A 57,671-nucleotide genomic window follows, 5' to 3' on the forward strand; every position below is an offset into this window, starting at 1 on the left:
AAGAATATTTTATCATAAATCCTAAACTCGTAGAGTTTGGGATTTATTTTTTTTACAAAAAAAGAGCTACGCACTAATTATTTAGTGCGACAGCCCCTTACTTTTTATCTCCAATTATTAACTGCTTCTAAGTAATACTCTATTAATTTAGGTCTTGAAAGCGTATTACTTAACAACTTGTCTTTATCAACTTTCTCATCTTCGCTAAAAGAAAAAAGTTTATTAAAAGTTTCATTGTTTAAAAATTTAGTTTCTACATCAACATTTATATTATCTATATCTATAGGCTTTTTGGATGCTAATTGAAATCCCCAATCACCAAATGATGGTACTTGAACATGATATGGTAAAACATAAAAATCCTCTTCCTCTAAGGTCTTATTAATACACCAAAAAGCTTTTTTAGCATAATATGGACTAGTTGACTGTACAGATATTATCCCACCATCATTTAGATGGCTTCCAACAAGTCTATAAAAAACATTAGTATAAAGCTTATTTAAATTTTCATCATTAGGGTCTGGCAGATCTATTAATATTACATCAAATAATTCATTACTGTCCTGAAGATATTTAAATGCATCATTGTATACAATATTTAATTTACTACTAGTTAATGCACCCTTGTTTATATCTACTATGTTCTTATTAGTTCTACATAATTCAACCATATCTTCATCTAAATCAACTAGTGTTATATTTTCAACATCTTCATATTTAAGTACTTCCCTAACAGCAAGCCCATCACCACCACCAAGAATCAATATATTATTCTTGTTATTTGATACAGACATAGGAACATGAACTAAACTTTCATGATACCTATATTCATCAGAACTTGAAAATTGAATATTTCCATTAATAAATAATCTTAAGTCATCCTTATGTTTAGTAACTACTATATTCTGATAAGGTGTTTGCTCTTTTAATATTATTCTATCCCTGTATAGCTTACTTTCTATATTATTCGCTATATTCTCAGAAAAGATTGTACCTAAAAGCATTAATAATAAAGCTAATGCAGCGCTTATCTTGAATAAATTAATATTCTTTATATAATTTTTGTACTTAAAAATTATAATAATTGAAATTACTATATTTAATGTTCCTGTTAAAAATGCTGTGGCAAAGTATCCAAACTTAGGTAAAAGAACTAATGGAAAAGCTATGGAACCTATTAATCCTCCAATATAATCAAAACTAAATATACTTGATAATGTTACTCTTAAATTCTTTGTATTATCCTCAATTATCCTAGTTAGTAAAGGTATTTCTAGGCCTACAAGAGTTCCTATTAATATAATTTGTATATACATAACAAGTTCATAAGATTCTATATATACATTAGATAAAAATAGTATCAATGAACTTATTCCTCCAAATATCCCAACGCCTAACTCCACAAGCACAAACCAATCAAACAAGTGCTTTCTAATAAACTTAGATAAGTATGAGCCCACTCCCATTGCACACATATATAATCCAATAGTTATTGAAAATTGCTTAATGCTATCTCCAACTAAATATGAACTTACTGAACTAATTAAAACTTCATATATTATAGAACAACCTGATATTATCAATGTTGTCATCATCAGTATCTTATAATTAAATTTCTTATCCTCTTCCATTTAAATCACCAACAAATAAAAAGTGTGATTTTATCACACTTAATATATTACTCCACTAATTAATAATGCTAATCCTATAAACATTCCCATAACCATTATTCCTGCAGCAGGATTCCCCTCACCTATCTCCTTATTTAAATCATACTTTTTATTGAATACCTTCATAAACAAATACCCAATAATACAAAATATAATTCCTATAAAGAAATATAACACTGTACTTCCTATCCCCTCTAGAAATGTTTGTGTCGTATTAGATATACTTGGAGACATTACAGCTGCCCTTAATATTATTCCAACTGCAATAGATGCCCCTGCCATAATATATCCTACTGCTAAGTTTCTTTTCTTTATCTCTACAGGAAAATCACATGGTATTACTAAATCTACCAAAAAAGTTCCTAATGTCATTAAGACTATACCTATACATGAATAAAAAATTGTTATTAAAATATCTTGCATTATATATCCCCCTTTTTACTTTCCTGAACTTGTTCCCCCACCTGACGTAGGTCTAGAACTTGTGCTACTTTGCCTTACACTCTCTGAATAATTTTTATATTTATCATTAGTATTTGGATTAATTGTTCCATCATCATAGTTTTCATAACTTGTTGTCTTTTTATTATACCTTGTCCTATCTGTATTGTATCCTCTGGAATAATAATATCTTCTATAATAAGCTGCAGAACTATGCCTTGCTCTATATGGAGCATTACTGGTTGTATAAGAATATAACCTTGAGCTTACTTGAACTAATGTTTCATTAGATTCACTAAAATAGACTAAGCAATATTCATCTTTAGTTAATATTGCCACAGTACCATCCTCTGTATTCTCCTGAACATCCTCTACATCCCCTTCTATTCCATCTATTATATCTTTTGATGCACTGTCTACAGTGAAGCTTGTTTTATAAACATCAGCCCTCTCATCACTTTCAACTTCTGATGTTATAGAAGTGCTATATTCATAGTTAACACTTGTCTTTAAATATTCTAATATTTTTTTCGAATCACTTCCTCTCATTAATGCAAAAAGACCTCCCAAAGATATAAGTATAAAAAAAACTACAGCTCCAACCAAAAAAATTGATGACTTATTATTTCTTAACTTATCTGAAAAATCTGTACCATTAGTATAGCCATCTCCATCATATGTTGTTGTGTATTCTCTAGCAATCTCATCTTTATCTAAATAATATCCTGTTGAATACTCCTTATCTCCATCCCAATCTTCAATAGAAATAATTTTTTCTTCTGTTATATCCTCAAACTCCCTATAACTTACCTTATCTCCAACCTGTGTGTCAGCTACTCCTTCCACATAAGTTACCTCAGCTGTGCCATAATCAGCCTCTTTATATCCCTTTTTCAGTATTTCATCATCACTAAATCCCCTAGAACTATTTTTTTCAGTATATAGTGCATATTCATCATAAGTTTCGTCAACACTTAGCCAATTTATGTCTTTTGTATTAACACATATTACTTTATACTCTGTCCATTTATAATTATCAGCATAATTTATAAATGATATTTTTCCTAATACTGAATATAAGATTCCCTCAATCTTTATTTTAGAATTAATATCAAAGTTCATTTTTTACCCCCAAAAACTAAAAACTTAATTTATTTGAATTATATAAACCAAAACTTTTTATATATATTTTTTTCACCTCTTCAGTAGCATCATAAACTCCAGTATTAGCATCATATTCACTACTGCTTATCTGTATTAATACTTCTCCTAATGTACTAGTGTAAATAATACAAATTTCTTTATCATTCATAAGTACTATAGTGCCAGTTTCTATGTCTTTGGTTTTATAGTTTACACTGGCATTATTTAATATTATATTTTTTGTTCTTTCTAATGTCTCTGATGACCTATATACATTAGCTAAGTTATTACCATCACTCAAAGATGTTTTATAGGTAAAATTTTCATCAAATCTAACCACGTTATCAAGGGTATCTCCCTTCGTTACTCCAATAAATTTGATTCCTAAGAATACTAAAATAAGTACTAGGCAAATAGTAAAGATAGAATATGAAGTTTTTCTAAATCTTTCTTCATCAGAGTTTTCTACAACATTTAATTCATATATATTATCATACATTCCATCTTCATCTTTTAACCCATCAAAATCTGCTTTTACACTATTAGTTGATGCACTTATTCTATTTTCATTTATAAATTCCCCTATTGAATATTCTTCTTCATCATTCCATTCTTTATATTCTATAACCTTTCCTATAAATTCATTTTGAAACCTTCTATACTTTATTTCATCTCCATTACTCCTATTAGAAAGTCCTGTATTAATCACTACTTCTGCAGTTCCTGAACTATATACAATAAAATTATTACTAAATAATTCATTAGGATCAATTTCCCTAAAAAACTCTCTATTTTGAAATAATATGTATTCTCTATAATCCTCATTTACTTCTAGCCAACATACTTTATTATTATTTAAATCTTCCAATATATATTCTGCCCACTTTTCTTTAGTATTCATATTAGAAAATGTCGTTACCCCAATAACTCTATAATTATCATCATCAATTTTTAACTTAGAATTAGTCCTAAAGAACACCTCACTCACCCTCCTATATTTTACCACAAAGAACAATAAGCATACAAAAAAGAGTAATGAATCCAATCTTTGTTCACTACTCTTTTTATACTCTAGTTATTACTTAAGTATGCCAACTACCTTTATACCTCTCATAGACTCTAAATTATTGGAATGACATGAATAGAATTGCTCTGTTAAATCCTTTCCGGCTTGCACTCCAAAATGATTACCACTCCTCCAAAAAGAACTTTCAGTAACATCATATATAGTTCCATCCACAGCTACATATGCACTATTACCATTCTTTCCATCAAACCCTTCTAGCTCTTCTAGGGTAAATTCTTTACCTGATCTATATCCAGTTACTTCTTCATTATTTTCAGATTCATTAGAATCCTTAATAATTAACTCAATGTCATCTATAATATCTTTTATTTCTTCTATTATAGCTTCTCTGTCCTCTTAACTTCTGGACACTAATACCCCCTTTAAGTAATTTAGTCTATTAAACTTCTTTAATAACAATTTTTCTTGGTTCATATATTCCTCCAAAATCATAATCTATAATAATGTATGATAGATAAGTTGCATTTGTTAGAAAAGTATTGTAAAATCTAGTTATTATATTTTATTAACTGTGACGAGAAGAGTAATCTTAGGAAGTAGTCTTAGCGAATAAGGGATGGTGTAAGCCTTATACGAAGCCTAATGATGAAGAACATCTCTGAGTTTCTAACCGAAAGTTTTATAACAAGTAGACTTAGACGTAGCCAACACGTTACCGTTGGAAGACATTATATAGTGTCTATTAAGGTGGCTATTTATAGCAAATTAGGTGGTACCGCGAATTTTACTTTCGTCCTGATAATAGGATGAAAGTTTTTTTATTTTTAGGATAAAATAACTATTAATATTAACAGGAGGTATGAAATGAATAAATCAACATTAGTAAAATCACTTTACAGAAACACAAGTGAATATTTATCAAAAGACATTACAATTTCAGGATGGATTAGAACTTTAAGAGCTTCAAATGCTTTTGGTTTTATAGAAGTTAACGATGGGTCATTCTTCAAAAACATTCAAGTAGTTTTTGATAACAAACTAGAAAACTTTAAAGAAGTTTCTAAGTTACCTATTAGTTCATCAATAACAGTTATAGGTACTCTAGTTGAAACTCCTGAAGCTAAACAACCATTTGAAATTCAAGCAAAGGAAGTTATTATTGAAGGTTTATCAGACTCTGATTACCCACTACAAAAGAAAAGACACACTTTTGAGTATTTAAGAACAATAGCTCACTTAAGACCAAGAAGTAACGCTTTTTCAGCAGTATTTAGAGTTCGTTCAGTTGCGGCTTATGCTATTCATAAGTTCTTCCAAGAACAAGGCTTTGTTTACACTAATACTCCAATATTAACAGGTAGTGACTGTGAAGGTGCTGGTGAAATGTTTAGAGTAACTACTCTTGACTTACACAACATCCCAAAAACTGAAGAAGGTGCTATAGACTTTAGGGAAGATTTCTTTGGTAAAGAAACTAACCTTACAGTTTCAGGACAATTAAATGCTGAAACTTTTGCACTTGCATTTAGAAATGTTTATACTTTTGGTCCTACATTTAGAGCTGAAAATTCAAACACAGCAAGACATGCTGCTGAATTCTGGATGGTAGAACCTGAAATAGCTTTTGCAGATTTACAAGATGATATGGAACTTGCAGAAGATATGTTAAAGTATGTAATCAAGTATGTTATGGATGAATGTCCAGAAGAAATGGCATTCTTCAATCAATTTGTTGATAAGGGATTATTAGAAAGACTTAACCATGTAGTTTCTTCAGATTTCGGTAAAGTTACTTATACAGAAGCTGTTGAAATATTAAAGAACTGCGGTAAAGCTTTTGAATATGACGTAGAATGGGGTATAGACCTTCAAACTGAACATGAAAGATATTTAACTGAAGAATACTTTAAGAAGCCAGTATTCGTTACTGATTACCCTAAGGACATTAAAGCATTCTATATGAGATTAAATGATGATGGAAAAACTGTTGCAGCAACTGACTGTTTAGTTCCTGGAATAGGTGAAATCATTGGAGGAAGTCAAAGAGAAGAAAGACTTGATGTATTAAAAAGCAGAATGGCTGAATTAGGTCTTAAAGAAGAAGATTACTGGTGGTATTTAGAACTTAGAAAATACGGAGAAACTAAACACGCTGGTTTTGGTCTTGGATTTGAAAGACTAATAATGTACATCACTGGTATGAGCAATATAAGAGACGTTATACCATTCCCTAGAACTACAGGACAATCTGATTTCTAATATATTAAAGGGTGCAATTTTGCACCTTTTTTATTTTTATCCACATGTAATATAAAAACACCTGTTAATAACCAATCAACAGGTGTTAATAAATTTATTACTTAACTTCTTTCCAAAGGCTCGCTGCACTCATTGGAGTCCAATCTTCCTGTGAAGTATGACCTTGCAAACACTTATACCTCTTATCGTTATACTTTACATTGTCACCTTCACTATATTCTACAGAATCTCCAGACCATTCAACTATACTACTATCTGACAAAGCAGCTGATGCAGCTAAACTATCATCTACCTTAACAGCTAATTCCTTTGTAACAGTATTTCCTTCATCGTCTTTAACTGTAAGTACATATTCATACTCACCCTTTACCTTGTTTGACATTATGTTTTCTTTTAACCCTTCATCAACATCCTCTTTAGAAGATACTAACTGACCATTTTCTGTTAGTGTATAGTCTACAGATTTTACTCCCTCACATAATTCTACTACAACTACATAATTTCCATCTTCACTTACTTCTTTATCCGCAGATATATTTACCTTATCTTCTGTAAGTGTACTTTTATCCCCACATCCTACTAATGCTAATGATAATCCCACTAGCATCATACTTATTACTTTCTTTTTCATCGACCACTCTCTCCTCTCTAGTACTATTCCTTTATCATTCCCAAATTACTACCTGATTTCTCTTTAAGCTCTCTTTAACATCTATAATTCTTTGATTTGAAGACCCCTTAAACAATAACCCTTCCTCTTTTTTATCTTGCTGAAATTCTCCATCAACTAGTACATCTAAAGTATTAATTAACCTTTTCCATTCAGGTTTTTCATTAAAATGACTTACTATGAACTCATAGGTATATCCTGTATAGCTCCATATATTTAGACCACTCTTCTTAAAAGCTTCACCCATATATGCAAATTCTTGTGCTCTTTCAAAAGGATCCCCACCACTAAATGTAACACCTTTTATCATTGGATTACTTAGAACATCCTTTATTAATTCATCCATGTCTTTTTCTTCTCCACCATCAAAACTATGGGTATCAGGATTGAAACATCCCTTACAATTATGCTTACATCCTTGGGAAAAGAATACTCTCCTCATTCCAGGTCCATTTACCAAACTTTCATATGCTATCCCAGCTAATCTTATGGTATTGCCCACTGAAACCCCTTCTCTCTATAGATATTTCTACATATATTATATCACCAATTATAATCATACAATATCTATTTATATAAATACCCTTCTAGCCAATCTATAAATTGTGTAGCAGATCTTGGTGACCTACCATTATGCCACTTTTCCCACTTTAGGGCTTCTCTATGAACATATTCCTTATCTACATCTAACCCTCTAAGTTCTACTAAACCATCTATAATCTTTAAAAACTCTTTTTGATCAGGAGTAAAGAAACTAATGGTAATACCAAACCTGTCTGATAGAGATAACTTTTCTTCCATCGTATCCTTTGAGTTTATCTCTTCCCTATCCGCGAACTTTTCAACAATTAAATGTCTTCTATTAGTTGTAGCATAAATTATTATATTATCAGGTTTATTTTCCACTCTTCCTTCTAATATTGTCTTTAAAGCAGAGTAACTATCTTCATTTTCATCAAAAACTAAATCATCAACAAAAATAATAAATTTTTGCTTCTTATCTTTTAACAATCTAATGATTCTAGTAAAATCTCTTAATTGATCTTTATCAACTTCTATTAACCTTAATCCATCCATATAAAATTCGTTAAGTACAGCTTTTACTGTGGATGATTTTCCTGTTCCTCTTGCTCCATATAATAATAAATTATTGGCAGGAAGACCCTTCAAAAAACTCTTTGTATTATCTATTATTTCCTTCTTTTGAGTTTCATAACCTATTAAATCAGATATATTTATTGGATCAGGCTCTAAAACTTCTCTTAAGTGCCCTTCATTATCATCATTAAATCTTTCCCAAACAAAGGCTTTATAAGCTGTGCTTCTTCCTGTTCCATTCTTTATATGAAAATTCTTTATCTTATCTATTTTATTGCCCCAATTATTTTCACACATCAGAATATACTTTAATCTTTCTATATCCATTTCTGTTTTTGCTATGTACTTATCTTCATTTAAATTCCATCCTATAAGGGAATTTATAGTATTTACTGAATTAAATTTATTTAACAATATACTCTTAATATCATGGCTAGTAACATTTGCTATTTCACATAACAAGTTTAATTCATTAAATATGCCCTCTTCAGTAAAACTAGGTATCTCTCCAAAATCACTTAAAGATTGATTAAATGGGTTTGAGCTTAATAGCATTTCATCTATTATAACTTCCTTAAATGATAATATTCTATTAACCTTAAATAACTCAAATGTAAATTCATTATATGCCTTTACACACTCCTCAATCTTAGAGTTATGGCACAACTTATCAACAAGCTTTCTAAATTTATCCCCAACTTTCTCTTCAAATAACCCCTTATACACACAAAGAGAATTTAAATTTAATTTAATAATTTCTTCCTTATTCATTTTTAGCCCCATCCTTCTATATTTTGTATATAATTCTATTTTATCACAACAAAAAAAGAAGGAAATCTTACATACGTAGAATTCCTTCTAATCTTTTATAAAACTAGTTTTTTGTACAATACTCTTCTATAGCGTTAGCAACAATTTTTGCATTTGCTACAGCTTCAACAACAGTTTTAGCTCCAGTTACTACATCTCCTGATCCAAATACACCATCCCTAGTTGTATGTCCTTGTTCATCAGTTACTAATAGTCCCCATTTATTTGTTTCTAAGCGTTCTGTATGAGAAACTATATTATTCTTAGGAGCTTGACTTACAGCTATTATTGTAGAGTCACACTCAAAAAATTCCTCTTCATCTTCCAATATCTTAGTTTGCACTCTTCCATCTTCACCTTTAATATTTTCAGTTCTAACTAATTTAACTCCTTCTTCAGTTATTTCTAAAGGAGCTACAAAATGTTTAAACTTAATATCATCTTCTTTAGCTTCTCTTATTTCATCACCTGTTGCTGGCATATCCTCTTCACCTTTTCTATAAAGGATATATACTTCATCAGCACCATTTCTTTTGGCAACTCTAGCAGCATCCATAGCTACATTTCCTGCCCCTATTACAGCTACTCTTTTTCCTAACCTATATACATTAGGAGACTTTAAATAATCTATTGCATAATGAACATTTCCTAATGTTTCACCTTTTATATTTAAAGTTTTTGGGTTCCATACTCCTGTCCCAATAAATATAGCTTTATATCCATCACTAAATAGTTTATCAATAGTTATAACAGGACCAATTAAAGTATTGGGTCTTATTACAACACCTGAATCTAAAAGTCTCTCTTCAATTTTATCTATCATTTTATTGGGCAATCTATATTCAGGAATTCCATACCTTAAAACTCCACCAATCTTTTCATGAGCATCAAATAAAGTTACTTTATATCCTTTTTGCGAAAGTATAAATGCTATTGTTATTCCAGCAGGACCTCCACCAACTATAGCAACTCTATCTTTTGTCTTAGGAGTATTTTTTATCTCCATTTCTTCTAAATATTTAGTAGAAATCTCTGTTTCTATATCATGAAATCTTACCGGTTCATCTTTAATACCTTTTATACAATATCCTCTACACTGATCTTCATGAGGACATACTATTGAACATACTAAAGATAATGGATTATTTTTAAATAGAACTTCTCCTGCTTCCTTTAACTTCCCTTCCTTATAAAGCCCTATTACTTCTGGAATTGGTGTGCTTATAGGACAATGTTGCTTACATCTTGGATTCTTGCAAGACAAGCATCTATTTGCCTCATCTAAATATAACATTTCTCTTGTACCTCTCTTCACTCTTATCTAATAGTTTGTTATTTCATCATATATAATATTACAAGTAAAAACAAGAAGTATTATTTTTTTAATTTATCTTTTTCTTCCTCTTTCTGCTTCCAGTTGAGCTTGTTTCTCCGTTAATTATATAAAAAATCCCACCTCCATAGATAGATGAATTTAATTATTTCATCTGTCTACTTAAGTGGGATTATATCAATGGTCCTTAAAAATTATACTAAATATTATTTTTTACGTAATTAAGCCTTCCGCCTACATTAATTACATCAATTTCTTTTTCTGTTAAATTAACTGTAACTTCGAATTCTGTTCCCTTAGTAACGTTTTTAACCTTAATAGTTCCAACCTCTAAAGAGTGCTTTATATTATCAATAACTAAATCATCAACTAAATCTATGTTATAATAATCTCTTTCTTCTTTAAATTCCATAGGAATTATACCATTATTAATCAAGTTAGCTTTATGAATTCTAGCAAATGATTTAGCAATTACAGCCTTTACCCCAAGGTATAGTGGTGCTAATGCAGCATGTTCTCTAGAAGAACCTTGTCCATAGTTATCACCTGCAATTATGAAACCACCATTATATTCCTTAGCTCTCTTAGGGAACTCTGTATCTACTGTATTAAAACAGAATTCTGAAAGATATGGAATATTAGATCTAAATGGAAGAAGTTTTGCATTTGAAGGCATTATATGATCTGTTGTTATATTATCCTCAACCTTTATTAACACCTTACCTTCAACACTATCCCCTAATTGCTTATTTACTGGAAATGGTTTTATATTCGGTCCTCTTACAACATCAACCTCTGCATTTGTTGGTGCAGGCGCTAATATCATTGAATCATCTATTAAAAATCTTTCAGGCATATCTATTGTCAAATCTACATCTAATTCAGTTGGATCTGTTAAAACTCCTGTTATTGCAGATACTGCCGCTGTTTCAGGACTTACTAGAAATATCTTAGCAGATAGGGTTCCACTTCTACCATAGAAGTTTCTATTAAAAGTTCTTAAAGAAACTGCATTTGTTGATGGTGCTTGTCCCATACCTATGCAAGGTCCACAAGAGTTTTCTAATATTCTTGCACCTGCACTAATAATATCAGCTAATGCTCCATTTCTAGCTATCATCTCCATAACTTGTCTTGATCCAGGCGCTATTACCAAACTTACATTAGGATTAACCTTTCTTCCCTTTAGTATTTTAGCAACCTTCATTAGATCTTCATATGAGGAATTTGTGCAGCTACCAATTGCTACTTGGTCCACTTTTATCTTTCCAAACTCTTTTACTTCCTTAACATTATCTGGACTATGAGGACCTGCAGCTAGTGGCACTAATTCATCTAAATTTATAGTTATTTCATCGTCATATAATGCATCCGCATCAGGTTTGAATTCTATCCAATCTTCTTCTCTTCCCTGAGCCTTAAAAAACTCTAAAGTTCTTTCATCACTTGGGAAAATAGAAGTTGTTGCTCCTAATTCAGCTCCCATATTTGTTATAGTAGCTCTTTGTGGAACTGATAGTGACTTAACACCTTCACCAGCATATTCAAATACCTTTCCAACACCACCTTTTACAGTTAACTTTCTTAATACTTCTAATATTATATCCTTAGATGCTACCATCTTATTTAATTTACCTTCCAGGTTAACCTTAACTACTTTAGGAGTATTTATATTATAAGCTCCTCCCCCCATAGCTAAAGCAACATCTAATCCACCAGCCCCCATAGCTAGCATACCAACTCCACCTGCTGTTGGAGTATGGCTGTCAGATCCAATTAACGTCTCTGATGGTGTTGAAAATCTTTCTAAAAATACTTGATGACATATTCCATTACCTGGCTTAGAAAAATACACACCATATTTTGAAGCTACTGTTTGTATAAACTTGTGATCATCAGCATTTTCAAATCCTTGTTGTAACATATTATGATCTACAAATGCTACTGACCTTTTAGTTTTTACTCTATCAATCCCCATTGCTTCTAGTTGTAAATATGCCATTGTTCCTGTTGAATCTTGAGTTAAAGTTTGATCTATTTTAATTGCTATTGGTTCTCCTGCCTTTAATTCACCTTCAACAATATGGCTTTTTAATATTTTATATACTAAATTATCGCCCATCTTCATTCCCCCTTAGTGCTTATTGCGATTTAGTTAGCTTTTTCTGCTAATTGCCTTTTATATTCTTTATATAACCCAACAATCTCTTTATCAAATAAACTTCTCTTTAATCTAACAGAAGTTGATCTAACCATTTCTAATATAACTGAAGCTTCTTCATTAGAAAGTTCTATATTATATTCTTTAAACTTATTTACAATAGCTGCCTTACCTGAATGCTTTCCTATTACTATTTGCCTTTCAAGACCAACTACACTCGGATCAAAAGCTTCATAATTTTTAGGATTCTTTATTGCTCCATCTGCATGAATACCTGATTCATGAGCAAACATATTTGTTCCTACTATAGCCTTCCAAATAGGTAACTCTCTACCTGATGCCTTAGAAACATATTCGGAAATTTCCCTAAACATTGTAGTATCCATGTCCACATCGCAGTCATAAACAAACTTTAATGCCATAACTACCTCTTCAAGGGCAGCATTTCCTGCTCTCTCCCCTAATCCATTAACTGTTACTCCTACATAGTTAGCGCCACCTCTTAATCCCGCTATGGCATTTGCAGTTGCCATACCAAAATCATTATGAGTATGCATCTCAATATCTAGTTTAGTATTGTCATGCAGACATTTAATTTCCTCTTCTATTTGGAATGGTCCCATTACACCAACTGTGTCACAATACCTAAATCTATCTGCACCAACTTCCTTTGCAGCCTTCATGAACTTAATTAAAAACTCTCTATCAGCTCTTGATGCATCTTCACCATTAACAGATACATATAAACCATTCTTCTTAGCATATTCTACAGACTTAACCATATTTTCTAGTACCCATTCTCTTGATGTCTTTAACTTATTCTTAATATGAATATCTGAAACTGATATTGATATAGCTACAGCATCTACTCCGCAATCTATAGACTCTTGTATATCAGATATGACAGCTCTATTCCAAGCCATTATACTGCTTTTTAGATTTCTCTTTACTATGGATTTAATTGCGTTTTTTTCATCTCCACCCATAGTTGGTATTCCTACTTCTAATTGGTCTACTCCTAAATCACTTAACATTGTTGCTATTGCTAACTTTTCTTCATTAGCAAATACAACACCGGCAGTTTGCTCTCCATCTCTAAGAGTTGTATCTACCACATAAATTTGTCTTCCATTTTTTAAATCTTTTACTGGCATAATATCCCCCTTTTCTTATTTCTTTGTTATATCCATTCGATTATCTATATAAAGCCCCAAAAAATTATCAGATATAACAATTTACTATTTTACCATTTTATTCTATCATACCAATTTATTATTAACAATAGAAAGCCAAAGATTTTTGCAAGTTTTATACAATTCCAATTCAATATTCTATATATATTTTTATATTATCACTAAAATACTACTAATTATTGCAAGATTAATTATAAAAATTGCATCATATACAAAAAGGATGCAACTTAATTGCATCCTTTTTCTACTTATATGTTGACCCGTGTGATTCTGTATGGGTTATTCTGTCATCTCTTTCATGTGATTTTCCAGATCCGAATCTTTCATCTAAGCTTAGATATCCTGTTACTCTTGAAATTCCTTGTATGTCATTACCTCCACATTTAGGGCATAAACACTCGTGGTTATGCAAAGTTTCTCCACAATCTTTGCAATATCTTATATGAAAATTAATACCAAGATAACTTATGTTAGTATTTTTATATGCATAATCAATTATATCTTTTATTGTATCTCCTGTAGGATTATCATCTACCTCTATATAGCTGATATGGCCTCCATTACAAAGCTTGTGGTAAGGTGCTTCAATATCAACTTTATCTTTAATTGATATTGGAAAACCAACAGGTATATGATAACTATTTGTATAATATTCTTTATCTGTAATTCCCTTCAAAATACCAAACATCTTTTGGTCTTGTTTTATAAACTTTCCCGAAAGACCTTCTGCTGGTGTAGCATAACAACTCCAGTTAAGATGAGTTTTTTCAGTTAACCTATCTATATTACTTCTAAGGAATGTAATTATTTTTTCACCAAGTTCCCTTGAAGCTGGATCTTCCCCATGATGCTTTCCTGTTAAAGCTACTAAAGTCTCTGCTAAACCTATAAATCCAATTCCCCAAGTTCCTTGTTTTAATATTGGTTCTATAGAATCTTCTTCATTAAGCCCTTCTGAACCTTTCATTAGATGCTGTCCTGCAACAAAAGGTAAATCTTTAACTCTTAGCCTCCTTAATATTCCATACCTATGCATTAATGCTTCTTCAGCTAAATCAATTCTCTCTTGAAATAATTTAAAGAATTTATCAATATCACCTTTTGCTTGAAGCCCTATTCTAGGTAAGTTTATTGTTGTTGGAGCTATATTTCCTCTTCCTTTACATCCTGGTTCCCCATTAATATTTTTCATTAGATATGTTCTACATCCCATAGTAGCTGGCATATATCCCTTATCATAATATTCCTTATTAAAATCAGCATCAATATTCATAAAAGTAGGATTCATCCTTTTAGCTGCTACTCTGCAAGCTAATTTATATAAATAGTAATATGGATCTCCCTCTTCTCTATTAACCCCCTCTTTTACTCTAAATATAATATTAGGGAATATAGGCTGCTCACCCTTTCCTAATCCCTTTTCATATTCTTCTAAAAATATTTTACAAACTAAAGCTGCATCATCACTGTTAGGAATACCTATATTAACAGAACTAAATGGAACTTGAGAACCAGCTCTAGAGTGCATAGTATTTAAGTTAAAAACTACACCTTGCATTGCTTGATGTATTCTTTCTGCTACCTTTTTTTCTAGTATACCTTCTATTCTTTCGCTTGAAACTCCTAATTCTTTTAATTCCTCTTTTATTTCTTTTCTTGTTGGTTCAACAAATATACCTAAATCATTATCAAAATCCGGATGAGATTGACCTCCAAACATGTCATTTTGTGTTGATTGTAGAAGTATACATGATAATTCTGCTGCTGTCTCTATTCTTTTAGGTGAATTTATTGTTCCATATCCTGTGTTAAAACCTTTTTCTAACACCTCTCGAGTAGGAATATGAAGACAATTTGTAGTTAAATTATAACTATCTAAATCATGATAATATAAATCTCCTGTTTCATGAGCCTTTGCTAATTTCTTAGGCATACTAGCTAATGTATGCCATTTATTTGATTCAGATGCTATTCTTAAAAGTTTAGAACTAAAATTATTTCCCACATTAGCATTATCTCTATCTGTTTCGTACCCTATCTGTTGAATTGCTTTCATTAAATCAGACTTAATTTCTCTAATCTTTGTTCTCTCTTTTCTATAAGTTGAATACGATATAGCAATGTTTTCATGTCCGCTATCTCTTAATGCCTTTTCAACTAAATTTTGAATTTCTTCTACAGATATATTTTCTTTCTCTGTCATTTCTATGTAATTTATAACCTTTTGCACACAGTCAAAGACCTGACTAGTCTTTAGGCTTACCCCCTCTTCAGTAGCTGCCTTCTTTATAGCGTTAGATATCTTATCGATATTAAACTCAACTGTTCTACCATCTCTTTTAACTACATATAGCATTAATAGCTCCCCTTCCATACAATATATTGTGCCCACCACCTTTATAATTATACTTTATTAAATCTCTCACTTCAATATTCCACAATTTTCAATTTTGTCAAAATACCTTCATTTACTATACTATTTGTCCAATTATCTTCACTTTTTATTTTTTTGTATTATTTTTCTAATAAATGAATAAACTAGTGCTATACCTATTTTTATTTTTGTTAAGGAGATAATTATGAAAAAAAGATTAGCTATAATAATAATAACAACTTTACTAGGAAGCTGCCTTTATGGTTGCAATAAAAAAGAAGCAGTTAATACTACTAATGTAGTAGAAAACAAATATTATTTTCCTTATACAGGAGAAGAATGTGATCAAACTTCTATGAATAATACTCCTTTTATGGTTATGGTAGAAAACTCACCAGCTGCTCGTCCACAAAGCGGTTTATCACAAGCAGATATTATTTATGAAACATCTGCTGAAGGTGGGATACCAAGATTTATGGCTTTATTCCATAGTCAGTCACCTTCTACAATTGGACCCGTTAGAAGTGTTAGACCTTACTATATAACACTTTCTAGAGAAAACTCGCTACCTTTTGCCCATTGCGGTGGTTCATTAGATGCATTAAACGAAATTAAACAGGATAATTCTATAATGAGTATAAACGAGATATCTAAAGAACATTACTTTTGGAGAGATTCTACAAGGAAAGCTCCTCACAACCTATATACATCATCTGAAAAAATACGCAGTTTTATATCTACTACTGATTGGAATGTAAAGCCTAAAAACTTCTCTGATTTTAATAATGAATATTACAAGAAGAATAATTATAAAGCATGTGATGATATTTCAATAACTATTAATAATCATTACAACACTTCCTACACTTATAACAATAATGTCTATACTAAATACATGGATGGTGAAAAAGCATGGGATATGGCATATGAATCTCCTCTTGAATTTTCCAACGTAATAATACAAAAAACTGATATAAAGTTGGGGGAAGATGGATTGCACCTTGATATAAACCTAATTGGTGAAGGTGATGGTCTTCTATTAAGTAACGGAAAAATTTTAGATATCAAATGGAGAAAATATAGTGAACTATCTGAAACCAAATTATATGATATGAACGGAAATGAACTTCCTCTTTCCACTGGTAAGACTATTTGGCATATTGTAGATAACAAAACTAGCATTAAATATTAAATATAAAAGAATCTCGCAAAAGCGAGATTCTTCTTATTATGGTCTTATAATGTTAGTACAATTCTTTAAATCCTTATTTTATTATTGAATAACCTTATCACTTTTGATATAGTTAACTATATCAATAGTGATAAGGTTTTAGAAAATTACATATATTATTTATATAAATATTAGGAGGTTTTTATATGCAAAAGATAGGCATAATTACAGATAGCGCTTCAGACATAACAAATGACATTATAGAAAAATATAATATAAAAGTTGCACCTTTTAGAATAATATATTCAGATAAAGAATATGAGGATAAAGTTGATATAACTCCTGAAGAGGTATATTCTTCCTTACACAAGGAGATTCCTACAACTTCTTTACCAAATGTAGAAAGAATAAATGAGATACTAGATGAATTTGAAAAGGAAGGATACACTCATATTATATCTATAAACATTTCTAGTGCTCTTTCTGGCACTAGTAATTCTATTAGATTAGTACTTGAAGACCATCCTAAATTAACTTCATTTGTATTTGATACAAAAACTTTAACAATGGCAGAAGGTTGCTTAGTTATAGAAGCTGCAAAATTAGTTGAAGAAGGAAAAACCTTTGAAGAAATCATATCTATATTACCAACATTAAGACCTAAGGTTCAATGTTACTTTACACTTAATACATTAGAATACTTAAAAAAGGGCGGAAGAATTGGTAAGGTATCAGGAACAATAGGTGAAATATTAAGTCTTAAACCAATTATAGAAGTTGGTGATGATGGTATTTATAATACTTATGCAAAAGTAAGAGGAAGAAAGCAATCTCTTACAAAGTTACGTAAGATATTAGATAGTTACTTAGAAAAAGGTAAATGTAATGTTTGGGTTCTTCATGGTCATTCTGAGGAAGACTGTAAATATCTTTACAATTCCTTTAAAGATTTAGATAATATAAATAACATAGAAACTGGTTCAATTGGTCCTGCTCTTGGAGTTCATACTGGTCCTGGTCTAGTAGGTTTCATAGTTCAAGAGGTAGAATAAATTAATGAATGATTTATCCTCTATGAGTCCTCAAGAGCTAAAAGCTGCAGAAAAGCAACTATATGAAGAATATAAGCAAAAGGTTGCTCAACTAAAGAAGGTTCAGAAGGAAAAGGAAGCTGTAGGGCAGGTCTTTACAAAAGGACTTCTCCCTATATATGTCCTTTACATCTTAAGTCTTGGCCCTTCAAACGGAAATGATATATCACACAAAATAGGTGAAAGAACTGGTGGTTTATGGATTCCTAGTACAGGAGGTATCTACCCTCTTCTAAAAAAATTAGAAAAGCAGGATTTAATTATTGGAGAATGGGATGATCTGAACAAAAAATTTCAAAAGATATATACTTTAACTCCACAAGGAATGTTAGAGTTTGAAAATAAAAAGCAACTTTTAAAACCTAAAATCGAAGAAGCATTAAAAGTCTTTAAAATAATTTATCGAGATATTTATTAGATATACTTTTTATAAGTATATCTTTTCTTTTTATTGCCATGCTAAATATAAGGAGGTAGTAAAATGAGAGGAATAATAATTGATAAGAATTTTTCAGAAGCTTTTGTATGCCTTGAAGATGGTGAAACTATTTCAATTCCATCATCTGAAGTTACAGATTCTAATGTAGGAGATATGATTACACTATCTAATATATCAATTCCCACAAATTATAACTCTAACACTAATTTGATAAATGAAAAGTTGCTAGACTTTTTTTAGGTAAAATAAAAAGGTGGAGTGGATACTTATTTTGCTTGTTCCGTCGCTACGCTCCAAGTCAAATCAAAACAAATATCCCTCCTCTCATACTGAAGGTAAGGAAATTATAAACTCATTATCCTTGATCTTATATTTTCCTAAACATTAAAAAAGATGCCTTTTGGCATCTTTTTATTAATTAATCACCACAAGTAATTGCACTTACAGGACAACTTGCTTGGGCATCTGCGGCTGCATCTTCACAATTTGAAGGAACCTCATCAACAATTACATGAGCCTTTCCATCATCTTGTAATTCAAACACCTCTTCACAAATAGATGGACATAATCCACATCCTATACAAGTATCTTGATCTACTACTGCTTTCATTATTCATTCTCCTTCCTATAGGAATTTACATACATAGCTTACCCAAGGAAGAAAAAATTATTACTTTAACTAATATAATCCTTCAAATATTAAAGAATATAGTGGACTATCTATTACATACTCTTCTGCTTTACCTTCTTCTAAAGCTTCTGTAAATTCTAAGTCTATTGGTAACTCACCTAATAATGGTAGCCCTAAATATTCAGCATGCTCTTCTGCTGACTTCTTACTAAATACTCTTATTTTTTTATCACAATCTGTACATGTGATGTAAGACATGTTTTCAACTACACCTTTTATTTTTATACCTATCTTTTCAGCCATTATTACAACTTTTTTAACTATCATTGACACCATATCTTGAGGTGTAGATACAATTACTAATTCTTTTATAGGGAAATCCTGCATTACTGTTAAAGCTATATCCCCTGTTCCTGGTGGCATATCTATTAATAAATAATCTAAATCTCCCCACTCAGTATCTACATACATTTGGTTTAAAACTCCAGTTATTACTGGCCCCCTCCAAATAACAGGTTGATCTTCAACTTGTGTAACTAAATTCATAGACATAACTTTTATACCTGAATTAGTTTCTACAGGTATAAACTTCACTGTGTTCTCATCAATAGGAATTATTTGACCTCTCTTTTGGTTTATCCCGAAAAATCTTGGCATAGAAGGTCCTGTTATATCTGCATCTAATACACCAACAGAATAACCTTTCTTTCTAAGCATTGAAGCCATTATTCCTGTAACAGTAGATTTACCAACTCCACCTTTACCACTAATTACTCCTATAACATTCTTTATATTACCATATTTAGGTAAAACTTTAATTGAACATGTTGATGTACCTTGTGAAGAACATGTTCCTTTACTTGGACAATTATCACAACTACTCATTTCCTCTTCCTCCATTGTATATTAATTACCACTCATCTGGTTTTTCTCCTGGGTTTCCTATGTATATATCCCAGCTTTTATATTCATAATTTCCTACTACATAATAGGTTTCATAAACTTTATCCTTTTTATTATCTACAGTTATTACAGTTCTAAATTTCTTTGAACTATAACCCTTATTCTTTACAGTTATCACAGTATCAAATTCTTCTGAATTATTATTAATCAACTTTGTACCCGCAACAACTTTATCTAAGTTTTTTTCAAACTTTTTTAAATCAACAGAAAACATATATTTTAAACAATCTACGTCTCCAGTTATATCTATACCTACCTTATTATCCCCTTTTGATAATTCATCCTTTTTTAATTCTAATACCTGCAATATAGAATTATAGTAAATATCCTCAAAGTCTCTTGGTTTTCTTATAAAGGATAAATTTTGAGTTATACTATCATCTAGGCTTTTTGAAACAAGATAAGAGTTATTGTCGTCATAAAAGTTCCCTACTCCTCTTTCATCTACACTAACTACATAGTTGTAGGACTTAACTTCATCTCCCATATATATTTCAAATACATAGTCTGGATCAAGGGAAGTTTTTTCATCCTTAATATTTCCCTTTGAAAGTATCTTATATATATTTTGTATTGCACTCTGATCATTTACAATAAATCTAAAACCAGCATCTCTTGAGCTTTGAATAATTATTTTATCTACTTTATTTTGAAGTAAATAATCAAAATCAGTATTTCTTAAGCCAACCTTTACTAAAGCAGTATCTATTACACCACACCCCGTTAAAGACATACATATAAATATAAATACAGACACTAAGGTAAATTTATACTTCTTCACTTTCCTTTTTTCTCTCCTTTTGTTTTTGAATAAAATATATAGCTAATCCAAATATAAATGTAAAGATAGCTATAAATTGTGATGTGGATAAAACTCCAACACTTCCTCTTGGATCATTTCTTAAAAATTCTACTAGGAATCTTCCTACACTATATATAATAACATATAAGGAGAAAATATGTCCGTCTACCCTATTCCTTTTAGAGTACCATATAAGAAAAGCTGCTAAGGCAAAATCAAAAATAGCAGAATATATTTGTGTTGGATATAAGGGTACCCCTGCTGGTGCTAAAGCTCCTTCTGGAAATATTATACCAAACTTTCCTGTGGTTTCAGCTCCATAGCAACATCCTGCTAGAAAACATCCTATTCTTCCAAAACCTTGTGCTAATGCTACTCCAGGAACAACACAATCAAATATTTTCATAGTATTCCACTTATTATTTCTACAATAAATGTATATAGATAACGCCCCTAGTATAATGGCTCCATATATAACAAACCCCTCACCAAAATTTAATAAAATAGATGGATCTTTAATTATATTTTTAAGCTCAGTTATTATAAATAACAACTTACCACCTAGGACACCACATATAACAGCTATTACAATTAAGTTAAATACTTTATCTTCATCATACCCTAACTTTTCGGCTCTCTTTGTAAACATATATCCAGCCACAATTACACCTATGGCAATCATAAGACCATAACTGTAGACATTATGTCCAAAAATTTCAAATAAAACTAACCTCATGACTCCTCCTTACTTTATAATCTAATAAATTAGGAGAAGCTTAATAGCTTCTCCTAATATTTAAATTATAATACTTTAAGTTATTAATGGCAAATTCTTATTTCTTTTGTGCACTAATGCTTGACACTATTACATCATATATAGCATTCATATTATCTTTATATGATCCCTTCTTTGCTGTAAAAGCAAATTTACCAACCCTTGTATCATCTAACCTTAAGTAATAATTTGTATTTATAAAAGAATACCCATTCTCCACCTTAGTTGTATATTCTAATTTAATTCCCTTATAACCATTACAACTATAATTTTCAATATTCTCATTACTATGCTTAAGGGCAAGATTGTCTATATCTTTTTGTGCTAATACCTTAACATCTTCTTCAGTACTCAATAATTCTACATATCCCATTATATTTTTTTCTTCGCTATTAAACTCTGCTTGATAAAGTTTATATGAGTTTTCTGCTTTTTCTTTGACTACCCAAGTTTCTGGTATAGAATATGAATATCCCTGATTCTTCATTGAAAATTCATCTAGAGAACTTATATCATTATCTAATAAAGCTACCTGTTTGAAATTATTATTAAAGAATCTTTGAGAAAAAATTAATATTATTACTAGAATTACTAATATAGCAGTCATTAATAATTGCTTTTTTTTCATTTAATAAGGTTATCCTACTTCATTGGAACTACAACTGTTGAATTCTTATAATCGTAGAACATTAACCAACAACCTTCTTTATCTTTGTCACCACTCATCCAAGTAACAAAACCTGTCTTTCCAGCGTAAGGTTGTTCATCTTTATCCTTCTTTCCTGGAACCCCGTAAACTATATACTTTAGGTTTCCTTTTTTATCACATTTATAGCCAAGCATGAAATAGCCATACTTCTTAATATATGGATAGTAGTTTAACATTGGATAATATGCTATTGTATACTTATTATAATTAGATATATTGCACATGTCATCTAAACTCTTAATATTAACTTTATACCATTTACAATACTTAATTTCCTTAAACTTATTTTTAACCTCTTCAAAGTCCTTAACAATATTCTCAAAGAATTCACCTAGTGAACCTCTCATTTCAAAATCATAAGGATCTAATTCCTTTTCTTCTACTATTTGTGCTTCATATTCATCAAACCTATATTCTTCTGACTCTATTGCATCTCTCTTTTTACAAGCTCCCATGCAGCCCATATTTTCTGTATATTTTTGATCGCAATAGTTTATCTTTTCACACTTATCTTCTTTTTCTTCTTTTTCTTCTTTTTCTTCTTTATGATGATCCTCTTTGCATTCATCATGTTTTTCTTTCTTTTTAACTTCTTCATGATAGTCTTTATCATCTTTCTTACACTTATCTTTCATTTCATCCTTGCATTTATCTTCATGATTGTCTTTATGTTCTTTTTCTTCATGATGCTCTTTATGTTCAGGCTCTACACACTTAACTTCTTCAACCTTTTTTACTTCTTTTTTTACTTCCTTAACTTCTTTTACTTCTATATTCTCTTTATTCTTGTCAATATGCTTTAACACTTTGCACTTCTTCCAACTATCGCCTACATTCTCGCCATTCATAAATCCATACATTAAATATGTAAGTTCTCCGCCTACATACTTACATATTGCGGCACCAGAAATCTTATCATAAGAAAAATCTAAACCTGCAATATTATTTACATAATACTCTTTAGATGCTTCTCCTTTTCCTATATCACTAATCTCTAATACCCCTAAATCTACTATTTGCTTCATGTCTTTCTTATAACATATAAGTAAAATAGAATACTTTTCTTCTTTCTTTAAGTTTTGTGCATAAAAAGAAATCTTGCATTTATCTCCTTTAGCTTCTATTTTTGCATAACCTGACAAGGCTTTTTCACCTGAAGCAGCATGAGTTTTCTCATCCTCCTGTAAAATTATAAAGTTTCTATACAATTTATTATGTGCCAAACGCCTATTCCCTCCACATATATTACTTCAATACATTATATGCTTAGCGGTCCTTATTATTCCTTTGTAAGTATTCCTTAAAAAAATAAAGGTAGATGTATTTATCTACCTTTAAAGCATTAACTATTTCTTATATTAATTATATTATCAGATAACAAAGCAAATTCATGTAATGATAAAGTTTCCCCTCTTCTCTTTTGATCTATACCCGATAATTCAAAAGCCTTCTCTATCTCTTCTTTTTTCATACCTAAAAATTTAACAGCATTCCACATAGTCTTTCTTCTCATATTGAATGCATTTCTAATTATTTCAAACATAAGTTTTTCGTCTTTAACTTCTACTCTTTTTTCAGATAACCTATCTAATCTTATTACTATTGAATCTACCTTTGGTCTTGGTATGAAGCTTCCTGGAGATACCTTTCTTACTATTTTAGTATCACAATAATATTGAACAAGTAATGATAGAGCCCCATATTCTTTACAATTAGGTTCTGCATTTATTCTCTCTGCAACTTCCTTTTGAATCATTATAGTTAAAGACTTAAAATTATAATTATCCTTAAGTAATTTAACTATTATTGGAGTAGTAACATAATAAGGTAAGTTTGCAACTAGCTTAACACTCTTCTCATCACCAATAATCTCATTAAAATCAACTTTTAATGCATCCTTATGTATAAGTGTGAAATTTTCATACTGTCCAAGTTCTTCTTGAAGTATTGGAATTAAATCATTATCTAACTCAATTGACACAACCTTCTTTGCCTTACCTATTAACTGTGCAGTTAATGAACCTACCCCTGGACCTATTTCTATTATTAAATCATCTTTATTTACTTCTGCACCATCTACTATATCAGTTAATACTGAATCATCTATTAAAAAGTTTTGACCTAGGCTTTTTGAAAACTTAAAATTATATTTTTTTACTAAATCTTGAGTTTTATAATCTTTTATATCCATTTACTATTCTCCTAATTGTTCTTCTATTTTTTTAATAGCGTCCATAAATTCTTCTAGAGTTATGCCATAATTATTTAATCTAGAAATCATTTGATTTGCATTTCCATATCCTATGCCCAACTCTTTACCAAGTATTATTCTCCTCGCTTTAGAATCTCCAACTCCTGTTAATTTAAACCTAAACATATCTTTCATGTCGAAAAATTCTCTTTTTTCCTCTAGTGTAACTTTTGCATTTTCAAGTGCTTTGATTATAGTTTCTGGACTAGCATTTTCCACACCAATATCCCCATCTTTAAGTCCATCTTCTTGGGCAATATATGCATGCTTTACCCCTTTTACTCTTTTTGATATTATACTTCTAATCTTTTCTCCAGCAAAGTCAGGGTCTGTAAGTACTATTACCCCCTTCCTCTTTTGAGCTTCTTTTATTCTTTCTATAATCTTTGCATTTATACCAAACCCACTAGTTGCAATAATTTCTGCATCTACAGCCTTTTTAACTGCTGTTATATCATCTCTTCCTTCTACAACTATAACTTCTTTAATCAAATTGTTTCTTCCTTTCACTTAAACCTATATTTAATTTACATATATATATGTATTATGTCAAATTTCTAAAAAAATAAGAGATAACTTTTCGTTATCTCTTAAAATTAATTACCATTCACCCGGATAAGCAATTACTAGTACTTCAACGTTATACTTTCTTCCCCAAGTTTTACATTGGCTTGAAGAATTAAAGTAAACATCAATAATATTTCCTTTAATTGCACCACCAGTATCTGCAGCTATAGCATAGCCATAACCTTTTACCCAAACCTTACTTCCAAGTGGAATAACTCTTGGGTCTACTGCAACTGTACTTAATCCTCCTGGATTATACACTGGTGTTCTTCCTGTAGCTGTTTTTCCATGTCCAGAGTATGCTGTTGATTCCATAAATAGTCTTTTCTTTCCTACTATATTACCGCCTCTATTAGCTGTAATGTACGCTCCACCTTTAACTACTAATTGATCTTCGGCAGCTTTGATTGGCTTTTGGCTAATTGCTTCTTTAGAAACAACTTCACCATCATGCTTTACAATCTTATATGTTACTTCCTTTTCACCATTAACGCCCTTACGAGTAACTTCCTTATATGATACGTCTTTAGTTTGATCAACTTCTGTCTTAGTGCTATATGGAATTATTTCTGTCTCAACAACTTCCTCTACTGATACCTGTACCACTTGAACATCTAAATTAGATTCAATTGGAGTATCTACAGAAGGTGTTACTATATCATCACCCTCTTGATATTCTATGCCTTTTTCTTTAAGCATATCTGTTTCTGCTATTAGCATCTCTCCTATTGTATCCTCAGCTGTTTCTAGCTCTAACTCTTGGCCGGCTATAACAACCTTTACTGGTACAGCTTTCTTAATATTAATTTCTTGGTTTTCTGATACCTTGGATTCTAAGGATGGTTGTACTTTATCCTTAGCACCTAATTCGATGCCTTGATCTTCCAACACATCTTTAACAGTCCCTTTATATGTGACAAATGTTTCATTACTTCCGTCTATACTTATATTTACTGTCTTTCTCATGCTGACAACTGTCATAGTTAAAATTACTGCTAAAGCAGTTAATCCTAACAAAATCTTTGCCTTCGGACCGTTAGAAAAACTTCTCTTTAAGTGTTCTTTAAATTTTTCTACCATTTATTTCCCTCCCTTGGCAAGAGCGTCTTCTGAATTATATATCAAACTTGCACCAATTGTCAAATTTCATACTCTTGCTACTAATGAACATACATAAAATGCACCCTGTGCATAAAAGAATAATAAAATAATTATAATAGCTTTTTTGTTCTTATTGGGCTCCTAAAAATAAATGATATTACTAAATTATACATATCCTCTTTTTGAATTATTACCTTATATTGTATTTTTATACAATCATAGATTTATTTTATATTATACACCTAATTTTATCAAATTAAAAAAGTTTTTATTAACAGTCTCATTCACTGTAATAGGGTCTACTTCTTTTATTAATGCAATCTTTTCTATTATATATTTTATATAATCTGATCTATTTCTTTTTCCCCTATTAGGCTCAGGCGACATATAAGGACAATCTGTCTCTACAAATAACCTATCTAATGGTATTTCTTTAACCACTTCTACCAACTTTTTAGCATTCTTAAATGTTATCACCCCTGTAACTCCAATATAATATCCTCTTTTTATACATTCCTTAGCAAACTCTACACTTCCTGAAAAACAGTGTACTACCCCCACCACATTAGGAAACTCCTTAATAACTTCTAACGTATCTGCGTGAGCATCCCTATCATGTATTATCACAGGAAGATTCATATCTTCTGCTAACTTCATTTGAGCCCTAAATGCATCTTTTTGAACATCTCTTGGTGGATTTTCATCCCAATAGTAATCTAATCCAATTTCACCCACTGCAACTATCTTATCATTCTCATTAATAATTCTTCTAAACTCTTCTAATCTATCTTCTGTAAGCTCATTAGCATTCTCTGGATGTATACCTATAGCCCCATAAATAAAATTCTTTTCTTTTATAAGCCTACAGGTTTTACCAACACTATCATATGTTGAGGAACAATTTAGTATTCCAATAACCCCATTTTCTACTAACTCTGCAAAGACCTCTTCTCTATCATTATCAAATGAATCATCATCATAATGAGCATGGCTATCAAAAATTCTATACTTATTTTCCATATAAACACATCCTATCTAGTAATTTATTTATATATTATACACCATTGACAAAAAAATAGCCTATATAGCTGATTCTCTTTCATGAATCTCTACTATATAGACCACTTTCAATTAATTTCAACTTATTAAAGAGGTATGGATTCTAGCTTTCTTAAACTGTTATCATAATCCTTAACTACACCTTCTACATCACTTTTTAAGCTGCTTTCTAGATCACTATGTTCTTCAATAAATTTATTAGCATTATCAATTCCAACTTTCATTGCTTCTATTGCATTATCTAATATTTCTTTATCACTATTGACAGAAAGTAGTTTGATTTTTTGAAAAAATTCACTCATCATACCTATTACTCCTAAGGAATCATTGGCATCTCCACCAAGTTGCTCAATTCTATGTGTTATTGATTCTTCATGTCTCTTAAATGTTTCTGTAACTTGGACTAAAGAATCTTTTAACTCTTTAGACTCTGCCCTTTCAATATAATCTTTAAAAGTACTTCCTCCCATGTGGATTCCTTTTAAGAACTTATTCATTTCTTTTATTACTTCAGCATTATTACTATCCATAACTATCACCTCAAATATAGTTTTATATAAATATAAACTTTTATACTACTTTTTATTTATGTCACACAACTGTCATATCCTGAGTTTATATTTAAATACATAGTAGCTAAGACATATAAATTTTATGTTCTCTTATTTTTAATGTATGAAAAAGACCTAGAGTATTTATCCCCCTTTATATAAATGCTCTAGGTCTTTTCAATTGTTAATATTTATTAACATCTTGTTTTCAAAACATATTTCTTTTTGACACTATTTTGTCATATTAATAATGTAACATATAACTTGTAAAGTAGTTAAAGCATTATTATTTACCCCTTATAACCATCTTAAATAGATTGGTTTGTAGGACATCCCAAACCCCTATTGTGGATGTCCTAATTTTTTGTTTAATTTTTATCTTCTTTCATCAAGTTTAATTCTTCAATTACATTCTTTTTATCTATTTTTTCAAATAATATACTAATATCATCTATTTCACCTGACTTTATTTCTACATAACTCCAAGTTGCTTCATTTAAACTTATAAAGTTCCTTATTTTAGAAGAGGACTCAGGCATAAAAGGTTCTAATAAATTAGATAAATTTGCAATTAACTGCACACATACATATAAATCTTTACCACATTCTATCTTATCTTTCTTAACTTTTACCCATGGCTCAAATTCATCAAACATTTTATTTGCTTTTCTTATCATTTTAACTATTTGCTGTAAACCATCTTTAAATTCTCCGTCTTCTATTTTATCTCCAACGCTAAAATATAGCTGGAGTATCTCATTTTTCAATGACTTAGATACTTCTCCACTTGGAATTTTACCTCCAAAGTTCCTTTTAATAAAGGTTAACGTTCTATTTACAAGATTTCCATATAACCCAACTAAATCATTGTTGATGGTATTTATAAAATCTCTCCATGTAAAATCAGAATCCTTATTTTCTGGGCTATTTAATATTAGATAATATCTTACTGCATCTGAATTATATCTATCAATTATGTGATCTACCCATATTGCCCAATTTTTTGCTGCTGAAAATCTCTTTCCTTCAAGCTTTAAATACTCTCCAGACACCTCTCTAATTGATGGATTTTTTATTCCTAATCCAGATAATATTGCCGGGAAAATAACTGTATGGAATGGAATATTATCTTTACCATGAACAAAGTAAACCCTACTATCTTCACCGTCCCAATATTCCTTATAATCTTCCCCACGTTCTTCAAGAACTTGCATACTTGCTGTTAAATATCCCATTACAGCTTCAATCCAAACATATATTTTCTTATCTTCATAACCACTTAATGGTACATCTATTCCCCAATTAAAATCTCTTGTTACAGCCCTATCTCTTAGGCCTTCATCAAGATATCTTTTAGTAATTACTTCAGCATTTTTTCTCCAACCTTGTTGCTTTATATATAATCTTCTCACATCATTTTCAAACTTAGACAAAGCAAAAAATAAATGACTCGTATTTTTAATTACTGGCTCAGAGCCACATATTTTACACTTTTTATTTAAAATTTCTGATGCTTCAAATATCTCAGAGCATTCTAGACATTGATCACCTAATGCCTCTCCTCCGCAAATTGGACATTTTCCCTCTATATATCTATCAGATAAAAACTCACCACACTTTTCGCAATATACCTGTTCAATATCTTTTTCATATATATATCCCTTATTATATAGTTCTAATATAAAGCTTTTAACACTATTACTATGATATTCCGTATGAGTTTGAGTGAATAAATCAAAAGAAAAATTCAGCTTTTTAAAACAATTTAAAAACTCATTATAATATTTTTTAGAGGCTTCTAATGGTGTTATTCCTTCTTCTTTTGCTTTCATTGTTACAGGAGTTCCATGGGAGTCACATCCTGATACAAACACCACTTCATCTCCCATTAACCTATGATATCTAGCCAAAATATCCCCTGGTAATAATACTGCTATTCTTCCTAAGTGCAATGGACCATTAGCATAAGGCCATGCATTCCCTATAATTACATTCAATAATATAACCCCCTTCAAAAATAATAAAACTTAAGCATAAACTTTCAATTATAGGAACTTCTTTTAACAAAAACCCAGCAATAGCTGGGTTCTATGTTTACCTTTATTAACTTTTATTCTTATTATCTAACTACACTACCTGTTGGTAATTCTCCTGGATTAACAAGTGTTAATAAACTATCATCATCAGTAGACGCCGCAAGAATCATTCCTTGTGATAGTTCTCCTCTTAATTTAACTGGTTTTAAATTAGCTACAAGCACTACATACTTTCCAACTAATTCTTCTGGCTTATAGTACTTTGCTATACCAGAAACCACTTGTCTTTCCTCTCCACCTAAATCAACTTTTAATTTAAGTAACTTCTTAGCTCCCTTAATTGGTTCACAAGCAAGAACTTTTACCACTCTTAAATCTAACTTTTCAAAATCCTCTATAGTTATCTCTTCTTTAATAGGTTGTATTTCTCTTTTAACTTCTTTCTTTTGAGCAGCTTGAATAGCCTCTAATTCAGCAAGTTTTGCATCTACGTCTATTCTAGGGAATAAGTTTTCACCTTTATGAACCTTAGTTCCTGCAATAGTTCCATCAAAGCTTGATAATGTTGCCCACTCAACTACTGTAGTATTTAATTGTTCATTGATCTTCTTAGCAGTATCAGGTAAAAATGCTGATAATAATACAGATGAGAATCTTAAACTTTCAGCTAAGTTATATAATACAGTTCCTAATCTTTCTTTCTTGTCTTCATCCTTTGCTAATATCCAAGGAGTTGTTTCATCTATATATTTATTAGCTCTTCCTATTAAGTTAAATATAGCTTCTAAAGCTTCTGGAATTCTTAATTCATCAATAGCTTTTTCTACTAGCTTAGGAGTTTCTACTGCCAAGTTTATTAATTCATTATCAATATCTTCCTTAGCTGTTGGAGCAGGTATTACGCCATCAAAGTACTTTTCTACCATTGCAACTGTTCTAGATAAAAGGTTTCCTAAATCATTACATAAGTCTGAATTTATCTTCTTTATGAAAATTTCATTATTAAATAATCCATCTGATCCAAATGGAATTTCTCTTAAAAGGTAGTATCTTACTGGATCCACTCCAAAGTTTTCAACTAAAACTACTGGATCTACAACATTTCCTTTAGATTTAGACATCTTTCCTCCATCAACAAGTAACCATCCGTGTCCAAATACTTGTTTTGGTAATGGTAAATCTAATGCCATCAACATAATTGGCCAATAAATAGTATGGAATCTTAATATATCCTTACCTATTAAATGTACATCTGCAGGCCAATATTTCTTGTATAATTCGTCGTTATCACTTCCATATCCTAATGCAGTAATATAGTTAGATAGTGCATCTATCCAAACATAAACAACGTGATCTTCATCAAATGTTACTGGAACACCCCAGTCAAAGCTTGTTCTTGATACACAAAGATCTTGTAGCCCTGGCTTTAAGAAGTTATTTAACATTTCATTCTTTCTTGATTCTGGTTGAATAAAATCTGGATGTTCTTCTATATACTTTATTAATCTTTCTGCATACTTACTCATTTGGAAGAAGTAAGCTTCTTCTTTTGATTTTTCTACTGGTCTTCCACAATCAGGACAATTTCCATTTACTAATTGAGTTTCAGTCCAGAAAGATTCACATGGTGTACAATATAATCCCTCATAAGAACTCTTATAAATATCACCTTTGTCATATAGCTTTTTAAAGATATCTTGAACAGCTTTAACATGATAGTCATCAGTTGTTCTAATAAACTTATCATAGCTAATATTCATCATTTTCCAAAGGTCCTTAATACCTGCAACTATTTCATTAACATGCTCAATAGGTGTTATTCCTTTTTCTTCAGCTATTCTTTGAATTTTTTGGCCATGTTCATCAGTTCCTGTTAAGAACATCACATCATAACCTGTTAATCTTTTAAATCTAGCAATTGCATCTGCAGCAACTGTAGTATAGGTGTTTCCTATATGTAAGTTAGTTGATGGATAGTAAATTGGTGTAGTTATATAATATGGTTTTTTACACATTTTTTAAATTCCTCCTTTTGTTTTCTGATAATAAAAAAGTCTCTATATAGGTATTTTTCCTATATAGAGACGTAATAAACTTATTTACGTGTTACCACTCTAATTCTTTTTTATCTCACGATAAAAAACTCACTAAGTGACTATCATCACTCTGCAATATAACGGTTGCTACCGTAACCATCTAACTTATTTAAGCTCAAAGGTTCTACTCCAAGACCATCTTCACAAAGCTTCTTTGACATTAACTTTCACCATACGTTAACTCTCTTTAGACTTTCTACTTTACTACTCTTCTCTTCATTGTATTTACTTATATTTTATGATAAATCAAAAAAAAATATCTGTCAAATAATTTTAAAGTTACCAACATAAATAAATTCATTTCTAAATTGTCAAAGAAATAAATTAATGCTATGGTATAATATTCTAAAAAAGTAAAGGGGAGATATAAATTGAATAGGTTTGAATTTCCTAAGGTTGGCTATAGAAACCTTAAAACTGCTTTATCAGTATTTATATGTATGGTTTTATTTGAACTAGCAGGAGATAAGAATCCTTTTTATGCTTGTATCGCAGCAGTTATATGTATGAAGGATACTGTTGAAAGTACTTTTAGTATGGGTAAAAATAGACTTATAGGTACTCTTCTTGGAGGTCTTATCGGAGTACTTTTTATATTTATAGTAGATAACATATTATTTCTACAATCTATAAATTCTCTTGTCACTGCTATAGGTGTAATTGGAGCAATTTACTTATGTAATATAATAAAAAAACCTGGTGCTGTTACTATTTGCTGTATTGTTTTTATAGGAATTATGATTAACTACGATGGACCAGCCTCATATTCTTATGCCATAGGTAGAAGTATTGATACTTCTATTGGAATAATAATAGCAATATTTATAAATAAATATATAAATCCTCCTGTAGAGAAAAATAAAGATTAACAAATAGTTTTCAGAATATTCTTGATTGTAAATATTTTCTTATATATAATAAAAATAACAGTCGAAAAAAGAAGATTTATTTTTAGGGGGTATTGGGATGAGTGATTTATCATTATTTAAAGCATTTTTGGTAGAAGCAAAGAAAAATTCTTATAATGGTCGAAATAAAAAAGTTCAATCTTCTAAACCAAACTCAGATGATTTTACTTTTAAAAAATACGATTATTACTACCTAGATAGCCACATAGGTAAACAAAGGTTTATTGGTCAAGAAATTATTTGGAAAGATGAAAAGTCTTATTGGGGAATGAACTATGTTGGAAAATTATTAACTAATGATATTCCAAATGGTTTTTCGGACTTTTTATCAGAAGCTTTATCTAGGGTTTCTGAAGATGCTCCTTATAGAGGACCAAAAAGTTTTAGAAAATCCGACTTTGAATATCAATGTGTTTGGAATGGAGAAGTTGATTCTTTTAAAGGCGAAGAATTTATATCTTATAAAGGTTCACCGATATTTAAATTAGATTTTCATGGTGGAACAATAAGATAGGCAATAAAAAAGAGCGATACTAAGGTAAGCATTACCCTAATATCGCTCTTTTTTTATATTCTTATATTTATTTATTTTTATATCTTTACTTATTCTTTAACCTCATCTACAGGTTTTCCTATGAAATATATTAATAAGCTAAGTCCTATAATAGATAATGGTAATACAATATATACTGGTAACCCTAAACCAACAGGAATATAACCAAATAATATTGTAAGTACTGCTACGAATAATGCATACCACATTTGAGTCTTAACGTGAGCAATATGATCACATCCCGCTCCCATTGATGACATTATTGTTGTATCTGATATAGGTGAACAATGATCTCCAAATATTGCTCCTGTTAATACAGCACTTGTACTCATAATAATATAAGTCATATCTGGTGAAATCGCATGTGCTAGAGGAATAGCAAGTGGCATTAATATACCCATTGTTCCATAAGCAGTTCCTGTTGCAAATGAAATTACAGCTCCAAATATAAATATTACACTTGGTAACAAGAATTGTGGTAATGAATCTGATAATAATGTTACTAGATATTGTGCTGTACCTAATTCTTTAATTACTGAACTTAAAGACCAAGCAAGTATTAATATAACTCCAGTTATAATTAATCCCTTCATTCCATCTATCCAGATTTCTATACCTTCTGATATAGTAAATATCTTCTTACAAACACCTAAAATTAATGCTACAATACTTGCAAATAATGCTGCTTGGAATAATGCTATAGAAGCATCTGCATTACTGAAGGTTTGTTGTATTGCTGTAAATGAAAACGGAGATTCTGTTAACACAGCTTTTAATGCTATATCTTCTCCTGCCATAATTGCAGTATACCCACTATAATAAAAACTTGCTAGAGCTGCTACTATTAATGTTCCTATTGGAATTATAGCATTCCATATACTTAATTTAATTCCACTCTTAGCTTCAAATTCTTCAGCAGTATCTTCATCTATTGCAATATCCTTTAATTCTTGCTCTCCTCTTCTTGCTTTTATTTCAGCATTTCTCATTGGTCCAAAATCTCTTAAAAGTACAGCTGAAATAACTACAAATGCAAGTATTAAAATGTTATAGAACCTATATGGAATAGTTTGTAAGAATACTCCAAATGAATCTACATTTTGCCCTATTCCAGCAAATGCATCTCCAATTAGTCCTACTTCAAGTCCTATCCATGTTGATATTATTGCAAGACCTGCAATAGGCGCCGCTGTTGCATCTATTATAAAAGATAATTTTTCTCTTGATACCTTCATCTTATCTGCTACTGGCTTCATTATTGGTCCAACAATTAATGCATTTGCATAATCATCAAAGAAAACAAATAACCCTAATAACCAAGTAACAATTTGTGTACTTCTAGGTGTCTTTGCCATTTTAGCAAGTGCTTCAGCTACTGCTCTAGCTCCACCCATCTTAGAAATTAAATTAATAACTCCTCCAATAACCAATACTTGTAATACAATACCTGCATTCCATGGATCAGCAAGTGAATTTAATGCTCTTTGTACAAAATCTAGAAATGCTTGCACCAAAGCTCCAAATACATTATATCCTGCAAGCTGTACCATAAAACACCCTGAAAGTGTTCCTATAAATAATGATATTACAACGTTTTTTGTTATAAACGCTAATATTATTGCTACCAATGGTGGTATAAGTGTTAATACCCCAAATCTTTCTGAATTTACTACAGCAGGCTCAACCTCTGCTGCAAATGCTACAGTTGATGATAGTAAAACCAATATCAATGTAGACATAAATAGTACTAAGTTTCTACTTCTGTTTTTCATAATGATTCCCCCTAAAATTTTTTAATTGTGAAAAGATTTAGAGGTAAAAATAGGAAAAGCCCTGAGATAACACTCAAGGCTTAAAACACACACATTAAAAATCCTGAATGATAGCTCACCACAAAAATATTTGTGACAGTCTTATACATATTCTGCATAAGCCCAGTATTAGAACATTAAAGCTTTAATTCTATACTTCGGCGATAATTCCTTTCCTATTGCTTCATTCTGCTTACGTCCACAAAAGTACTATTAAGTATCGCGCCTCTACCTCTTCTCTTATTCACTTGTAATAATTTAGGTTAATTATACATAACTTCTTAATGACTTGCAAGTTTTTTTTATATCTTTTAGCAGTTATTAACTTTTCCGTTTCTTTTTCTTACTTCTAAAACCGCCATCTCTAACTACTGCTATTAATAAAAATATAGCAAATATAGCTGATATAATGTATCCTGCTATCCCTATTAAAGATATCCCTTTATATATAGGTCCTACATTATTACTTATTATTAAAGATGATGCTATTATTAATGACGAAATAAGTAATGCTCCTACTAATCTATTTACCATATTGCTTATATGATCTACTGATTTCTCTAAATCTGCAATGGTAAAATTAACTTTAGCCCTACCATCTGATATACTACTTAATGCCTCAATAGTCTTAGTTGGTACTCTAGAAGCATCCCTTAAAAAGGAATACGCAGATAACACTAATTCTTCTTCATTTATGTCTTTTAATAGAAACAGCTTATTTTTTCCCTTTACGAATGACGTTATTACCGATATTATATCTAATTGCGGATCCACTTCTGCAATTACCCCTTCTAGTATTATTAATCCTCTAAAAAGTATTGCAAGCTCCTTAGGAAACTGTATATTATTATTCTCAACTATAGAAAACATCTCTTCTAATAATACAGCTACTTTTATATTTTTAAGAGATGTATTTAAATATGTTGTAAACAAATAAGATACGTCTTCATATAGATTTCCTTTATTTACTTTTCCCCTTTTTATTCCAATTGCTAAAATAAAATCTACTATTTTACTCTTATCTCCTGTAGCTACAGCTAGCATAGCCTTATTTAGCCATTCTTTTAAACTTTCATCTAGCTCTCCAGTTATACCAAAATCAATAAAACATATCTTTCCATTGCATATTAACAAATTTCCTGGATGAGGGTCCCCGTGAAAAAAGCCATCATCAAATATTTGCTTACAATATGATAATGCCAATTTCTTTGCAATTTCTTTGTTGCTATACCCTTCTTTTTTTATCATTTGCATATTATTTATCTTAAAACCATTAATATACTCTAATGTTAATACTTTCTCACTACACAAACCGAATATAACATCTGGAGCATATACGGGCACAATATTTTCATTATTTTTTTTAAACTTAACTATACTCTTACTTTCATCTATAAAATCTAGTTCCTTTTCAGTAGTTGATTCTAATTCTTCTATTACAGCAAGAGGATCAACTATATTAATATCAATCCTGCCTTTAGATAACTTTATTATCTTTTTCAGTATATCTATATCAGTCTTCATAATATTGTATATATCAGGTCTTTGAATCTTTACAATAACTGCTCTCCCATCATTTAATATAGCTTCATGAACCTGAGCTATAGATGCAGATGCTGTTGGCTCCTTACTAAAATATATAAAACATTCTTCAAGGTTTTTATTAAGGGACTCTTCAAATACACTCCTGATATTCTCATAACTTTCTTTTGGAGCTGAGTCTTGTAACTTTATTAATTCATTTATATATTCCTCTGGTAACAAATCTGGTCTTGTACTTAATATTTGACCAATTTTTATAAAGGTAGGACCTAATTCTTCAAATGCCATTCTTAAATTGCTAGGAGACCTTTTACTACTATTAAACTTACTATCAATTAAATATCCAAAACCATATGAAACAAAAACCTTTATAATCTCTTGAAACCTTTCTCTAGATTTCATATAAAAACTCAACTCCCTAAATAAAATCCCTTACTTAACCATCTATTAAGCAAGGGATTTAAGATTCCTAATTAATCTTTTTCTCTAGTTTTTCTATAATTCTTTTTAATTCTAATACATCAGCCTTTGTAGCATAATTCTTTTCTTCTAAGATATCACCTAACTCTTCTTTAGTTAATGGCTTTATATTATTTACCTTTTCTAACATAGATTCCTTTGCCCCATTAGCTGTACTTTTTACATCCCTTTTTAATTCTTCTGACAACTCTTTTCCTTCCTCTAAAGTTAGCTTCCCTCTCTCAACTAACTGAGAAATTACGTCTGTTGCTTTTTCATATGTTAAAGCAGCTGCACCAACTCCAGCTAAAAAGATATTCTTTGCATCACTTACCATAAAACCACCTCCAAATTCTTCTTAATTATCCATAAGTTATACTTGCCCAAAAATACCAAATTATATACTCTATTTATTCATAAATTCTTCTATTTCTTCTACAGTTTTAATCATATCTTTTGTTAAAACTTCAACACCTTCTGATGTAACAACCACATCATCTTCTATTCTTATTCCAATACCTTCTTCTTCTATATAAATTCCAGGTTCAACAGTCCAAACCATTCCTTCTTGTAAAATAACATCTCTATTATTTCCTTCAATATCATGAGTATCTAACCCTAAACTATGACCTATACTATGCCAATAGTAATTAGATACCTCTGCTTCATCTTTTATTAAACCTAAAGCAATGCATTCTTTTGCAATCCATTCTTTTGCTTTTTTATTTAACTCAAGGAAACCTACTCCTGGTTTTATTTCATTAATAACCTTCTCGTTAACTCTTAATACTGAATTATAAACTTCTTTTTGCCTTTCACTAAACTTTCCACTTACAGGGAATGTTCTTGAAATATCACCGTTATAATAATTATATTGTGCTCCTAAATCAAATAGAATTAAATCTCCATCTTTTATCTCACAATTATTATCAACATAATGTAATATGGTTGCATTTTTTCCTGCAGCAGCTATTGTTTTAAACGCAAAATCCTTTACCCCATTACTCTTACAAACAAAATCAAAATATGCTTCTAATTCATATTCCTTCATTCCTACTTTACAGTTTTTCATTAAACTATTTACACCTTCAATAGTTATATTTATCGCATTTTTTATCTCTTCAATCTCTTCCTTACTCTTGATTAATCTTAAGGGTGCAATTAATGGTGCTAAATTTCTTATATTTGCAAATGGATACTTACCTTTAACTTCATTTACAAACTCTCCAACAACATTTTTTAGGCTATTAAAGTCTTCTCTATCTATATCTAAATATAAGTTTACTTCAACTAAATTATTGAATGTTTTATTCAAAAATAAATTAAAAGTATTTATAAATGCTACATCTTCAACTCCCGATATTTCTTTTCCCTCTTCAGGCCTTATACTTTTACCAACCCACTTTTCCATTTCTTCATCTATATCTTTAATAAATAATCTTTCACTTATTACTCCATTTATTTTTGTTAAAACTAGAATATGCTCCTCTTCATCAATTCCTGTGAAATAGTAAAAGTTTCTATTAGGAGTAAATTGATATTGTTCATCAGCACTTTTTCTTGGTGCATTACCTGCAAAAAGAATTACTACCGAATTATCACTTACCTTTTCCATAAGTCTTTCTCTATTTCTTTTGAATACCTCTTTTATCATATGGGTCACCTTTCCTTCCTTTAATCTATTAATAGTATATACTAATATTAGACAAAAAAAGAAGCTTTCGTAAGAAAGCCTATATATAAACTTAATTTTGTCCATAAACTTCATCTGACATATTAATTATTTTTTTATAAAGTCCCCAAATTAATATTAATGAAAATATAACAATCATTGAGAACATACCTATATAACTTTCAACCTTCATAGACATTGCTACTAATCCAACTCCTAGCAATAGTATTACAAATACCATAACTACTGATACAACATCATCTTTATATAAACTTTTTTCATCATTCCAATTCAATTTAGGATTCATAAAATCAAATAATAACTGTATTAAAGTTATTACTATAACTCCAAATACTGATGATATCACCCCTAATAAAATTATTGGTAAAGCTACTCTTAATGATACTAGAAGTATAAAAATAAGTATGGGAACTAAAGAGTTTATACACAGAGATGATATTATCTTAGATTTTGCCTGATCCTTATAAGATATAGGAATTATCTTAGAAAATACAAAATCGCTTCCTTCTCTAGACAAACACTTTCTTCCCCCACCAGCTGAACAGATTGAAAAAGCCGCCAATAAAAATGCCCCCGCAATTATGACAGAGTTATATTTACCACTCAATATCATACTTTTAATATCAGTAAAACTTCCATTAACCACATAAATTATAGTTAAAAAAATAGGCATATATAATATCATTACAATTGAATTTATAAAGAACTGTGGTGTTCTAAATACTATTTTTATATCTCTAATTACAAGGGACTTTATAGGAGATTTCTTTGAAACTATACTATCTATATTTTTTTCTTTTAATATATCTACTCTCTTACTATAAGTTTCAGATATTCCTATTATACCTTTTAAATATAGTTTTCCTCCTACTACGTAATATACTATACATAGTAATATACAAATAGATATGGAAATACCCATATAAAAAATTCCCTTAGACTCACTATTATATAATAAACCGTATGCAGCATACTTATTTGTTATAAACATTCCAGATAAAGCACCTATAAGACTATTTTTTTCTTGAATGATATTAACAAGTGACGAGGAACTTTCAAATAAAGTAGAACTTCTTTGTGAGAGAATATTTATAAAAATCACCAAAACTAAAGATAGACTACCTGATATAGCTCTAAAAGCATCTTTATGCTTAGATAAATTAGTAAATCTCATTAAAAGCATACATACTAAAGCAGCAATTATCATTGGTAAAATAGGACAAATAATAACTGTAAGTACAATATAAACAAAAAATATTGGACTCGCTGATGACTTTTGAGCAAAAACTAATAAAGGAACTACTATTATTGTAGAATATAAAATCATATTTATTAATACAGCTATAAACTTGCTCAACACTATTTCACTACTCTTAAATGGCATAGGTAAAAAGTGCTCTATGTCATTGGAAAAGTAGTATGTATTCATTATAGTAAATATTCCTAAAAAGAAATTTATAACAGATCCTATAAGCAATATTAGTGATAACAACATTCCCTCTTGTCCAATTATTGCAAAAGGCTCATATAATACATCTACAATAATTATCAGTGGTAATGACATAAAAGCTATTATCAACATCATTAATAAAGCCATAAATCCAGACTTCATTTTTGAACCATTGAACATATCTTGAAGGGCATCTCTTATAAAGTATTTTGTAAGTACTTTAAGTCTATTCATTGCTTGTTAGCTCCAAGAACATTTTTTCTAGTGATTCACTTGCTTTAAACTCTTCTCTCATATCTTCTAAGGTTCCATTGAAAATTAATTGCCCTTTATTAATTATTGCAACCTTATCACATATCTTTTCAGCAACTTCTAATACATGAGTTGAGAAAAGAACAGTATTCCCATCATCAGCATGCTCTCTCATCATTTCTTTTAATATAAAAGATGACTTTGGGTCTAACCCTGTCATGGGTTCATCTAATATCCATACCTTTGGCCTATGAAGTAATACACCCATTATTATTATCTTTTGTCTCATACCATGTGAGTAAGATTGAATCTTATCTCCTAATGCAGAATTCATTTCAAATCTTTCAGACATATCCTTTATTCTTAATTTTCTATCTTCACTTGATACACCATATATATCTCCCATAAGATTTAAATATTCCATTCCAGTTAACCTTAAAAACATATCTGGGCTATCTGGTACATAACCAAACTGCTCTTTTGCCAAAACAGGATTTTCAACAATATCAATATTATTTATGGTTATATTTCCTGATGTAGGGGCAATAATACCTGTTATCATCTTAATAGTTGTAGTTTTTCCTGCTCCATTTGGACCTAGTAGCCCATAAATTTCCCCATCTTTTATTTCTACGTTTAAATTATCTACAGCTTTGTTCTTTCCATTATAAGATTTAGTAATTTGACTGATATTTATCATTCTATCTCCCCCTTTAGAGATAATTTTACCAATATAATTACATTTTTTCCATAATATTAAAAGAAAAATATATTCACTAAAAATATAGCACTAATTATAGCAACCATATCTGCAAAAACAGCTGCCCATACAGTATGTCTTACTTTTTTAACCTTTACTGCACCAAAATAGACTGTAACTGTATAGAATATGGTTTCTGTGGTTCCCATAATTACAGAAGCTATTAATCCTATTGGCGTATCTGGTCCATATGTCTGAAGTAAATTTGCAAATATCCCCTGTGCACCACTTCCTGATAATGGTTTAATTAGTACCAATGGTGTTATTTCTTGAGGTAATCCTATAAGATTAGTTAAGGGTGATAATACTTTATTTAATATATCTAATAAATTAGCAGCTTTAAATATATTTACTGCTACAATCATAGCCAAAAGGTAAGGAAATATTCTCATACATACTTGAAGTCCTTCCTTTGCACCTTCTACAAACCATTCATATACCTTTCCACCCTTTATCATTCCATAACCTATAATAAGTAGAACTATAATTCCTATTATACTTTTTGTTATATAATCGCCCATTTATAATCCTCCTTAAAAGTATCTCTGCAAAATCTTACAACATATTACTCCAACAATAGCTGCTGATGCTGTTGATAGTATTGCAGGCAAAATAATTGCTCCAGGATTTAAAGATCCAGCAGCTGCCCTAATTGATATTATTGTTGAGGGTACTAATTGAATACATGCAGCATTCATAACTAAAAAAAGAGCCATATCATTACTAGCCCTACCTTTATTAGGATTTAATCTATCCATCTCTTCCATAGCTTTTATTCCAAATGGAGTTGCAGCATTTGACAATCCCATCATATTCGCTGTTAAGTTCATCACTATTGCTCCAAGAGCTTTTTCATCCTTTCCTGCATCCTTAAATAGGAACTTTAATAATGGTTTCATTAATCTTGCTAGCTTCTGAGTTAATCCACTTTTTTCTGCTATCTTCATAACTCCACACCAAAAACACATTATTCCAACTAACCCAATGATAAATTTCACCGTGTTATCTGCAGATCCAACAATAGTTGTTGATATTTCTGCACCATTACCAGTAAATATAGCTACCAGTATACCGAAGAATATTAATATAAACCAAATATAATTAATCATATTATCCTCCTAACGTTAAGTTTTCTATTAAATATATGCCTTGCACTTAATATTTAGTAGTGATAGGATTAATATATACAATCTATTTTTTTACTTAAAGGAGATTAATTTATGAAAGAAACTAACTTAAAGATAGCTCAACAAGATATAGAGGATGCTTTAAAAACTGTTGAGGATATAGAAAAAGTAATTAATGAAGATGGATCATCTAAAGATATCATTAAGGAAAAATTCGAATCTTTAAACAAGAAGGTTAAAAAGTTAGAAGATATATTAAAGAGTGAAGGTATCATATAAGGTTAAAATAGTTAATAGAGATAACAACGATAGTAAAATAAAAGGATGAAACCCTAAAGTTTCATCCTTTATTTTATTTCTATTTACTTAAATTATTGCTTCTTTTGATACTATTTCTTCTTTGTCTTTAAGTTTTCTAACTGACATAGAGAAGATTATCAAAGTGATTAATGATGATAATCCATCGGCAACAGCTCCTGCAAGCCATACTCCTGTTAACCCAAAAATTTTTGGTAGTATTATTAAACAAGGTATTAATAATATTACTTGTCTTAATAAGCTTAAGAACATAGATATCTTAGCTTTCCCTATAGATTGGAAATAATTAGAACTTATTACTTGCGCTCCTACTACAGGCAGCATAAATAAGAATATTCTCATACCTGTGCTTGCTATGCCTACTAACTGCTCATCTCTATTAAATATTGATATTAATAAGTGTGGTGCAGCTTGAGTAATTATCCATCCAATTGAAACTATTATAGTAGCAACTATAGTTGCTGACTTTACAGCCTGCTTAACTCTCTTATATTTTTCTGCACCATAATTATATCCTATTATAGGTTGTGAACCTTGGTTTAAACCAAAGATGGGCATCATAAATATCATAGCTAAACTATTTATTATAGTCATAGCACCTATAGCTAAATCTCCACCATAAGTCTTTAATGCATTATTAGCTAATACTTGAACTACGCTTTGAGCTATTTGCATACTAAATGGACTTACTCCAATAGAAAAAATACTAAAAACTATAGCTTTATCTAAAGATAAATATTCTCTTTTAATTTTTAAATTACTCTTACCTTTTGTAAAGTAATATAAAATCCATATAGCTGAAACTATTTGAGATATTACAGTAGCAATAGCTGCTCCTCTAACTCCCATTCCAAATACAAATATAAATATAGGGTCTAATATAATATTAGTACCTGCACCTATTAACATTGATAACATAGCTACCTTAGGACTTCCATCACTTCTAATTGAATGATTTAATCCAAAACTTAGCATATTAAATATAGTTCCAAAGAATATTATTTGCATATATTCTCTTGCATAAACTTCAGTATCTGCACTTGATCCAAATAAACCAAGTATTTTATGCATAAATACAAGTCCTATTATAGTTATTAAAACACTAGCTACAATAATTAAAGTAAATGCATTTCCTAAGTGCTTTTCAGCCTCTTCTCTTTTATGTTCTCCAAGTTTTAAAGATATTCTGGCACTTGTTCCTATTCCAATTAACATTCCAAATGCCATTATTATAGTCATTATTGGCATTGTTATACCAACGCCAGTTAAAGCTAACCCACCAATATCTTTTATGTTCCCTATGTACATTCTATCTACAATATTATATAGGGTATTTACTACCATACCTATTATAGCTGGAATGGAAAACTCCATAAGTAACTTTGATATTTTTTCTTCTCCAAGTCTAGCTTGTCCTCTCATGCTTAATTCCTCCTTAGTGTCTCATTAGATGCTATTTTTTTTAGTAATATAAGAGTTAATTCTCTTTCATCCTCTGTTAAAATTGAAGTAATCTTTTCTTCCCACTGTCTATGTACTTCAAAAAAATCTTCTTTTATACTTAAAGCTTTCTCAGTAAGTCCTATTATATTAGCTCTTTTATCAATTGAACTTTTATTTCTATATATGTATCCTTCTTCTTCAAGTTTCTTCAAGGCCCTAGCTGTGGTAGCCTTATCTATATTCAAAATATTACTTAAATCTTCTTGTGTTAATCTTTCTTTTTTATATAAAACTCTTAAAAATTGATATTGTCCTGCTCCAATATTATATTTTGCATATGCCTTCGAAAAAAAACTATTTCCGCTTCTATATATTTGGGAAACAAATTTTCCTATAGAGTCGTATTCTTTATTTTTCATATTATCACCTAACTTTATAATAAATGGTTGCAACAGCAACTATTTTACTACTAATTAGTTGTGATAGCAACTATTTTTCAAAAATAAAAGAAGTAGCGGAAAACACTACTTCTTTTTCTACTTAGTACTCTCTCTTTGTATTAATTTATAGTCTAAAACATAATGACCTTGTTCTAATTCCTTCTTATTTAGAAGTTTTATTAACATTCTCATAGCTACTGATCCCATGTCATAACTAGGTTGAGATATAGTAGTTATTCTTGGATAGAAATATGAAGAAACATGGTTATTATTAAACCCAATAATACTTATATCTTCTGGAACATTATATCCATTTTCTCTTAACTTATTTATTGCTCCGATTGCTATTTCATCCGATGCACATACTATTGAATCAAACTTCTTATTACTTCTAACAAACTTTTCAACTGCTTCATAACCAGTTTTAACCTTTAAGTTATCAAAGTAAACTAACTCATCATCAACATTTATACCTTCTTCTTCTAATGCTTTTTTAAAACCTACAAATCTATCTCCCCAAGCATTCATTGTATCTTGTTTTACTCCAATAAATGCTGGTTTAGATAATCCTTTATCTAATAGATACTTTGTACCCTCATATGATGCATTTATATTATCTATAGTTACACTTGGTAAAACTCCATCTTTATCCTTCGTTTCAACTAAGATGGTTTTTAAATCTAGTTCATTAATTAAATCAAGCATTTCTTCACTTAATGAACTACTCATATATATTACTCCATCAACCATCTTTTCCTTAAGCACTCTTAAATACTCTTTTTCTTTTTCTACATCAAAGTCTGAATTACATAAGATAACATTGTAATCATAGATATTAGCAACGTCTTCCGCTCCTCTTACGATTTCAGGATAAAACTGACTTGATATATCTGGTATTAGTATTCCTATAGTCTTTGTTCTTTGAGTCTTTAAACTTCTAGCCACTATATTCGGTCTATAACCCAACTTTTTAATGGCATCTAGAACCTTTTTCTTAGTGTCTTCGTTTACGACATCGATATCATTAAGCACCCTTGAAACTGTTGCAATTGAAACTCCAGCTTCCTTAGCTACATCTTTAATAGAAGTTGCCATTAACTCATCACTCCCATTTCTTATATTTTAATTATTTAATTATAACCTATATATTCTCCCAAAAACAAGCAAATCCCTATTTTATTTATAGTTTTTGCTAAAAATCTTTTAAAATCCCCTTTTTTTAAAACAAATTTTAAAAAAATCAAAAGGTTACTATAAATTCTATAGTAACCTTTCCAATTTATCACTCTATTTTACTACTTTAACAGCCATATTAAGCTTTTCTCCATTAATAGTAGTTTCAGTATACTCAATGTTTTGTTCATTGCATATAACTTCTACTGTTAATGTTTCTTTTTTAATTGTATCTTCAAACTTCTTAATAACATCTAATAACATATCATTATTAGCTACATATAATGTAATCTTATCAGCAACTTCGAATCCACTTTCTTTTCTCATATTTTGAATCTTAGAGATGACTTCTCTTACGTGTCCCTCTTCCTTTAATTCTTCTGATATATGAGTATCAAGAACTACACCAATTTCACCTTCACCTGCAAAGGCATATCCATCAAGACCTTGCATTGTCACAAGTAGGTTTTCTTTGTTAAGTTCTATTTCTGTTCCATCTACATTTATAACTTCTACTCCACCATTATTTATCTTTTGAGCTAATTCCATTTGGTTTCTAGAAGCTATTTCTTTTCTTATTGCAGGAATCATCTTTCCATAAGCTCTTCCTAAAACAGGTAAGTTAGGCTTTATTTCAAAGTTAACATGTTCAGAAAGATCAGCACCAAATTCAATTGACTTGATGTTTAACTCATCCTTAACGATATCTCCATAGTATTCTGGAAGTGATGCTACTGAAACTAACATTTGAGAAAGTGGCTGTCTATTCTTAATGTTAGCACCATTTCTTGCACTTCTTCCTAACTTAACTATTGTATAAGCTAAATCCATTTCCTTTTCTAAATCACTGTTAATAGCTTCTTCATCAACTGTTGGCCACTTACATAAGTGAATACTTTCTTCAGCTGACGAATCTAAATTAACAACTAAGTTTTGATATATTTCTTCTGTAATAAATGGTACAAAAGGAGCTGAAACTTGTGATAAAGTTACTAGAACTCTATATAGAGTTACATATGCACCAATCTTATCATCAGTTAATTCTTCTGACCAATATCTTGCTCTGTTTCTTCTTACATACCAGTTAGATAAGTTATCTGTGAACTCTTCAATTTGAAGAGCAGCATTTGTAATATCATAAGAGTTTAACTTAGCATCAACATCCTTAACTAAAGTGTTTAACTTAGACATTATCCACTTATCCATAACATTATCTGAAACAAAATCTTTGTACTCTAACGGATTGAATCCATCTATATCTGCATATAAGACATAGAATGAATATACATTCCATAATGTACTTAAGAACTTTCTTGATGCCTCTCCAACATCATCAGTTGAGAATCTAGTTGGTAGCCATGGAGCACTTGCAGTGTAGAAATGCCATCTTGTAGCATCTGCACCTTGACTTTCTAAAACCTCCATAGGAGCAACAACGTTACCCTTAGACTTAGACATCTTTAATCCCTTCTTATCAAGAACGTGACCTAAAACAATACAATTTTCAAATGGATTTCTATCAAATATAGCAGTTGAAATAGCTAATAATGTATAGAACCATCCTCTTGTTTGGTCAACAGCTTCTGATATAAATTGAGCTGGGAAGTTTTGCTCAAATAACTCTTTGTTTTCAAATGGATAGTGTAATTGAGCAAATGGCATTGATCCTGAATCGAACCAACAATCTATAACTTCCTTAGTTCTTTCCATTTCCTTACCACACTTTTCACATTTTAAATGAACATTATCTATATATGGTTTGTGTAATTCTATATCATCAGGTACATTTATACCCTTCTTCTTCAATTCTTCAATGCTTCCTACACATTCTTTGTGACCACATTCACATTCCCAGATTGGAAGTGGAGTTCCCCAGTATCTATCTCTTGAGATACCCCAGTCAATAACATTTTCTAAGAATTTCCCAAATCTTCCTGTTCTTATATTATCAGGATACCAGTTAATCTTATTATTGTTTTCTAACAACTTATCTCTTAGAGTGCTCATTGCAACAAACCAGCTCTCCTTTGGATAGTAAAGAAGTGGAGTATCACATCTCCAGCAGTGTGGATATGAGTGAAGGTGCTTTTCTGCCTTAAATAACTTATTATTTTCTTCAAGCCACTTACAAATGCTTTCATCACACTTCTTAACAAACTTACCTGCCCATGGAGTAACTTCTTCTACGAATTTACCCTCTTTGTCAACTAAGTTAATAAAAGTGATTCCATTAGCCTTCGCAACAAGATTATCATCTTCCCCATAAGCTGGCGCAATATGAACTATACCAGTACCATCTGTTAATGTTACGTAATCACCATGAATAACTTCAAAAGCTTTACCTTCAACTTTTCCAAACGGCATTAATTGTTCATACTTAGTTCCTAGTAATTCTGATCCATTAAATTCTCTAACTATTTCAAATTCTTCTCCAAGAACCTTACCAGCAAGATCCTTAGCTAAGATATATACTTCATCTCCAACCTTTGCTTCTATATAAGTATAAGCCTTATTTATACATAGAGCTAAGTTTGATGGTAATGTCCAAGGAGTTGTTGTCCAAGCTAATATGTACTTGTTTTCTTCTCCCTCAACCTTAAATTTAGCAATACAAGTTAAATCCTTAACATCTTTGTATCCTTGAGCAACTTCATGTGAAGACAATGCAGTACCACATCTTGGGCAATAAGGCATTACCTTATGACCTTCATATAAAAGACCTTTATCCCACATTTGCTTTAGAGCCCACCATACTGATTCTATATATGGATTGTGGTATGTTACATATGGATCATCCATATCTACCCAATAACCAATCTTATTAGTCATTTCTTCCCACATAGAAACATATTTGAATACGCTCTCCTTACATTCTGTTACGAACTTTTCAACACCGTATTCTTCAATTTGTTCCTTACCTGATATTCCAAGTTTCTTTTCTATTTCAAGCTCTACAGGTAAACCGTGAGTATCCCAACCGGCTTTTCTAATTACCTTATACCCCTTCATTACCTTATATCTTGGAATTATATCCTTCATAACTCTTGTTAAAACGTGACCTACGTGTGGCTTACCATTAGCCGTTGGAGGTCCATCATAGAAAGTGAAGTATTCACCATCTTGATTCATATCAAAATTCTTTTTGATAACATCCTTTTCTTTCCAAAGGCTTGCTACTTCTTCTTCCATACCAACAAAACCTTTTGAAAGTTCAACTTTTTTGTACATCTTATTTGCTCCTTTCTCATGTATAATCAGATATTTTAAGTATTCTCTCTTATTAGATATCTAGTCATATCTAATTTTAATAAATAAAAAAAACTCCATCCAAAAGGACGAAGTTGAATTCGCTATACCACCTATGGCAAAGTATACCCCTATGATAAATTCAGGGTACTTATCTCAAGCACAATCATGCTCTATCCATTAACGCTGGCTAACGGGAATACCTACTAAGCAAAGCTGTTCAATTTCCAACTCCTAGGTGATTTTCACTAAGACACTATATAACTTCACACCAACCAGTTACTCTCTTAAAGTAGAAATCTTAATTACTTTTCCTAATCACAGTTTTTATATTATTTATTATATACCATTCCTGAAATAAATGTCAATTACTACAATATACTTACTTTTATACGTTTTTATTTTACTAATTAATAATTTTTATTAATTAGTATTGACTTTTATTGATTGATATGTTTTAATATAGTCAAGATAACAACAAGTTATCTAATCCCCTTATTTTCCTTAGTCATCAACTTAGGAGGTAACTAAATGGAAAATAATATAAACGAAAAAATCCTTGATAAAATCACAAAAGTATGTGTTTGCAAGGCGATACCAAGATCTAAAATTAAAGAATCTATAGAATCTGGAGCAAAAACTGTAGATGATGTAGCTAAAGCTACTGGAGCTACAAAAGGTGGTTGCAAAGGATGTAGATGTATCCCTAAAATTCAAGAGTTAATCGAAGCACATTCAATCGATCAATAGGTATTTCCCCAAATATTATTGGTTGACTGATTATATCTCCCCAAGCCAATCTGTTCCCCACAGATTGGCTTATTTTTATATATTTTTTCAAGTAAAAAAGAGACCTATTAATCAACTGTTAATAAGTCTCTCATATTACTACTTAATTAAATGCACTATATATAGACCTTATTGCTCTTTCAAAATCTTCATTTTCAATTCCAACTAATATATTCATCTCTGATGATCCTTGATCAATCATTCTAATATTTATCTTAGCTTTTGCTAATGCTCCAAACACCTTAGCTGCTACCCCCTTGTTTTTAGCCATACCTTTACCAACTGTGGCTATCATAGCCATATTAGGATGCACTACTATAGAATCCGGATTACAGCTTCTTCTTATCTCTTCAATAACTATATCTTTCTTTTTCTTAAGCTCTGAATCTGCTATTACTAAACACACTGTGTCTATCCCTGCAGGCATATTTTCAAAAGATATATTATTCATTTCTAATATTGATAACACCTTTCTACAAAACCCTAATTCATTATTCATCATTGCTTTTTCTATTGATATAACAGTAAAGTTCTTCTTACCTGCAATGCCTGTAATAGTTTTACACTTTTCATTTTCAGTGTCTTGAACTATTATAGTACCCTTATCTTCCGGTAAATTAGTATTTTTTATATTAATTGGTATTCCAGCTTCCTTTACAGGAAATATTGCTTCTTCATGAAGAACTGAAGCCCCCATATATGATAATTCTCTTAATTCCTTGTATGTAATTTTACCTATAGTCTTAGGATTTTCAACTATTCTTGGATCGGCCATTAAAAATCCAGAAACATCAGTCCAATTTTCATATAAATCCGCATTTATACTTGCAGCAACTAAAGAACCTGTTACATCAGACCCACCTCTACTAAAGGTTACTATTTCACCTTGTTCATCTGCTCCATAAAATCCTGGAATAACAGCTCTTTCAATTTTGCATAATTTATCTTTTAATCTTTTATTAGTTTCCTCACTATTTAATGTTCCATCCTCATTAAATAATATAACTTCTTTTGCATCTACAAAATCATACCCTAAATAATTAGCTAAGATAATACCATTTAAGTATTCTCCTCTACTAGCTGCATATTCCTTAGATGCACCATCTTCAATATCTTTTTTTACTACATCTAGATAAGTTCTTATATCTAAATCTAACCCCAAATCATTAACTATTCCAGTATATCTCTCCTCTATATGCTTAAATACATCTTCTAAAGAAATACCTGTCTCAACATGCATGTGACAAAGATAAAGAAGATCTGTTATCTTTGTATCCTTCCCATGTCTCTTTCCTGGTGCTGACGGTATTACATACCTTCTAGCATCATCTGCAAGGATAACTTCCTTTACCTTCTTGAATTGTGAAGCATCTGCTAAAGAACTTCCACCAAACTTCGTAACCACCTTATTCATTTTTTATTGCCCCCAATTTTTATTAATCTACTTTAAAATATTTTTAAATCTATTCTACCAAATTTTTCATACTTTTCAATAGTAATGCAAATAAATTTTTATTTTCTATTTTAACTCCCTATAAAAATAATAATATTACTGGTATAATCGAAAAGAGTTTAATGAAGGGAGTTTTTCATATGAATAGTAAATTCTATTTACATAAAGGTAAAAATAAAAAAGCTGAAAATGGTCGTCCTTGGATATATATAGATGAAATTAATGAATATGATGGTGACTATGAAAATGGTGATATAGTTGAAGTCTATAATCATAAAGGATATTTCATAGGCAAAGGTTATATCAATGACAGAAGTAAGATAACTATAAGAATAATGACAAGAGATAAAGATGAAGTAATAAATAGAGAATTCTTCAAAAAGAGATTTGATTCTGCCTGGGAATACAGAAAAACTGTAATAGATACCTCTTCTTGTAGATTTATCTTTGGAGAGGCTGATTTATTACCTGGTCTTACTGTTGATAAATTTGAAGACTATTATGTAATTCAAATCTCAACTTTAGGTATGGATAAATATAGAGATATAATTGTTGATATCTTAGTAAATGACTTTGGAGCTAAAGGAGTTTATGAAAGAAGTGATTTGGCTACAAGAGAAATAGAAGGATTAGAACAAACTAAAGGATTTTTAACAGAGCCATTTGATACTAATGTTCAAATTACTGAAAATGGTGTTAAATATATAGTTGACTTAGAAAACGGACAAAAAACAGGTTTCTTCTTAGATCAAAAAGAAAATAGAGCTGCAATACACAGAATCTGTAAAGATAAGGATGTGCTTGACTGCTTTACTCATACTGGTTCATTTGCTCTTAATGCTGGTATTGCTGGTGCTAAATCAGTTTTAGGTATTGATGTCTCTCAGCATGCTGTTGATTGTGCAACTAGAAATTCTAAACTTAATAACCTACAAGATATAGTTAAATTTGAATGCCACAATGCCTTTGATGTCTTATCATCTTGGTCAAAGGAAGGAAAACAATTTGACGTTGTTATACTAGACCCTCCAGCATTCACTAAATCAAGAAATACAATTAATGGAGCAAAAAGAGGATACAAAGAAATTAATCTTAGAGGCTTAAAAATGGTTAAACCAGGCGGATACTTCATTACTTGTTCATGTTCTCACTACATGAGTGAAGACTTATTAAAATCAACAATAAATGAAGCTGCTCATGATGCCCGTAGAGTCTTAAGACAAGTAGAATTTAGAACACAGTCAGCTGACCACCCAATACTTTGGAACTCGGATGAAAGCTACTACTTAAAGTTCTTTATATTCCAAGTTGTATAACTTTTCAGGGTGAGAGTTTAAAAATAAACTCTCACTCTAATAAATTCTTTATCTCATCTTTATAAGACCATGCTAAGCAGTGTTTAGGATATCCCTTTCTACTGATTTCACCAACTCTTAATGCATACTTCTTATTTTTACTAGACATTATTTCTTCCCTTAATATCCTCAAAACTGTTTCTACTCTACTTGAATACAAATCATACATTCCTTCTGGTGGCTCACCCCATGCACAGAATATATAATCTGCTTCCTTAATTTCATCTCGTATAATTTTATCATTGATAACTTCATTATCATTACCTTCCACATATTCTTTTCCCTCTAATAAATACTCTCTAAATAAATCATCTTTATTAACTTCATAAAATACAAATAAATTTACTATTGTTATTTTCTTAATACCTTTAAGCTCTGAACTTTTATCATTCAAATATTTTATTATTCTTCTATACTCACTATTACAACTATCACTCTCTATACCTTTTGGCGCTCTTGATATTATTAAAACATTCTTTCCATCATTACCAAGTGTAAATGATGTTTTATAACATCTATCTCCAAACTCATCTTCAACTAAATTAATATTTTTTTTACTTATAATTTTAGGATATTTACATCTGCACATTACTACTCCCCTTTGATCGTATATTACTAATAATTACTTTGTAAATGTTTAACTTATTCCTATAATATGAGTTTTTATAAATTAAGTGAAATTAAAAAGCCCTGTTTCCAGGGCTTTCTTAGTTTTTTATATTTTTAAGCTAAATTATTTCTCCATCCTTATATTCCGGAACTATAGTTGTTAGATCTTTTTTTATACAGTAACCTACATCATTTCTTAATCCTAGACCTATCATAACATTATAGTGTCTTGCTTCTTTGATAAAATCAATAATATTAGGATTACATTCAAAAGAAAGTAGTGCTGTCTTTGATAAATCTGTTAACTCTAATTTATCACATTTTTCTATAAGAGCTTTTATAATAACACCTGAACAAATAAAATCATCCATTGAGAACTGACCATTAGTCCCTGCATTAACTATAACAACATCTTCATTTAACGAAAGTAACTTTTCAGCAATAGCTGATGCATTTAACATACAAGCAACAAATATCCTTTTAGCCTCTAAACAACTAGTTAATGTTCTCGTTCCATTAGTAGTTGTAATTACTATAGTTTTTCCTTCTACCACTTCTTTTGTATATTCTAATGGTGAATTAGATAAATCAAAATCATCTATTTTTAATGCTTTCCTTTCTCCACCTAATATACAGTCTTTATCTCCAATAGAAGCTCTCAACTTTAGGGCTTCTTCTATTGTTAATGTTGGAATCACTTTCTTACACCCATTCATTAATGCAGTAGTAATTACTGAAGTTGCTCTAAGCATATCAATTACTACTACTACCTTATTTTCAATTATATCTTTTCTAATATAATCAGCTGAAATAATAATATCTATTTTCATAATCTCATCCCCAAAAATTAATTATTTAAATGTCTTCCCCTGATAAATATCATTATCTATGAATGCTTTATCTATAGCATTTAAAATCTCCCATTTTTTTAAACTCCACATTGGACCTATTAATAAATCTCTAGGTGCATCACCTGTAAGTCTATGTATAACCATATCCTGTGGCAACATACAAACGGATTTACATAATAAATCAATATAATCCTCCTGAGATAAGAATTCTAACCCTCCAGCTTCATAAACTTTAACTAAAGGTGTATTTTTCATTAAATGCAGCAAATGAAATTTAACACCCTGCGCACCACTGTGAGCAATATAATCTACTGTCTTTAACATATCTTCTTTTGTTTCCCCTGGTAATCCAAAAATAGCATGAACTACAAAATCTATATTTCTCTTTTTTAATCTAGTGATAGCATCTTCAAACACATTTAGTTTATATCCTCTATTTATCTTTCTAGCTGCGTCATCATTAGATGTCTGTAAACCAAGTTCTACCCAAACATAATACTTTTTATTTATCTCTTCCAAAAGATCTAATACATCTTCTCCTAAACAATCAGGTCTTGTAGCTATAGCTAAAGCTACTACCCCCTCTTGGCTTAAAGCTTCTTCATACTTCTTCTTTAGGACATCTACAGGTGCATAGGTATTAGTATACGCTTGAAAATAGGCAATATACTTTCCTTTCTTCCACTTCTTATTCATCATGTCCTTAATCTCTATAAATTGCTTCTCAATAGAAAAGTCCCTATCTCCTGCAAAGTCTCCCGATCCTCTTTCACTACAGAATAAACATCCACCTTTGCTAATAGTTCCATCTCTATTAGGACAAGAAAATCCCCCATCAAGTGAAATCTTAAATACTTTCTCCCCAAATTTATTTCTAAGAAAATAATTTAAATTATTATATCTCTTTCCTCCCCAGTCTTTCACCATGGAAATCTCCTCCTCTTTTGATAAAACATCATCTACTATGATAACAAATTAATTTAAAAAATTAAAATCCTAGTGTTTCCAAAAAATAAGAACTGTTACATTAGCAGATAAAAAAGGTGTAGCGGATATTTATTTTGCTTGTTCCGTCCATAGCTCCTTTTATGTATTTCACTAAAAGTAGATTATTTCTAATTAGAGTTTATCTCACCAAAATCCATTCAACACCGCATTTTTACTATAACTTCTTAAGTTCTTAAGTTCTTAAGTTCTTAAGTTCTGGTGTTAGTATATTTTTATGGACACATTTTTTATAAAACAATTAAACTATAAAAAGTAAATAGACTCATAGATCTTTATCCATACTTTAATTTCAATTATAATTTCCTAAAGAATAAAAAAATCGCCAAGGCGACTGTGGAGCCGTCGATTTTTTTCGCCCATCTGCATTTCCGAAGCTTGCCTGAGGAAAATCTTGCAGGTAGATATAATTTCCTCTAAAGAATAAAAAAAGGAACTATGCACTAATTATTATTTAGCGCAACAGCTCCTTTATATATTATTCTATTAAACCTTCTGATATTAAAAATTCTCTAGCCACTTCTTCAGGAGATTTACTTAATTTATCAACTTTATAATTTAAATCTATCATGGTTTCTTCATCTATTTTTTCATCTAGTACAGATAAAACTTCTTTTAACTCTGGATATTTTTCTAAGGTATCCATTCTTATAACAGGAACTGCATTATATGGCGGAAAGAATTCTTTATCATCCTCTAAAACTTGTAACTCAAAAGCTTTTAATAATCCTTCTGTAGAGAATGCATCAATAAATTCACAATTACTATTTTTTAATGCTGAATATCTAAGGCTTCCATCCATAGCCTTTACACTTTTAAACTTCAATCCATATAATTTACTTAATTCACTTAATCCATCATCCCTATTAACAAATTCCATTGTAGGACTGATTACAAATTTATTATTATATTTAGCTAAATCAGATATTTTTTTTATATTATACTTCTCTGCAATTTCTTTAGTTGTTGCTATTGTGTAAGTATTATTAAAACCAAGAGGATTTAATAACGTTAAATTATACCGCTCCTCCATTAACTCCTTACTTCTATTGTAAACCTCATCTTTATCTCTTATTAATGGTTCGCCTAATATATTTAAGAGTAAACATCCTGTATAGTCAACATACATATCAATCTCTCCCTTTTGTATAGCCGATGATACAACAGAGCTTCCTCCTAAATTTAACTTTCTTTCTACATTAAGGTCAGTTTTTTCTTCTATTAAATCTGCAACTATATTTGCTAAAATCAATTGTTCTGAATAATTTTTTGATCCTACTACAATTGTGTCACCTTTTTTTCCATTAAATATATTAGATACACCTGTAAACACTAATAAAATAGCTAGTATAGCTCCAACTACCTTAAGCATCTTATTATTTTTCTTTCCATTTGATAAAAGTCCAACAGGAGTTACTGCAACCTCAATCTTTCCAAATATAAAATCTATAATTAAAGCTAAAACACAAGCTGGTATAGCTCCTGCTAAAATCATATTATTATTTACTGTTTGTACACCTGTAAATACTAGATATCCTAATCCTCCAGCTCCTATAAAAGCAGCTAATGTCATTAACCCAACTGATGTTACTGCAGATATTCTTACTCCAGACATAATTAAGGGTAAAGATACTGGTATCTTTATCTTAATTAATGTTTGTCTTTTAGTTAATCCCATTCCTCTTGCAGCTTCTAACATATTTTCATCTATATTAGTTAATGCAGTAAAAGTATTTTTTACTATTGGCAAAAGAGAGTATAAGACAACAGTAGTTACAGCAGGAACAGTTCCTATTCCAAGTAACGGAATTAACAATCCTAATAAAGCCATAGATGGCACTGCTTGCAATGTATTTATTAATCCTAGTATAGGCTTTCTTAGAACCTTAATATTTGTAATAAGTATACCTAAAGGAATTCCTATTAATATAGCTAAAACAATTGCTAACATAGTTAAAAATGTATGCTCTATTAATAATGATAATATTTGCTCTTTCCTTTCTAAAATAAAAC

52 protein-coding genes, 1 riboswitch and 3 other annotated features (1 of these 56 running past the window's edge) are annotated in these 57,671 nt (G+C 30.3%); of the genes, 10 read left to right on the plus strand and 42 right to left on the minus strand.

Annotated elements, in window-relative coordinates; genetic code table 11:
• Positions 1 to 104 precede the first annotated feature (104 nt).
• From KIB46_RS07030 to KIB46_RS07050, 5 genes are all read right to left on the minus strand, one after another.
• Entirely contained in the window at positions 105 to 1,631 is a 1,527-nt protein-coding gene (locus KIB46_RS07030; RefSeq protein WP_156562788.1) for a polyamine aminopropyltransferase, read from the minus strand.
• A 39-nt stretch (positions 1,632 to 1,670) separates the two neighbouring features.
• The gene (locus KIB46_RS07035) at positions 1,671 to 2,093 is read right to left on the minus strand and encodes a DUF350 domain-containing protein (RefSeq protein WP_156562785.1); all 423 of its coding nucleotides are present in this window, start codon (positions 2,091 to 2,093) and stop codon (positions 1,671 to 1,673) included.
• A gap of 15 nt (positions 2,094 to 2,108) precedes the next feature.
• Entirely contained in the window at positions 2,109 to 3,233 is a 1,125-nt protein-coding gene (locus KIB46_RS07040; RefSeq protein WP_291671278.1) for a DUF4178 domain-containing protein, read from the minus strand.
• 16 nt (positions 3,234 to 3,249) lie between these two features.
• Entirely contained in the window at positions 3,250 to 4,233 is a 984-nt protein-coding gene (locus tag KIB46_RS07045; protein ID WP_291671279.1) for a DUF4178 domain-containing protein, read from the minus strand.
• A 99-nt stretch (positions 4,234 to 4,332) separates the two neighbouring features.
• Positions 4,333 to 4,662, minus strand: a complete 330-nt coding sequence (locus KIB46_RS07050; protein WP_363290361.1) for a cytochrome b5 domain-containing protein — start codon at positions 4,660 to 4,662, stop codon at positions 4,333 to 4,335.
• Positions 4,663 to 4,843: 181 nt separating this feature from the next.
• Positions 4,844 to 5,082 (plus strand) — a binding site (T-box leader).
• 63 nt (positions 5,083 to 5,145) lie between these two features.
• Between KIB46_RS07050 and asnS the strand changes: the two genes are divergently transcribed.
• A complete protein-coding gene (gene asnS / locus KIB46_RS07055) occupies positions 5,146 to 6,540 on the plus strand; it encodes an asparagine--tRNA ligase (protein ID WP_291671280.1) in 1,395 nt (464 codons plus the stop codon).
• A gap of 97 nt (positions 6,541 to 6,637) precedes the next feature.
• On the opposite strand, the gene KIB46_RS07060 is transcribed toward asnS, so the two are convergent.
• The 7 genes from KIB46_RS07060 to nrdD all read right to left on the minus strand — a co-directional run bounded on the left by KIB46_RS07060 (position 6,638) and on the right by nrdD (position 16,161).
• Entirely contained in the window at positions 6,638 to 7,171 is a 534-nt protein-coding gene (locus tag KIB46_RS07060) for a carbohydrate-binding protein (RefSeq protein WP_156562774.1), read from the minus strand.
• A gap of 34 nt (positions 7,172 to 7,205) precedes the next feature.
• Positions 7,206 to 7,712, minus strand: coding sequence for an anaerobic ribonucleoside-triphosphate reductase activating protein (gene nrdG / locus KIB46_RS07065; RefSeq protein WP_156562773.1), 507 nt, complete (start codon positions 7,710 to 7,712; stop codon positions 7,206 to 7,208).
• A 65-nt stretch (positions 7,713 to 7,777) separates the two neighbouring features.
• Complete coding sequence (locus KIB46_RS07070) at positions 7,778 to 9,079, minus strand: ATP-binding protein (RefSeq protein ID WP_291671281.1); 1,302 nt, start codon at positions 9,077 to 9,079, stop codon at positions 7,778 to 7,780.
• Positions 9,080 to 9,182: 103 nt separating this feature from the next.
• The gene (locus KIB46_RS07075; protein ID WP_291671282.1) at positions 9,183 to 10,433 is read right to left on the minus strand and encodes an NAD(P)-dependent oxidoreductase; all 1,251 of its coding nucleotides are present in this window, start codon (positions 10,431 to 10,433) and stop codon (positions 9,183 to 9,185) included.
• A gap of 217 nt (positions 10,434 to 10,650) precedes the next feature.
• Complete coding sequence (locus tag KIB46_RS07080; RefSeq protein WP_291671283.1) at positions 10,651 to 12,573, minus strand: aconitate hydratase; 1,923 nt, start codon at positions 12,571 to 12,573, stop codon at positions 10,651 to 10,653.
• A 29-nt stretch (positions 12,574 to 12,602) separates the two neighbouring features.
• Entirely contained in the window at positions 12,603 to 13,766 is a 1,164-nt protein-coding gene (nifV, locus tag KIB46_RS07085) for a homocitrate synthase (RefSeq protein WP_291671284.1), read from the minus strand.
• Between the two features lie 283 nt (positions 13,767 to 14,049).
• Positions 14,050 to 16,161: an anaerobic ribonucleoside-triphosphate reductase gene (gene nrdD / locus KIB46_RS07090; protein ID WP_291671285.1), complete on the minus strand. Its 2,112-nt coding sequence runs from the start codon at positions 16,159 to 16,161 to the stop codon at positions 14,050 to 14,052.
• A 223-nt stretch (positions 16,162 to 16,384) separates the two neighbouring features.
• Between nrdD and KIB46_RS07095 the strand changes: the two genes are divergently transcribed.
• The 4 genes from KIB46_RS07095 to KIB46_RS07110 all read left to right on the plus strand — a co-directional run bounded on the left by KIB46_RS07095 (position 16,385) and on the right by KIB46_RS07110 (position 19,120).
• Positions 16,385 to 17,371, plus strand: a complete 987-nt coding sequence (locus KIB46_RS07095; RefSeq protein WP_156562762.1) for a DUF3048 domain-containing protein — start codon at positions 16,385 to 16,387, stop codon at positions 17,369 to 17,371.
• A 185-nt stretch (positions 17,372 to 17,556) separates the two neighbouring features.
• Complete coding sequence (locus tag KIB46_RS07100; protein WP_156562760.1) at positions 17,557 to 18,402, plus strand: DegV family protein; 846 nt, start codon at positions 17,557 to 17,559, stop codon at positions 18,400 to 18,402.
• Between the two features lie 4 nt (positions 18,403 to 18,406).
• Positions 18,407 to 18,859, plus strand: a complete 453-nt coding sequence (locus tag KIB46_RS07105; protein WP_156562757.1) for a PadR family transcriptional regulator — start codon at positions 18,407 to 18,409, stop codon at positions 18,857 to 18,859.
• Positions 18,860 to 18,922: 63 nt separating this feature from the next.
• Complete coding sequence (locus KIB46_RS07110) at positions 18,923 to 19,120, plus strand: hypothetical protein (protein ID WP_156562755.1); 198 nt, start codon at positions 18,923 to 18,925, stop codon at positions 19,118 to 19,120.
• A gap of 178 nt (positions 19,121 to 19,298) precedes the next feature.
• Here the strand turns inward: KIB46_RS07110 and KIB46_RS07115 are convergent, their stop codons facing one another.
• The 13 genes from KIB46_RS07115 to metG (KIB46_RS07175) form a co-directional block, all read right to left on the minus strand.
• The gene (locus tag KIB46_RS07115; protein ID WP_027098550.1) at positions 19,299 to 19,490 is read right to left on the minus strand and encodes a ferredoxin; all 192 of its coding nucleotides are present in this window, start codon (positions 19,488 to 19,490) and stop codon (positions 19,299 to 19,301) included.
• A 69-nt stretch (positions 19,491 to 19,559) separates the two neighbouring features.
• Positions 19,560 to 20,396, minus strand: a complete 837-nt coding sequence (locus KIB46_RS07120) for an Mrp/NBP35 family ATP-binding protein (protein ID WP_156562752.1) — start codon at positions 20,394 to 20,396, stop codon at positions 19,560 to 19,562.
• A gap of 25 nt (positions 20,397 to 20,421) precedes the next feature.
• A complete protein-coding gene (locus KIB46_RS07125; protein WP_291671286.1) occupies positions 20,422 to 21,255 on the minus strand; it encodes a hypothetical protein in 834 nt (277 codons plus the stop codon).
• Entirely contained in the window at positions 21,242 to 22,012 is a 771-nt protein-coding gene (locus KIB46_RS07130; protein WP_156562749.1) for a prolipoprotein diacylglyceryl transferase, read from the minus strand. The genes KIB46_RS07125 and KIB46_RS07130 overlap by 14 nt, the downstream gene beginning before the upstream one ends.
• A gap of 97 nt (positions 22,013 to 22,109) precedes the next feature.
• Complete coding sequence (locus KIB46_RS07135) at positions 22,110 to 22,679, minus strand: hypothetical protein (protein WP_291671287.1); 570 nt, start codon at positions 22,677 to 22,679, stop codon at positions 22,110 to 22,112.
• A gap of 14 nt (positions 22,680 to 22,693) precedes the next feature.
• A complete protein-coding gene (locus KIB46_RS07140; protein WP_291671288.1) occupies positions 22,694 to 23,983 on the minus strand; it encodes a hypothetical protein in 1,290 nt (429 codons plus the stop codon).
• A gap of 119 nt (positions 23,984 to 24,102) precedes the next feature.
• Positions 24,103 to 24,951 (minus strand): 16S rRNA (adenine(1518)-N(6)/adenine(1519)-N(6))-dimethyltransferase RsmA, encoded by an 849-nt coding sequence (gene rsmA / locus KIB46_RS07145; protein WP_156562742.1) that lies wholly within the window; start codon positions 24,949 to 24,951, stop codon positions 24,103 to 24,105.
• 3 nt (positions 24,952 to 24,954) lie between these two features.
• On the minus strand, positions 24,955 to 25,503 hold the full coding sequence (gene rnmV / locus KIB46_RS07150) for a ribonuclease M5 (protein WP_291671289.1): 549 nt from the start codon (positions 25,501 to 25,503) through the stop codon (positions 24,955 to 24,957).
• Between the two features lie 108 nt (positions 25,504 to 25,611).
• Positions 25,612 to 26,658 carry a 3D domain-containing protein gene (locus KIB46_RS07155; protein ID WP_156562727.1) on the minus strand — a complete coding sequence of 349 codons (1,047 nt, stop codon included), beginning with the start codon at positions 26,656 to 26,658 and terminating at the stop codon, positions 25,612 to 25,614.
• Positions 26,659 to 26,913: 255 nt separating this feature from the next.
• Positions 26,914 to 27,699, minus strand: a complete 786-nt coding sequence (locus KIB46_RS07160) for a TatD family hydrolase (protein ID WP_291671290.1) — start codon at positions 27,697 to 27,699, stop codon at positions 26,914 to 26,916.
• 125 nt (positions 27,700 to 27,824) lie between these two features.
• Positions 27,825 to 28,268: a DUF2383 domain-containing protein gene (locus KIB46_RS07165; RefSeq protein ID WP_156562722.1), complete on the minus strand. Its 444-nt coding sequence runs from the start codon at positions 28,266 to 28,268 to the stop codon at positions 27,825 to 27,827.
• Between the two features lie 389 nt (positions 28,269 to 28,657).
• Positions 28,658 to 30,286, minus strand: a complete 1,629-nt coding sequence (gene metG, locus KIB46_RS07170; RefSeq protein ID WP_156562719.1) for a methionine--tRNA ligase — start codon at positions 30,284 to 30,286, stop codon at positions 28,658 to 28,660.
• Between the two features lie 122 nt (positions 30,287 to 30,408).
• Complete coding sequence (gene metG / locus KIB46_RS07175; protein ID WP_291671291.1) at positions 30,409 to 32,340, minus strand: methionine--tRNA ligase; 1,932 nt, start codon at positions 32,338 to 32,340, stop codon at positions 30,409 to 30,411.
• A gap of 62 nt (positions 32,341 to 32,402) precedes the next feature.
• Positions 32,403 to 32,650: a binding site (T-box leader), on the minus strand.
• 142 nt (positions 32,651 to 32,792) lie between these two features.
• Here metG (KIB46_RS07175) and KIB46_RS07180 point away from each other — a divergent pair.
• Both KIB46_RS07180 and KIB46_RS07185 read left to right on the plus strand, forming a co-directional pair.
• On the plus strand, positions 32,793 to 33,290 hold the full coding sequence (locus KIB46_RS07180) for an FUSC family protein (protein WP_156562715.1): 498 nt from the start codon (positions 32,793 to 32,795) through the stop codon (positions 33,288 to 33,290).
• 97 nt (positions 33,291 to 33,387) lie between these two features.
• Entirely contained in the window at positions 33,388 to 33,843 is a 456-nt protein-coding gene (locus KIB46_RS07185) for a DUF5680 domain-containing protein (protein ID WP_156562712.1), read from the plus strand.
• A gap of 89 nt (positions 33,844 to 33,932) precedes the next feature.
• On the opposite strand, the gene KIB46_RS07190 is transcribed toward KIB46_RS07185, so the two are convergent.
• The 8 genes from KIB46_RS07190 to KIB46_RS07225 all read right to left on the minus strand — a co-directional run bounded on the left by KIB46_RS07190 (position 33,933) and on the right by KIB46_RS07225 (position 42,958).
• Positions 33,933 to 35,654, minus strand: coding sequence for a Na+/H+ antiporter NhaC family protein (locus tag KIB46_RS07190; RefSeq protein WP_156562710.1), 1,722 nt, complete (start codon positions 35,652 to 35,654; stop codon positions 33,933 to 33,935).
• Positions 35,655 to 35,757: 103 nt separating this feature from the next.
• Positions 35,758 to 35,932: riboswitch (Lysine riboswitch) on the minus strand.
• Positions 35,933 to 36,014: 82 nt separating this feature from the next.
• Entirely contained in the window at positions 36,015 to 37,637 is a 1,623-nt protein-coding gene (locus KIB46_RS07195) for a lipopolysaccharide core heptose(II) kinase RfaY (protein ID WP_291671292.1), read from the minus strand.
• A gap of 67 nt (positions 37,638 to 37,704) precedes the next feature.
• Complete coding sequence (locus tag KIB46_RS07200) at positions 37,705 to 38,031, minus strand: phasin family protein (protein WP_291671293.1); 327 nt, start codon at positions 38,029 to 38,031, stop codon at positions 37,705 to 37,707.
• A gap of 69 nt (positions 38,032 to 38,100) precedes the next feature.
• Positions 38,101 to 39,348: an aminopeptidase P family protein gene (locus KIB46_RS07205; RefSeq protein ID WP_291671294.1), complete on the minus strand. Its 1,248-nt coding sequence runs from the start codon at positions 39,346 to 39,348 to the stop codon at positions 38,101 to 38,103.
• A 91-nt stretch (positions 39,349 to 39,439) separates the two neighbouring features.
• On the minus strand, positions 39,440 to 41,071 hold the full coding sequence (locus tag KIB46_RS07210) for a hypothetical protein (RefSeq protein WP_291671295.1): 1,632 nt from the start codon (positions 41,069 to 41,071) through the stop codon (positions 39,440 to 39,442).
• On the minus strand, positions 41,064 to 41,789 hold the full coding sequence (locus KIB46_RS07215; protein WP_291671296.1) for an ABC transporter ATP-binding protein: 726 nt from the start codon (positions 41,787 to 41,789) through the stop codon (positions 41,064 to 41,066). Before KIB46_RS07215 ends, KIB46_RS07210 begins: the two co-directional genes overlap by 8 nt.
• Positions 41,790 to 41,845: 56 nt before the next feature.
• Complete coding sequence (locus tag KIB46_RS07220) at positions 41,846 to 42,370, minus strand: nucleoside recognition domain-containing protein (protein WP_156562695.1); 525 nt, start codon at positions 42,368 to 42,370, stop codon at positions 41,846 to 41,848.
• A 12-nt stretch (positions 42,371 to 42,382) separates the two neighbouring features.
• Entirely contained in the window at positions 42,383 to 42,958 is a 576-nt protein-coding gene (locus tag KIB46_RS07225; RefSeq protein ID WP_291671297.1) for a nucleoside recognition domain-containing protein, read from the minus strand.
• A 111-nt stretch (positions 42,959 to 43,069) separates the two neighbouring features.
• Here KIB46_RS07225 and KIB46_RS07230 point away from each other — a divergent pair, with 111 nt between their 5' ends.
• Positions 43,070 to 43,255: a hypothetical protein gene (locus tag KIB46_RS07230; protein WP_156562690.1), complete on the plus strand. Its 186-nt coding sequence runs from the start codon at positions 43,070 to 43,072 to the stop codon at positions 43,253 to 43,255.
• A gap of 87 nt (positions 43,256 to 43,342) precedes the next feature.
• On the opposite strand, the gene KIB46_RS07235 is transcribed toward KIB46_RS07230, so the two are convergent.
• From KIB46_RS07235 to ileS, 4 genes are all read right to left on the minus strand, one after another.
• Positions 43,343 to 44,716 carry an MATE family efflux transporter gene (locus KIB46_RS07235; RefSeq protein ID WP_291671298.1) on the minus strand — a complete coding sequence of 458 codons (1,374 nt, stop codon included), beginning with the start codon at positions 44,714 to 44,716 and terminating at the stop codon, positions 43,343 to 43,345.
• 2 nt (positions 44,717 to 44,718) lie between these two features.
• A complete protein-coding gene (locus KIB46_RS07240; protein ID WP_156562686.1) occupies positions 44,719 to 45,156 on the minus strand; it encodes a MarR family transcriptional regulator in 438 nt (145 codons plus the stop codon).
• A 117-nt stretch (positions 45,157 to 45,273) separates the two neighbouring features.
• Entirely contained in the window at positions 45,274 to 46,272 is a 999-nt protein-coding gene (locus KIB46_RS07245) for a LacI family DNA-binding transcriptional regulator (RefSeq protein ID WP_291671299.1), read from the minus strand.
• A 192-nt stretch (positions 46,273 to 46,464) separates the two neighbouring features.
• Positions 46,465 to 49,578 (minus strand): isoleucine--tRNA ligase, encoded by a 3,114-nt coding sequence (ileS, locus tag KIB46_RS07250; protein WP_291671300.1) that lies wholly within the window; start codon positions 49,576 to 49,578, stop codon positions 46,465 to 46,467.
• Positions 49,579 to 49,678: 100 nt separating this feature from the next.
• Positions 49,679 to 49,927: a binding site (T-box leader), on the minus strand.
• 200 nt (positions 49,928 to 50,127) lie between these two features.
• Here ileS and KIB46_RS07255 point away from each other — a divergent pair.
• On the plus strand, positions 50,128 to 50,346 hold the full coding sequence (locus KIB46_RS07255) for a (2Fe-2S)-binding protein (RefSeq protein WP_049178107.1): 219 nt from the start codon (positions 50,128 to 50,130) through the stop codon (positions 50,344 to 50,346).
• 142 nt (positions 50,347 to 50,488) lie between these two features.
• On the opposite strand, the gene KIB46_RS07260 is transcribed toward KIB46_RS07255, so the two are convergent.
• Positions 50,489 to 51,799: an aspartate kinase gene (locus KIB46_RS07260; RefSeq protein ID WP_291671301.1), complete on the minus strand. Its 1,311-nt coding sequence runs from the start codon at positions 51,797 to 51,799 to the stop codon at positions 50,489 to 50,491.
• A 179-nt stretch (positions 51,800 to 51,978) separates the two neighbouring features.
• Here KIB46_RS07260 and KIB46_RS07265 point away from each other — a divergent pair, with 179 nt between their 5' ends.
• Positions 51,979 to 53,154 (plus strand): class I SAM-dependent rRNA methyltransferase, encoded by a 1,176-nt coding sequence (locus tag KIB46_RS07265; protein ID WP_156562676.1) that lies wholly within the window; start codon positions 51,979 to 51,981, stop codon positions 53,152 to 53,154.
• Between the two features lie 31 nt (positions 53,155 to 53,185).
• Here the strand turns inward: KIB46_RS07265 and KIB46_RS07270 are convergent, their stop codons facing one another.
• The 4 genes from KIB46_RS07270 to KIB46_RS07285 all read right to left on the minus strand — a co-directional run.
• On the minus strand, positions 53,186 to 53,782 hold the full coding sequence (locus KIB46_RS07270; protein ID WP_156562674.1) for a DUF1643 domain-containing protein: 597 nt from the start codon (positions 53,780 to 53,782) through the stop codon (positions 53,186 to 53,188).
• 139 nt (positions 53,783 to 53,921) lie between these two features.
• Positions 53,922 to 54,632 (minus strand): 2-phosphosulfolactate phosphatase family protein, encoded by a 711-nt coding sequence (locus KIB46_RS07275; protein ID WP_156562672.1) that lies wholly within the window; start codon positions 54,630 to 54,632, stop codon positions 53,922 to 53,924.
• A gap of 21 nt (positions 54,633 to 54,653) precedes the next feature.
• Positions 54,654 to 55,580, minus strand: a complete 927-nt coding sequence (locus tag KIB46_RS07280; protein ID WP_156562670.1) for a TIGR01212 family radical SAM protein — start codon at positions 55,578 to 55,580, stop codon at positions 54,654 to 54,656.
• A gap of 556 nt (positions 55,581 to 56,136) precedes the next feature.
• Positions 56,137 to 57,671: the 3' portion of a glycine betaine ABC transporter substrate-binding protein gene (locus tag KIB46_RS07285; protein ID WP_291671302.1), read on the minus strand. It continues 16 nt past the right edge of the window; the window shows 1,535 of its 1,551 coding nt (coding positions 17-1,551); its start codon lies beyond the right edge, outside the window; its stop codon occupies positions 56,137 to 56,139.

The sequence above is a fragment of the Clostridium sp. genome (assembly GCF_018372875.1).
Taxonomy (GTDB): domain Bacteria; phylum Bacillota; class Clostridia; order Clostridiales; family Clostridiaceae; genus Clostridium.

What these genes read in the sequence shown, in the direction of transcription:
- KIB46_RS07030 (WP_156562788.1), bottom strand. Translation starts at nt 1,631, where the DNA reads ATGGAAGAGGATAAGAAATTTAATTATAAGATACTGATGATGACAACA.
- KIB46_RS07035 (WP_156562785.1), bottom strand. Translation starts at nt 2,093, where the DNA reads ATGCAAGATATTTTAATAACAATTTTTTATTCATGTATAGGTATAGTC.
- KIB46_RS07040 (WP_291671278.1), bottom strand. Translation starts at nt 3,233, where the DNA reads ATGAACTTTGATATTAATTCTAAAATAAAGATTGAGGGAATCTTATAT.
- asnS (WP_291671280.1), top strand. Translation starts at nt 5,146, where the DNA reads ATGAATAAATCAACATTAGTAAAATCACTTTACAGAAACACAAGTGAA.
- KIB46_RS07060 (WP_156562774.1), bottom strand. Translation starts at nt 7,171, where the DNA reads ATGAAAAAGAAAGTAATAAGTATGATGCTAGTGGGATTATCATTAGCA.
- KIB46_RS07070 (WP_291671281.1), bottom strand. Translation starts at nt 9,079, where the DNA reads ATGAATAAGGAAGAAATTATTAAATTAAATTTAAATTCTCTTTGTGTG.
- KIB46_RS07080 (WP_291671283.1), bottom strand. Translation starts at nt 12,573, where the DNA reads ATGGGCGATAATTTAGTATATAAAATATTAAAAAGCCATATTGTTGAA.
- nifV (WP_291671284.1), bottom strand. Translation starts at nt 13,766, where the DNA reads ATGCCAGTAAAAGATTTAAAAAATGGAAGACAAATTTATGTGGTAGAT.
- nrdD (WP_291671285.1), bottom strand. Translation starts at nt 16,161, where the DNA reads ATGCTATATGTAGTTAAAAGAGATGGTAGAACAGTTGAGTTTAATATC.
- KIB46_RS07095 (WP_156562762.1), top strand. Translation starts at nt 16,385, where the DNA reads ATGAAAAAAAGATTAGCTATAATAATAATAACAACTTTACTAGGAAGC.
- KIB46_RS07100 (WP_156562760.1), top strand. Translation starts at nt 17,557, where the DNA reads ATGCAAAAGATAGGCATAATTACAGATAGCGCTTCAGACATAACAAAT.
- KIB46_RS07105 (WP_156562757.1), top strand. Translation starts at nt 18,407, where the DNA reads ATGAATGATTTATCCTCTATGAGTCCTCAAGAGCTAAAAGCTGCAGAA.
- KIB46_RS07110 (WP_156562755.1), top strand. Translation starts at nt 18,923, where the DNA reads ATGAGAGGAATAATAATTGATAAGAATTTTTCAGAAGCTTTTGTATGC.
- KIB46_RS07115 (WP_027098550.1), bottom strand. Translation starts at nt 19,490, where the DNA reads ATGAAAGCAGTAGTAGATCAAGATACTTGTATAGGATGTGGATTATGT.
- KIB46_RS07120 (WP_156562752.1), bottom strand. Translation starts at nt 20,396, where the DNA reads ATGAGTAGTTGTGATAATTGTCCAAGTAAAGGAACATGTTCTTCACAA.
- KIB46_RS07130 (WP_156562749.1), bottom strand. Translation starts at nt 22,012, where the DNA reads ATGAGGTTAGTTTTATTTGAAATTTTTGGACATAATGTCTACAGTTAT.
- KIB46_RS07135 (WP_291671287.1), bottom strand. Translation starts at nt 22,679, where the DNA reads ATGAAAAAAAAGCAATTATTAATGACTGCTATATTAGTAATTCTAGTA.
- rsmA (WP_156562742.1), bottom strand. Translation starts at nt 24,951, where the DNA reads ATGGATATAAAAGATTATAAAACTCAAGATTTAGTAAAAAAATATAAT.
- KIB46_RS07155 (WP_156562727.1), bottom strand. Translation starts at nt 26,658, where the DNA reads ATGGTAGAAAAATTTAAAGAACACTTAAAGAGAAGTTTTTCTAACGGT.
- KIB46_RS07160 (WP_291671290.1), bottom strand. Translation starts at nt 27,699, where the DNA reads ATGGAAAATAAGTATAGAATTTTTGATAGCCATGCTCATTATGATGAT.
- KIB46_RS07165 (WP_156562722.1), bottom strand. Translation starts at nt 28,268, where the DNA reads ATGGATAGTAATAATGCTGAAGTAATAAAAGAAATGAATAAGTTCTTA.
- metG (WP_291671291.1), bottom strand. Translation starts at nt 32,340, where the DNA reads ATGTGTAAAAAACCATATTATATAACTACACCAATTTACTATCCATCA.
- KIB46_RS07185 (WP_156562712.1), top strand. Translation starts at nt 33,388, where the DNA reads ATGAGTGATTTATCATTATTTAAAGCATTTTTGGTAGAAGCAAAGAAA.
- KIB46_RS07190 (WP_156562710.1), bottom strand. Translation starts at nt 35,654, where the DNA reads ATGAAAAACAGAAGTAGAAACTTAGTACTATTTATGTCTACATTGATA.
- KIB46_RS07195 (WP_291671292.1), bottom strand. Translation starts at nt 37,637, where the DNA reads ATGAAATCTAGAGAAAGGTTTCAAGAGATTATAAAGGTTTTTGTTTCA.
- KIB46_RS07200 (WP_291671293.1), bottom strand. Translation starts at nt 38,031, where the DNA reads ATGGTAAGTGATGCAAAGAATATCTTTTTAGCTGGAGTTGGTGCAGCT.
- KIB46_RS07205 (WP_291671294.1), bottom strand. Translation starts at nt 39,348, where the DNA reads ATGATAAAAGAGGTATTCAAAAGAAATAGAGAAAGACTTATGGAAAAG.
- KIB46_RS07210 (WP_291671295.1), bottom strand. Translation starts at nt 41,071, where the DNA reads ATGAATAGACTTAAAGTACTTACAAAATACTTTATAAGAGATGCCCTT.
- KIB46_RS07215 (WP_291671296.1), bottom strand. Translation starts at nt 41,789, where the DNA reads ATGATAAATATCAGTCAAATTACTAAATCTTATAATGGAAAGAACAAA.
- KIB46_RS07220 (WP_156562695.1), bottom strand. Translation starts at nt 42,370, where the DNA reads ATGGGCGATTATATAACAAAAAGTATAATAGGAATTATAGTTCTACTT.
- KIB46_RS07225 (WP_291671297.1), bottom strand. Translation starts at nt 42,958, where the DNA reads ATGATTAATTATATTTGGTTTATATTAATATTCTTCGGTATACTGGTA.
- KIB46_RS07230 (WP_156562690.1), top strand. Translation starts at nt 43,070, where the DNA reads ATGAAAGAAACTAACTTAAAGATAGCTCAACAAGATATAGAGGATGCT.
- KIB46_RS07235 (WP_291671298.1), bottom strand. Translation starts at nt 44,716, where the DNA reads ATGAGAGGACAAGCTAGACTTGGAGAAGAAAAAATATCAAAGTTACTT.
- KIB46_RS07240 (WP_156562686.1), bottom strand. Translation starts at nt 45,156, where the DNA reads ATGAAAAATAAAGAATACGACTCTATAGGAAAATTTGTTTCCCAAATA.
- KIB46_RS07245 (WP_291671299.1), bottom strand. Translation starts at nt 46,272, where the DNA reads ATGGCAACTTCTATTAAAGATGTAGCTAAGGAAGCTGGAGTTTCAATT.
- ileS (WP_291671300.1), bottom strand. Translation starts at nt 49,578, where the DNA reads ATGTACAAAAAAGTTGAACTTTCAAAAGGTTTTGTTGGTATGGAAGAA.
- KIB46_RS07255 (WP_049178107.1), top strand. Translation starts at nt 50,128, where the DNA reads ATGGAAAATAATATAAACGAAAAAATCCTTGATAAAATCACAAAAGTA.
- KIB46_RS07260 (WP_291671301.1), bottom strand. Translation starts at nt 51,799, where the DNA reads ATGAATAAGGTGGTTACGAAGTTTGGTGGAAGTTCTTTAGCAGATGCT.
- KIB46_RS07265 (WP_156562676.1), top strand. Translation starts at nt 51,979, where the DNA reads ATGAATAGTAAATTCTATTTACATAAAGGTAAAAATAAAAAAGCTGAA.
- KIB46_RS07270 (WP_156562674.1), bottom strand. Translation starts at nt 53,782, where the DNA reads ATGTGCAGATGTAAATATCCTAAAATTATAAGTAAAAAAAATATTAAT.
- KIB46_RS07275 (WP_156562672.1), bottom strand. Translation starts at nt 54,632, where the DNA reads ATGAAAATAGATATTATTATTTCAGCTGATTATATTAGAAAAGATATA.
- KIB46_RS07280 (WP_156562670.1), bottom strand. Translation starts at nt 55,580, where the DNA reads ATGGTGAAAGACTGGGGAGGAAAGAGATATAATAATTTAAATTATTTT.